The organism is Shewanella sp. N2AIL, from assembly GCF_022690845.1.
In the GTDB taxonomy this organism is placed as follows: Bacteria; Pseudomonadota; Gammaproteobacteria; order Enterobacterales; family Shewanellaceae; genus Shewanella; species Shewanella baltica.
In genome coordinates this window covers 1-50,508 of the sequence record NZ_JALBYT010000038.1, presented here as the reverse complement: position 1 = coordinate 50,508, position 50,508 = coordinate 1, and the positions used below count along the sequence as shown (strand labels likewise).

Genomic DNA, 50,508 nt, shown 5'->3' with positions numbered 1-50,508 from the left:
CGCCATCAAGATAAACAAGATCAGGAACATGAGGCTCAATTGTCGTTGCAGATGATGTAGGTTCTTGGAATAGCCCCTTCCAGGGGCAAGTCAAAGCCGCCTTCTAAGAAGGCGGATTCTTTACTTGGCTTAAGTACTTAAGTTCACCTGCTGCACTTACGATGGAATCTACATCGAATGAACTTTTAGTGAGTTTCTTTACTTCAGGAATTAAATGCTCGTCAATATTTTCCAGATCCAGTGTAAGAAATGGTTTTTCATCCATTTTATTTGGAGCATCTAGGTCGGTATAGAACTGATACTCAGTGCCATTTGTCAAAATGGCAAGACGGGCGTTCGTTACTGAAAAATAACGAAATAGCTGAGCAGCATGTTTTATTGATAGTTTTTCGTTGTACTTTTTACATTCTATCAGTATTTGTACTTCGCCATCTTTCATTAAAGCATAATCTACTTTTTCACCTTTCTTACAGGCAGTATCGGCAGTAAATTCCGGAACAACTTCATTGGGATTGAATACGTCATATCCCAAAACTGTATGCAGGAAGGGCATGATTAAGGCATTCTTTGTCGCTTCTTCGGTTTGAAGGCTACTAGCAATTTGTGGGATACGTTTAGAGAGAACATCAATCCTTTCAATAAAATCCATTTCACATTTCCTCTTGTTGTACTCTGTTGCTTATTTTTTATTCCAGTGAATTTGCAGCGGTTTGTAAGTTCATAATCGTTTAAACCGTACATGCAGTTATAAACCTAGCCGATAAAAGAACCATATCAAGTGAAATTATTAGTTTTTGTGGTATTTATCTAGTATTTACAAGTACGGCTGAAGATTTATTAAATAGACCACACATGAATTGTTAAGCAGATACTGAGTGATACCACTTGAGTTCAATGTGTTGCCCGTTATCATATATACAAATCATGTCATATAGAGTGTATTGTAGAAGCATAAAGTGTGATAAGTGGCTGCGCGACAAGTCGAACATGATGTTGATAACCTAGCGAATACTGGCGTATCACGATGAACGTTAATGTATAAATTAAAACAAACCTTCCATATTTACTGATTAATTGGCAATGATTTCACTCCTATGTCGCCTTAATTTGACAACTCAGGCACAAAGCACATTTAATCAATTAATCATGACGATGGATAAGCTTTGACTGTTGAAGGATTGAATGAAATGAAAGAGGCGAGAGTGCAACGCATATTAATGGTGTGTATGGGCAATATCTGCCGTTCACCGACGGCAGAAGCTGTGTGTCGCTTTAAGGTTGCGGAGCGTAAGCTCAATATTGAGGTGGACTCTGCGGGTACTATTGGTTATCACCAAGGGGATAGGCCTGATAGCCGTGCTATGGCGGCGGGGGAAAAGCGGGGTTTTAGTTTCGATGGAATGCGGGCTCGGCAGGTTGTGGATGCCGACTTTGAACATTTTGATTTAATTTTGGCGGCGGATAAGGCCAATTTAGCGGATTTGCGTAGCCGTTGTCCGCTCGAGTATCAGTACAAGTTACAGTTAATGCTCTCCTATGCGGATACGCAAGTCACAGAAGTGCCGGACCCTTACTATGGTGGCGATCAGGGCTTTGAACTGGTGTTGGATTTATTAGAGCAGAGTATGGATGCCTTGCTCGATAAGCTGGCATCAGGTGCACAAAAGTAGTTCCACGTGACAGTGTTTTTTAACGCCACATCTCCGTTTATTAAAATAAAAAAGCCAGCATATTCAATATGCTGGCTTTAATTTTAAATTTGATGAATTCGCCTAATAATCTTGAATATCAATATTATTAGCTTCTTATCTTCAACACACTCCGCGCGTTATTTTCAACGCTCGCAGAGTCGCAAGCTGATTTAGTCGTGATGGCTTAGTCGTTATGGCGTTTGCCTGAACGTTTCAGTTTTTCATTAGCTAGTTTGGCTTCTTTCTCGGCTTCTTTTATGGCCATGATGCGGGCGACTTCAATCTTCTCAAGCTCGGCCATCGCAGGCGTTTCTAATGAAAGTAGACCGATTTTGCCTGAGCGGTATTCATGCAGCAATAACTCAGATGCCTTGTGCATATCAATGCGACCACCGGGACGCAGGGCGCCACGTTTACGGCCGATTTCTTCGAGAAGTGCGACATCATCCTTGGGTAATTCACTTAAGTTGTAGCGTTCACAAATCTCTTTTGGATAAGCGGTTAAGAAATACTTAGCGGCGAACAGGGCTACATCTTCATATTCCATCGCGGTATCTTTAATGGCACCCGTGACGGCGAGGCGATAACTGCTCGCTTCGTTATCCACTTTTGGCCATAAAATACCCGGAGTGTCCGACAGCACGATACCGTTACGTAAATTGATCCTTTGCTGGGTTTTAGTCACCGCAGGTTCGTTACCGGTTTTGGCGATAACACGGCCAGCTAAGGTATTGATGATGGTAGATTTCCCAACGTTGGGGATCCCCATGATCATAGTGCGAATGTCTTTTTCGGTTTTATCGCGACTCGGCACTAGCTTGCGGCAGATATCAGGGATCTTTTTCACCATTGCCGCTTGCAGTGTGGTGATCGCGGTGGCTTTTACGCCTTGTTCGCGTTCTAAGTATTCAATCCATTGCGCAGTGATCTCTGGATCGGCCAGATCAGATTTATTGAGCAGTTTGATACAAGGTTTGTCGCCTCGAAGCTGAGCCACCATGGGGTTTTCGCTACTGTAGGGAATACGCGCGTCCAGCACTTCGATAACAAGATCGACCTGAGGCATTGCCTCTTCAATCTCTTTGCGTGCCTTGTGCATATGCCCTGGATACCACTGAATTGCCATGATAACGCCTTGTCCTAAATAACTTAAAGAACGGCTATTCTACCTTGAAGGTGGCGAATGTCATAAAAAAAGCGCCCTAAGGCGCTTTAATCGCTTAATCCTTGACTGTCTCTTGCGATTGTCACTCGGATTAATAGGCGGTATTAAGGGTTAAATAACCCCTAGTTCGCGCAGTCTTTCCATCAAATAACTGTCGGCGGTATAACGCTCAGACAGCACGACAGCAGGGTTTGGATGCAAAAATAACGGCAAAGAGATCCGTGGTTTGGTTTTATCCGTACCTTCAGGATTGATGACGCGATGTGACGTCGATGGGAAATAACCGCCAGACGCTTCCTGTAGCATGTCACCGATATTGATAATAATGCTGCCAAAATCGCTGGGGACATCTAACCAAGTGCCATCTTTGGCTTTCACTTGTAACCCAGGCTCATTGGCAGCAGGTAACACTGTGATAAGGTTAATATCTTCATGGGCGGCGGCGCGAATGGCGCCCATTTCTTCACTGCCCGTCATCGGTGGGTAATGCAGAATACGCAGTAAGGTTTTTTGGCTGTTGGCGATCATTTCTGACAATGGCATCGAAAACTTGGCTTTTACGTCTTCGGGTGAGTAGGTTTCAATCCACTCTAAAAGTTCTGAAGCCAGCGCATTGGCTTTGTCGTAATAGGCGAGAATATTGGCACGCAGTGAATCGGGGATCCGGCCCCAAGGATAAACGTGATAGTACTCTTTAATGTCTTTGACTGTGTTGCCTTTGGCGGTTTCAGAAATCGATGCGGGGAAGAAACCGTCGTGGGTTTCTTTTTTGAACATATAGTCGTTTTTGGCTTCTGAATTAAAAAAGGCTTGCCACTCGGTGTAGATGTCTTCAACTAAGCGCTTATCAATCGGATGATTAGATAAAACACCAAAGCCAGTTTCCCTAAGTGATTCAACGAATTGCTGGGCACTGTTTTCAGCGCGGTAATCAATGGTTTCTAATTTCATTGTGGTTTCTACTTGTTATATTTAGTTGTAATTTGACCCGCAGCAAGTGTAGCCGTGCGCTTGAGCGGGTGCAAATACTCCGCGAGGGTGAGTGAGAGCAACTGCTGTATTTTCGGTCATTTATGTTGTCGCTTAATGCGCACTGATTTAAATGCTTAGATTAGGACTGACTTAAGTGGCAAGATTTTAGCCGTTAAACCCGTTAGTATGGGTTATTGGATGTGTTGTGATTAGATTTGTTGTGATTGGGATTGATGTCAGCCGCATTTTGAAGCCGAGTGCAAGATATCTTGCTTGGAGTGGGTCTTATGTTGGCTTTTTATGGAACAGCTGCTTAATAAACTTAATCAACTTAATCAAAGAGTATCAAAATAGACAACGACGTGAGTCGAAAGGGCATTAATATGAACAAACTGACCGATTTTGAACGCTATGTTATCGAAGAAAAAGGCACTGAACGCCCATTTAGTGGTGAGTATTATGATCATGATGCCAAGGGTTTGTATTTATGCAAAAAATGCCATGCGCCCTTGTACCGCTCTGAGCATAAATTTAATGCCCATTGTGGCTGGCCAGCTTTCGATGATGAAATCGCCGGCGCTGTAACGCGCCATATTGACGCCGATGGCCGCAGAACCGAGATTGTCTGTAGCCAGTGTGGCGGCCATTTAGGCCATGTTTTTGAAGGTGAGATGTTAACCCCCAATAATATTCGTCACTGTGTTAACTCCGTTTCTATGGTTTTTAAAGGGATGGATGATGCTGTTGAACCAGCATCGAACAGCTTTGCAACTTTTGGCGCCGGATGTTTTTGGTGCGTCGAGGCGATTTTTAAAAGCCTAAAAGGCGTGGTGAACGTGACTTCTGGCTATGCTGGCGGTGATGCCCATGACGCCGATTATAAATCCGTTTGCTCGGGTCAAACTGGTCATGCAGAGGTGGTGCATATCGAGTTCAATCCAGAGGAAATTGATTTTACGACGCTGTTAAAGGTCTTTTTTGAGAGTCATGATCCGACTACGCTCAATCGTCAAGGCAATGATAAGGGGCCACAATATCGCTCCGTGGTGTTTGCCCATAATGCTGAGCAGATTGAGCAAACTACCGCTATGTTGACTCAGTTAGCGGCGGCTAAGGTTTTTGATGCGCCGATTGTGACCCAAGTTTCAGCGTTTGAGACGTTTTATCCCGCTGAAAATTATCACAATGATTACTTTGCTTTACACGGTGAGCAGCCTTATTGTCAGATGGTGGTGCGCCCTAAAGTCGAAAAAGTGAAAGCCTTGTTTGCACGATTGCAAAAAGCTTAAGCAATTCAGCGCAGGATACTAAATACAAAAACGCCACCGATAAAGGTGGCGTTTTTAATCGATTTTTTAATGTCCGCAACGGTCATTACCGAGATAACTATCTACTCTCGGCTAACCACTGGGCATATTGTTTGGTGTAATAGCTGACAATCAAATCCGCTCCGGCTCGCTTTAAGCCGACAAAGGTTTCTGTCACCACTGCACGCTCATCCAACGCACTTGCAAGGGCGGCAAACTTGATGCCCGCATATTCACCGCCGACTTGATAGGCGGCGAGTGGTAAGTGAGTTTCTTGTCTTAAACGGCTTAACACATCTAAGTAGGGGGTGCCGGGTTTAACCATCAGGATATCGGCGCCTTCCGCTTCATCTAATGAGGCTTCTAACAGGGCTTGGCGACCGTTGGCATAATCAAGCTGATATCCCTTGCGGTTACCACTGAGTTCACAATCGACCGCGGCTCTAAAAGGACCGTAAAAAGAAGAGGCGAATTTTGCCGAGTGAGCCAGAATCGCCACATGTTCAAAACCTGCGGCATCGAGCCCTTGGCGAATGGCTTTTACTTGACCGTCCATCATGGCCGATGGTGCTAACATATCAGCGCCCGCTTTGGCGGCTGTTATCGATTGCTTAACTAAATTTTCGACGGTGAGATCGTTGCAGACTTCATTATTGTGCACCACGCCGCAATGGCCGTGATCTGTGTATTCACAAAAACAAATGTCGGGGATCACCATCATCTCAGGCACAGCGGCTTTAATGGTGCGCACCATACGGGCGAGCAAGCCATTGTCGTCCCAGGTATCGCTGCCCTTATCATCCTTAGTGTGCGAAATCCCAAAGGGCATCACATAGCGGATCCCGAGGGCATAAAGCTCGCGAACTTCATCCGCCAGTGCGCTCTCAGGTAAGCGGCTGATGCCAGGTAGCGTGGAGATAGGCACGGCATGGGTGATGTGCTCTTCAATGAACAGGGGATGGATAAGATCGCTTAACGAAATATGGGTTTCGCGCAGCAGATCACGCATCGCTTCTGAACTACGTAAGCGTCTTAGGCGACGCAATGGAGGCGTGTTTAACATGAAATATCCTTATCGAGGGCAGGTTAATGCAATCGTACAATAATAAAGGAGTGGCAAGGAATGAATTCAATCCAGACTTGTCTGCTCTGACAAGCAAAGTTAAAAAAGTTTCCCCAAGCGAGCGGTATTCATTAATGAGTTTATCGATCATTGACTTAGATCACATAAATCCATCAAGTCCTGATTTGCTACTGGATATCATGCGGGCGCTATTTTAGCTGACTTGTTTGCTTAGCCCTTTGTTTTCGGGCATTTGATGTTATTATTTGCGTCAGTTTACTCATGGCATATTCGCACAATACCGAAATGGTTAACTTGATGCGAAATCTTGCCCGCTAATCCGGTTTTGAAATGACAATAACACACGAACACTCTGCTTGTATTCTTGCCTTAGACACTTGTACCGAATCCTGCTCAGCTGCGCTGCAATATCAAGGTCAGATTTATGCTGAACTTGCCGATGCGCCGCGTGAACACAGCCAGCGTCTGTTACCTATGGTCGATTCAGTGCTCAAGCAAGCGGGCATTAGCTTAGATAAAGTGGCGGCGATTGCCTATGGTCGAGGTCCTGGCAGTTTTACGGGGATCCGTATTTGTACTAGCATGACTCAAGGTCTAGCGCTGGGGTTGGATTTGTCTGTGATTGGTATTTCAACTCTTGCAGCAATGGCACAAATGGCGATTAGCGTGCATCAAGCCGAGCAAGTGTTGTGTGCCATTGATGCGCGCATGGGTGAAGTGTATTGGGGGCAGTTTGTGGCCGTCGATGGTATAGCGACATTAGTCGGTGAAGAAGTGGTCAGTGCGCCTGCCAACGTACAACTTCAGCTTGATACTGAAGCGCCCATTGTGGCTTGCGGCACCGGTTTTGATGCGTATCCTGATTTACTGGCACTCGGCAAAGGGATTTTCGCTCTCGACGCCGTGAAATATCCCGATGCAAGGGCTATGCTGATATTGGCTGAAGCAGGCATCAAAGCAGGGCTAATAACCTCGGTCGATGAGCTTGAACCTGTGTATTTACGTGATACAGTTACATGGAAAAAGTTACCCGGTCGTGAATAAGCTGTTCTTTGTCTGAGTATCTGCGATAGAATCTCAGGCAATTACTGCTAAGCATTCTTTACGAGGAATGGCTTAACGATGGATAGTGCAAACTTAAGGCTTCTTGATGCAAGTTAATGTAAATCAAATGAGTTTGACGAATGCCGTAGCGAGTAATAGACCCGCTATCGCTCAGGGGCTAACCGCGCCTGAATCGTCACGCCCAGTGATTGAGCAAGATGCCGTCGAAGCCCTCAGTTTAGAAACACAGCCTAAAGGTAAAAACGCAGCGGGAAATTTACAGTCAAAGCTTGGTGCGCACCTCGAGTATGAACAAGATACGCGTGGTCATCAGGGGGCGATTGCCCAATATTTACAAACCCAACATGCCGCCAAACGCGATGAAATTCAGCAAATGGTTGGCGTGGACTTGTATGCTTGAACAGCAAAAAATATCTTCCGGTTCTACCTCGCCATTTTCCTCATCTAAGTTAACGGGTTTAGCCGCCAGCGGTGTGCCAAGCCGTGGCTTGTTTATCATCGAGCTGGTGGTGGCGTTGCTCATCACCCGCATTCCCTATTTAAGCGTGCCGTTTAAATGGCTTGAAAGCTATTTCCATGAATTGTCTCACGGCATTGCGACGATATTAAGCTCGGGCGTGGTCAGCCATATTCAATTGTTTCCTAACGGCGCAGGCTTTTGTTTTAGCCAAGGCGGTTCGCCTATGTTGATTGGTTTTGCTGGGTATTTTGGCGCGGCCTGTTGGGGATATTTAATTTACTTGCTCGCGACTTGGCCAAAGGGGATCCGCGTGAGCTTTGCCTTGCTGGGCGCTTTAGTGGTGCTAAGCAGCTTGCTCTGGGGCCGAGATATCCTCACGCTGGCGATTCTAGCCGTGCTGACTATTATTTTGTTGTTACCGCTTAAACTCAGTCAAAACAAAATGTTGACCCAGTTTTTGCGTATTATCGGCTTGATGATCATGCTTAATGCGCTGGCAAGTCCAACTGTGTTGCTCGGGCTTGATGGCCAAGGTGATGCGGTGATGTTGGCCGAGCGTTCTTGGATCCCCGCGTGGATTTGGGTGGGATTATGGTTATTAACCAGTGCATGCGCTTTGTATTTTGCGTGGCGCCGTGTCGATAACGCTGCGAGTCGTTAATCCTCAAGGTCATTTAATACCTCAATTGTATTGTGTTTCCTCTAGACGTTTTTCCGCTTTGCGCTGTGTTGGTTCGATAAAGGTGAATTGACTCATCACTTTGAGCTATAACCACTTATGTCGCTTAAAGCTTAGTTTTGCGACTTCTATTCCTTGGATTTTTGGCCATTGGCTGCTAGGTTAAGCCTTCGGTATCCATGGAGAATTACAATGAAAAAAGTCACCTTAGTTGCCAGTCTGCTGCTTGCTGGTTTATGTTCGAGTGTTACCTATGCCGATGAAAGCTTAGATAAAGTCTTAAAAAGCGATTTTCGTCAGGCTAAAAATGCCAGTCGCGACGTTTATCGTCATCCCGCTGAAACCTTAACTTTTTTTGGCATTACCCCAACACAGACTGTGATTGAACTCTGGCCGGGTAATGGCTGGTACAGTGAAATATTAGGGCCTTATCTTGCTAAAGAGGGCCAATATATCGCAGCCAGTTTCGAAACGGCTCCTGCGACAGACACGCCCGGAAATCGTTATCGCGCCAACGCTGGCACTAAGTATGCTGCGTGGATGACGGCCAATAAAGACGTCATGGGCAATGCAAAGATTGTTACCTTTGATCCTCCACAAAAAATGGATTTAGGCGCTGACGGCAGTGCTGATCTGGTATTAACCTTCCGTAATCTTCATAACTGGGCATCGACAGATCAGTTGGAAAACGTGTTTGCGGCATCTTATAAAGTGTTGAAAGACGGCGGTATTTTTGGCGTGGTAGAGCATAGAGCCAACGAAGGAATGAACTTCAGCACTGGCTATATGGACCAAGCGGCTATGGTTGCTCTAGCCAAAAAAGCCGGTTTTACCTTAGTAGAAAGCGCAGAAATCAATGCCAACTCCAAAGATACTAAGGATTACGCCAAAGGTGTTTGGACGCTACCGCCCTCTTTTGCCTTGGGTGATACCGATAAAGAAAAATACCAAGCGATCGGTGAAAGTGATCGTATGACACTCAAATTTGTCAAAAAATCATCTTAATTACCTGACATCAGAGGCATTATGTGGCAATCTCTCGCCCCCCAAAATCAAATCGAATTTGCATTACCTCATATTAAGGTCGCAGGCCGATTATGGGGGGCGAAGGACAAACCTTTACTGCTGGCCTTACATGGCTGGTTAGATAATGCCAACAGTTTTGAACCCTTAGCTGCGCATTTACTCGATTATCAAGTGCTCGCGATTGATTGGCCTGGACATGGCTTTTCGGCGCACAGGCCGGGGCATTATCCGCTGCATTGGATTGATTACTTGTATGATTTGGATGCGCTATTAACGGCATTACCGCAAAAGCCTGTGGCCATGGTGGGGCATTCGCTCGGTGGCATTATTGCCTCTGCATATACGGCGACCTTCCCTGAAAAGGTCAACAAGCTGGTATTGATTGAAGCGTTAAGTCCCTTATCAGAATCGCCAACGCAAGCGAAAGCACGACTAAGGAAAAGCTTCTATCAACACGAGAAGTATTTAACCCAGAAACATGGGCAGGCAAAAATTTACGACAGCATAGAGACTGCAGTGCGGGCGAGGGCGCATTTAACAGGACTTGCCGAACCTTGGTGTCGGCTATTGCTCGAGCGTAATATGCAGCCCGAAGGTAAGGGCATAGGTTGGCGCAGTGATCCTCGATTGAGATTAGATTCACCCCAAAGGCTAACCTTCGCTCAAGTTGATGCATTAATGCAGGACATCAATATTGAAACCTTATTAGTGTGTGGCAAACAGGGATTTAGCCAGTTGCAGACCGCCATACCTAAGGCGCGAACCTGGTTCAAACACTTGTCTGAACACATAATAGAGGGCGATCACCATGTGCACATGGACAATGCCGAAGGTGTCGCGCGCTTGATCCGCGAATTCGTTAAATAGGGTGCTTTTACTGCCCTAAAAAAGACGCTAGGTTTTTTGTTTTTTTTATGTGATGATGATCAAAATTAAAACGCTCGTATGATTTATGACGAGTCAATCAATAACTATAAAATGTAAGCCGGTATTTTAACTCGGTATTTATCGAGTCTTGACGCTTGTATGGATATTGTTTCCGCAGTTGTGGGGATTTAGGAGAGAGTAGTGGATCAGCCTTGGATTAATCATTTGCCAAAAGATGTGCCTGCTGAAATTAATGTGGAGCAGTACTCATCGCTTGTTGATATGTTCGAAACAGCGGTGGCTAAGTATGAAGATCAACCTGCATTTATCAACATGGGTGCCACGCTAACCTACCGTAAATTGGAAGAACGCAGCCGTGCATTCGCCGCGTATCTACAAAATGAATTAAAGCTTGAAAAGGGCGATCGTGTCGCCCTGATGATGCCAAACCTGCTGCAATACCCGATTGCGCTGTTTGGGGTATTACGTGCCGGTATGGTGGTCGTTAACGTTAACCCGCTATATACCCCGCGCGAACTCAAACATCAGTTGATTGACTCGGGCGCCAAAGCCATCGTTGTCGTGTCAAACTTCGCCCGCACCTTAGAAGAAGTGGTCGAACAAACGCCCGTTGAAAGCGTCATCATTACCCGTTTGGGTGATCAATTAAGCGCACCCAAACGCACCTTAGTGAACTTTGTGGTGAAGTACATTAAGAAGTTAGTGCCAAAATATGATTTACCCCACGCATTATCAATGCGCGACACCTTATCAACCGGTCGTCGCATGCAATACATCAAACCTGAAGTCACTAACGACGATTTAGCGTTTTTACAATACACAGGTGGCACCACTGGGGTCTCTAAAGGCGCGATGTTGACCCATGGCAATATTGTCGCCAACGTATTGCAGGCCGATGGTGCTTATTCGCCCGCCTTAAACGATGGCAGCGAGTTTGTGGTAACGGCTTTGCCGCTGTATCACATCTTCGCCTTGACCGTGAATTGCCTGCTGTTTTTGCACAAAGGCAGCCAGAACTTACTCATCACCAATCCTCGTGATATCCCAGGATTTGTGGCTGAGTTGAAAAAGTATCCTTTCACCGCATTAACTGGGGTAAATACCTTATTTAACGCGTTAGTGAACAGTGATGATTTTTCCCAGTTGGATTTCTCACGCTTAAAACTCTCTATCGGTGGCGGCATGGCGGTACAAAAAGCTGTGGCGGATAAATGGCAATCGATTACTAAAACCCGTTTACTTGAAGGTTATGGTCTGACGGAAGCCTCACCCTTATTAACCTGTTGTCCATATAACTTAGACGGTTATAACGGTTCAATCGGTTTCCCTGCACCTTCGACACTGATCCAAATCCGTAATGATGACGGCAAGGTATTAGCCCAAGGCGAAACTGGCGAGCTGTTTGGTAAAGGCCCGCAAGTGATGAAAGGCTATTGGCAACGTCCTGAAGAAACCGCCAAAGTGATCGATACTGACGGCTGGTTAGCCACGGGCGATATTGGTTACATGGATGAGAAAGGGTTCTTCTATATTGTCGATCGTAAGAAAGACATGATCTTAGTTTCAGGCTTTAACGTATTCCCTAACGAAGTCGAAGAAGTGGTTGCACTGCATCCTAAAGTGATTGAAGTGGCTGCAGTTGGGGTGCCAAATGACGCCAGTGGTGAGTTAGTGAAGGTATTTGTGGTGGCAAAAGATAAATCTTTAACCGCTGAAGACATCATTAAGCACTGCCGTATTCATTTAACGGGATATAAAGTACCGAAGCTGGTAGAATTTAGGGACGAGTTACCTAAAACCAACGTGGGTAAGATCTTGCGACGAGAGCTTAGAGACGAAGCTAAGCGAGCGTAAGATTGAAGCCGGCATTTGCCGGCTTTTGTTTTTATGGACTGTGATTGACCCACAGGATCTGGAGAAGAATTTGTCAGCGTTTCAATATGTGAGTGATGAAGCAAGCCTTAATGCCCTCGTTGCCCAATATAAACAGAGTAAGATACTCGTGTTAGATACCGAGTTTGTTCGTACTCGTACTTATTATGCCAAGTTAGGTTTGATCCAAGCCTATGATGGTAAAACCTTAGCTTTGATTGATCCTGTGGCTTTACCTGATTTAGCCCAGTTTTGGGCGCTGTTATCGGACCCGAATATCGTTAAGCTAGTGCATTCCTGCAGTGAAGACTTAGAAGTGTTTGCCCACTATGGCAAATGTCAGCCTACGCCTTTGTTTGATAGCCAAATTGCCGCCTCTTTGTGTGGTATGGGCCACGGTGTAGGTTATGCCAAGTTAGTTGAAACTTGCCTGGGTGAAGTGATCGATAAAGGTGAGTCGCGTACAGATTGGATCCGCCGCCCGTTAACGGAAGCCCAGTTAAGCTACGCCGCTAATGACGTCCTTTATTTGTATCAGCTCTATCCTCAACTTGAAGCAAAACTCAGCGCCCAAGGGCGTTTAGCTTGGTTATACGAGGAAGGGGAGAGGATGACTCAGGGCAGGCTTGCCGCTCCTGATCTCGATACAGCCTATTTGAAAGTGAAAAATGCTTTCCAATTGACAGAAATTCAATTGGCTTACCTTAAAGTGCTTGCCAAGTGGCGTCTTGAAAAAGCGTTAGTGCGTGATCTCGCCTTAGGTTTTGTGGTCAAAGATCATGGTCTTATCGCATTAGCGAAGAAGCAACCTAAATCCTCGGCTGACTTGTTTAAGCTCAATGATTTGACTGAGCAAGAAAAACGTATTCACGGCAAAGACTTATTACGTGTGCTGCAAACCGCTGATTTAGTCAATTTACCCGAGTTAGTGGATGTATTGGCGTTAAAATCAGGCTACAAATCGGCCTTTAAGGCGATTAAAAGCTGTTTAGTTGAGTTGTGCGAACAGCATGATGTGCCACAGGAAATGCTCGGCTCTAAACGTCATATCCATGAGTTTTTGCAATGGCGTTGGGATAAGCAACAAGGGGATTTACCCGCGGTGTTATGCGGATGGCGAGGCGAGATTGCCGCTGAGTCCCTAGCTAAGCTTGAGGTCTAAGGCTTTTAATCTAGTATTTAAATCTTGCGCGTGAAGTCTTGTACTTTATGCGCAGTATTTGAAACTTACCGATAGCCGAAAAACAGTCAACAAAAAGCGTCATCTTCTTCAGAAGATGACGCTTTTTGCGTAATCGACTTATCTGTCAGGCAATGTGACGTTAAGTTCGAGTACCGACAGGTTCGCGTCGTTTTGATCTAACTGCACAGAAACTTGATCATCAGAAATCGGCACATATTTGCGAATAACGGCAATGATCTCTTGTTTCATCTGTGGGAAATAATCGGGAGTGTCCCTTTGCCCACGTTGATGAGCCACAATGATCTGTAGGCGCTCTTTAGCCATTACCGCAGTGCTAGGCTTTTTCTTGCTTTTGAAATAGTCGAGTAAAGACATAATTAGCTACCAAATATCCGTTGTAAGAAACCTTTCTTTTCTTCCGTAATAAAGCGTACTGGGACATCTTCGCCCAGTAAACGTGCAACTGTGTCACTGTAGGCTAAACCTGCATCACTTTCTTGATCGATAATCACAGGCACGCCTGAGTTAGAGGCTTTCAGTACCGATTGTGACTCAGGGATCACGCCGAGTAACTCAATGGCCAGAATTTCTTGAACATCATCAACACTCAACATTTCGCCCGATTTTACACGGCTCGGTGAATAACGAGTCAGCAGTAAGTATTCTTTGATTGGCTCAAGGTTTAGCTCGGCGCGGCGTGATTTGCTCTGCAGCATTCCTAAAATACGGTCTGAGTCGCGTACTGAACTGACTTCTGGGTTAGTTGTCACAATGGCGATATCGGCAAAATACAGTGCCATCATAGCGCCTTGCTCAATCCCCGCAGGTGAATCACACAGAATAAACTCAAAGTCTTTGGCTAAATCGTCTAGAACACGGCCAACGCCTTCTTTGGTCAGCGCATCTTTATCACGGGTCTGTGAAGCGGGTAAAACGAATAACTTGTCGCAGCGTTTATCTTTGATCAGCGCTTGATTTAAATTGGCTTCACCATTGATCACATTAACGAAGTCATAAACCACACGACGCTCACAACCCATGATCAAGTCTAAATTCCGTAAACCAATATCGAAATCGATAACGACTGTCTTGTGTCCTTGCATGGCAAGACCAGTCGCAATTGCAGCACTCGATGTGGTTTTACCTACGCCGCCTTTACCTGAAGTGACAACAATAATTTGTGCCATGTTTCTCTCTATCCTTTGTTCTGCCATTTAGAGGGGCAATGATTCAACCATAAGTGACTCACCGTTTAGGCGAATGCAGCCACTTTTATCTGAGCTATGTTGTTGTAGATTTTCAGCGAGCCAATATTGCCCTGCTATTGAAACGAGTTCGGCTTCCAGAGAGTGGGCTATGATGACGGCGCTGGTATCGCCCGCCGCGCCTGCCATGGCTTTCCCTCGTAATGCGCCATAGATATGAATGCTACCATCTGCGATGACTTCTGCGCCATTGCCTACCGCACCAAATATGATTAAATCACCATTTTTTGCGTAGACTTGTTGGCCTGAACGAATATTTTGCTTCACTATTTTAGTTTGGCGAGGTGCTGGCGGTGGCGTACTGCTCTGTTTTCCGGCTTTAACTATGGCAAGGCCTAAGTCTTTGGCCTGTTTACTGAGTACGGTTGTCGCGCCTGTTATGCCAACAATCACTAATTGACGTGAGATCAGCAGATCCTTTAACGCACTTAAATTTAAGCTGTCGTGTTGGATCGCACTCAGATTGACAACTAAAGGAGCACCCAGAAAAAACTGTGGGGCTTGTGCCAACTTACTGTCTAATTCAGTCATGACAGCTTGTAAATCGCTGCTATTAATATGAAGCACTGAAAGAGTAAAAGAAGCGCCTTTTAACTCTAAGCTAGGTTTTGACATCCCGGCACTATTCTCCAGAAATCATCAGTCGGTTCGCTGATTTTACAATTAAATTACTAGGCGACCATGTTATAGTGTGCCCCATTGACTGGCAAGTTTGAACTATTGGATATTTGTACTCTTATGCTATGTGCCGTTTATAAAAGTAGCCGAAAGGCTGATACTTATTTATTTGTGAAGAAAAGAGATTGTTTTGACGATGTTCCTGCGCCTTTGATGGAAATGTTCGGCGTGCCAAAACTGGTGATGGTGTTTCCTATCGCTAAACGTGACGCGTTAGGTATGGCAGATATTAAAAAGGTGAGAGCTGCGATGGAAGAAAACGGCTTTTATTTACAAATTCCGCCTCCACAGGTGAATTTATTGGCAGAGCATAAACTCAGTCTTGGGATCAAAGATTAAGCCAATAGCATAACAATAACAGGAAGGTATATGCATCGATACCGTGCTTATCTAACCCAAGCTTATCAAACCAATGCTTTCCCGGTTAAGATTTGTCACTTTGGGCTTTATCTGAATAAGCTTTATCGACTCGCCGCATATATCTTCGCTGCCATCAGGGCATTTGTCTGTTTCATTATTTGGATGAGTGCGTGCAGTTTGCCTGCCATGGCGCAGCAACTAGACGAGAAAATCAGCTTTAGTGATTATTTAATTCAATTAAAGCAAGAAGCTAGTCTCCAAGGCATCAGCCAAACCACCTTAGATATAGCCTTTCCCCAGATCAAACTCTTCAAAAAAGCCCGCGCGACAGACAGTTTCCAAACTGACAAAACCCACAACCTCGATACTTATCTCGCCGACATTGTGCCCGAGTGGAAAGTTGACACCGCCCGTGTGCTGTTTAAAGAGCATGAACAACAACTCAATGCCATCGCCAGCCAATACTCAGTTCAGCCACGCTTCTTAGTTGCGCTCTGGGGGCTTGTTTCAGACTTTGGTGAAGCCTCTGGGGATTATCCTGTGCTATCTGTGACTGCGTCACTGGCCTTTGGCGGCGAGCGTGAAGCCTTCTTCAAAAAAGAGTTTGTGGCTGCACTTCGCATAATGGAAAAAGAACATATGGGTTTTCAAGATCTTAAAAGCCATTGGAATGGCGCTATGGGGCAAATGCAGCTGATGCCTACGGATTATCTTGCCTACGGGCAGGACGGCGATGGTGACGGAAAGAAAGACATTTGGCACAACACACAAGATGCGTTTGCCTCCGCGGCGTATTTGCTACAGCAACTCGGTTGGAATGGCGATGATACTTGGGGGCGACAAGTACAAGTGCCCGCAGCGCTTGATTTGGCACTTGCTGGATTAGATAAACCCCAGTCTTTAGCCCAGTGGCAAAATCTCGGTATTCGCAAGTTTGATCATACCGATTTGCCGTCCCGCGAAGACATCAACGCCTCGCTAATCATGCCCGATGGTGTTACCGGTCGAAAATACCTCGTTTATGGCAATTACCGCGCCTTAATGCACTGGCAGAATACCGATTATTTCGGGATTTCTGTCGCGCATCTGTCCGAGAGAATAAAGTATCCGCCGATAAACTAGTGTAAAATAGCCCGCATTAAGCGGGCTTTTTATTGAGAAGAAACAGTTAATCATGGCATTTTGGCAGAGCAAAACATTAGCGCAGATGAGCACAACCGAGTGGGAATCCCTGTGTGACGGTTGTGGTAAATGTTGTTTAAACAAGTTGATAGATGATGAAACCGAAGACTTGTATTACACCAATGCAGCCTGCCTTTTGCTCGATCATCAAACGGCGGGCTGCCAGCATTACACTGACCGTTTCACCCATGTGCCACAATGTACTGTGATCACGATTGATAATATCCATGAGTTAACTTGGCTGCCTGACAGCTGCGCCTATCGCCGTTTAGCGGCAGGGCGCGAGCTACCGAGCTGGCATCCGCTGCTGACTGGTTCTAAAGAGGCGATGCATTTAGCGGGCATGTCGATCCAAGGCAAAGTGGTCGATGAAAGACGCGTGAAGGATATTGAAGATCATATCGTGCTATGGCCACTTAAAGATGTGGATTAACAGACGTGGGGACGCGGGCTAATTTTTGCCGTCGCGTTGTTGATTGAAAAGTGAGTTAATGATTGAAATGTTACTGGTTGACTGAACAACTGCTTGATTGAAAAACAGTGGTTGATTCGACTGTGACCGTCAGAATGAAAAAACAACAAGGGAGCGATTATTGCTCCCTTGTGCATGTTGGGTGTTAAGTGAATTTAAACTTCGTTAAATAACCTTTGGCTAGATTTTTAATCCCACCATCAATTGATCCAGTTGCCCAGCTGTTGCTTGCAGCTCATCACAACCTGAAACAGACTGGTTCGCCGATTGCTCCACATCGTGGGACTGGTTGCGAATTTCCATCAGGTTAGTCGCAATCTCGTTGGCCACTGCCGATTGCTCTTCGGCCGAGGTGGCAATTAGTACACTCATTTCAAACACTTTGTTGCTGTGGTGGGCGATAAACTCTAAGTCTTTACCCGTTTGCAGTACGTGTTGTTTACCTTCATCGGCTTGATTCACTGTACGCGACATCACTTGGGTTAGATTGCGCGTACCCGACTGCAGTGATTCGATCATGGTTTTGATCTCAACCGTTGCGGCCTGAGTGCGGCCCGCTAAAGTACGTACCTCATCGGCCACCACGGCAAAACCACGGCCTTGTTCACCGGCGCGCGCCGCTTCAATCGCTGCGTTGAGGGCGAGTAGGTTGGTTTGCTGGGAAATTGCATTAATAGTTGATACCACTTCATCAATTTTACTGGCGTTGTCATTGAGAACGCCCACCGCATTTGAGGCCGCAGAAATTTCATCCGATAACACGTCAATAGCCTTGACTGTGGTTTCAATGTCTTTACCGCCAGCACTAACTTGTTGATTGGCTTCTTGGGTTTCGGCAGAAGATTGTTCAGCATTACGGGCAACTTCCTTCACTGCAGCGGTCATTTCTTCCATTGCCGTTGCTAGGGAATCCAAATGTTGTCTCTGGTTCACCGCCAAGGATTGACCTTGCTGCGCTGTGCTACGAAACGAGGAGACTACCTCACGGATTTTTGTTGTCGATTCTGCGATTTGTTTCACTAACAGATGTTGACGTTCAACTAAGGTATCTATGCTGATAGCTAAGATACTGAACTCGTCTTTTACTTCGAAGAAGTTTAAACGCCCAGTTAAATCGCCCGATGCGGCCCGTTTTAATGCCATCACTGTGGTATAAAGTGCGCCGCCCACGAAGGTCGAAATGTAGTAGCTAAATAAAAACAACACAAATAGAAGCGCCGCCATCAGGCCGTAAACCAGCAGGTTATCTTTGGCGAGCAGGGCATCAATTTCTTTGCTGTCTAAGGGAATAATCGTGATCAGGTTTTGATCGTTAACGCCACTCACAGCTCTAGGTAGCTTACCGCTATTATCAATACCGCCACCGCTGCGAGCTAAGGATTGCGCTTTACTGTCGGCCTCATTCACCGAAATAATGCTGACATTGCCTTTGATGTCGCGGCTTAGCTGGCTAAGGATAGCTTGGCGTTCTTGCTCTGGGAGTTTGTTATATAAGGTACCCGTGACTTGGTTGATTTGTTGTGAAGCATTTTGCAGACCGTTGAGTTGTCCTTGGACTAAGGTTTGCTGGGATTGGTTATCAAGAAAAATCGCCAGTCCAACAATCATTAGCATAGGAACGATAGAGAGAATTGCGAATTTAGTTTTTAAGGTCATATGGATAAGATATTGATCTATCCAGCGAAACTTTACTTCTTTCATGAGTGCCTCGATAAAATGGGCTGTGAACCGAATGTATATCGGTTAGTTTGCCATAGACTTTATAGTTTTCTGTTTTGTAAAAGCTTATATCGTTAATGTAGTCTAATTGCAGTCGTTATTGTGTTATTTGCTGCAATTTTGGCAGGGTACGGGTGTGAGTTTACAGTTTAGTTACAAATGCTGCTAGTGGCTGAACGCGGAACTTGTTTCGGTCAGAATCGAGGTTTAGATTTCACCTTGAGCAAAACTCAGGCTCTGAACTGGGGTAACACATGAATTTGCATGATAAAAACCCCCAATAAGCCCTAGTAATATGCCGCTCGCTCGCGTAAAATTTCTATCCTTTTATTTCGTTATAGCTAGCAAAGCGTCTGGCATTAACGCCCGATAACCTGAGCACCCAAATAGCCTGAAAGTTTGGCGCCCATAGCACTTGTTTATCAAGCGCGACTATGCAGTGGAAGAGAAAATGCAGCAGTTAACTGAGATCGTAGAACAAGCCTTAGTCATTATTGACCAGGCCAGTGATCTAAAAGCACTGGATGATATCCGTGTCGATTACCTGGGTAAGAAAGGTAAGATCACCGACATGATGAAAATGATGGGTAGCTTAAGCCCTGAAGAAAAGCCAGCCTTTGGCCAAGCGGTCAATGATGCTAAACAGGCGATTCAACAAAAATTAACTGAGCGCATCGATGGTCTGAAGAGTTCGGAACTGGAAGCCAAATTAATCGCTGAAAAGATTGATGTGACTTTGCCAGGCCGTACCCAAGAGATCGGTGGCTTACATCCAGTGACGCGTACCATTGAACGTATCGAAACCTTTTTCGGGGAATTAGGGTTCTCGGTAAAGCAAGGGCCTGAAATTGAAGATGATTTCCACAACTTCGATGCGCTGAATATCTCTGAACACCACCCTGCGCGTGCTGATCATGATACCTTTTATTTCAATCCTAAACTGATGCTGCGTACCCAAACGTCGGGCGTGCAAATCCGTACTATGGAAACTGAAAAGCCACCCTTACGCATTATTTCACCGGGTCGTGTTTATCGTAACGATTACGACCAAACGCACACGCCAATGTTCCACCAAGTGGAAGGTTTGCTCGTGGATGAACATGTTAACTTTGCCGAATTGAAGGGCATTTTGCATGACTTCCTGCGTAACTTCTTCGAAGAAGATCTGCAAGTGCGTTTCCGTCCATCTTACTTCCCATTCACTGAACCTTCAGCGGAAGTGGACGTGATGGGCAAAAATGGTAAATGGCTAGAAGTGCTTGGCTGCGGTATGGTACATCCGAATGTGCTGCGCAGCGTTGGCATAGATCCAGAAAAATACTCTGGTTTTGCTTTTGGTATGGGTGTCGAGCGCTTAACTATGTTGCGTTACGGCGTAAACGATTTACGTGCGTTTTTCGAAAACGACCTACGTTTCCTGAAGCAATTTAAATAACGGAGCTGTAATAGCATGAAATTTAGCGAATCTTGGCTTCGTGAATGGGTAAACCCTTCAGTCAGCCGTGAAGCATTATCCCACCAGATCACTATGGCCGGTCTCGAAGTCGATGACGTTGAAGCCGTAGCTGCCGATTTTAGCGGTGTAGTGATTGGTGAAGTGGTTGAGTGTGGTCAGCATCCCGATGCCGATAAACTGCGCGTGACCAAAATCAACGTTGGTGGTAGTGAACTTATCGATATCGTCTGCGGTGCACCAAACTGCCGTCAGGGTCTTAAAGTGGCCGTGGCTATGGTTGGCGCCGTATTACCTGGCGATTTCAAAATCAAGAAAGCCAAGCTGCGTGGCATGCCATCAGAAGGCATGTTGTGCTCGTACAGCGAGCTTGGCATTAACGTCGAAAGCGATGGCATTATCGAATTGCCATTGGACGCGCCATTAGGCACTGACATCCGCGACTATCTGCAACTTAATGATGCCGTTATCGATGTGGATTTAACGGCTAACCGTGCCGATTGCTTAGGTATGGCAGGTCTTGCCCGTGAAGTGGGCGTGTTAAACCGCCAAACAGTGGTTGAGCCACAGTGGCAAGCCGTTACGCCAACGACAGATGCACAGGTCACGATTAACGTTAACGCGCCTGCAGCGTGTCCACGTTACTTAGGCCGTGTGGTTAAAAACGTCAATGTTAAAGCGCCTACGCCATTATGGATGCAGGAAAAACTGCGTCGAAGCGGTATTCGCTCTATCGATCCTATCGTAGACATCACTAACTTTGTGTTGATTGAATTCGGTCAACCTATGCACGCTTTCGATCTGGCCAAATTAACGGGCGATATCCAAGTGCGTTTAGGCACTGGCGAAGAGAAAATCACCCTGCTTGATGGCAGCGAAGTGACCATCCCAAGCGATACCTTAGTGATCGCCGATGATTTGCGTCCATTAGCCCTTGCTGGTGTGTTTGGCGGCGAATACTCAGGCGTGAGCGACACGACCCAAGACATACTGCTTGAATGTGCCTTCTTCGCGCCGCTTGCCATTATGGGTAAGTCACGTCGTTTAGGTTTGCACACAGATTCATCACACCGCTTTGAGCGTGGTGTTGACCCTGAGATGCAACACAAGGTTATCGACCGTGCTACCCGTTTAGTACTGGATATCTGTGGTGGTGAAGCTGGCCCTGTAGTTGAGGCTAAATCAGAGGCTGATTTACCCAAACCTGCACAAATCGTGTTACGTCGCAGCAAGTTAGATAAAATCCTCGGTCACCATGTACCTGATAGCGATGTGGCTGAAATCCTCACGCGTTTAGGTTTTGCTGTCGTTGCAGCAGAGGGAAGCTGGCAGGTCACCACTGCGACCTATCGTTTTGATATGGCGATTGAAGAAGATTTGATTGAAGAAGTGGCGCGTATTTACGGTTATAACAATATCCCGAATACGGCGCCTGTTGCCGCTCTGCGTATGTCAGATCATAAAGAATCTGACTTAAGCCTAAAACGCGTGCGTGCCTTATTGGTCGCTCGCGGCTTCCAAGAAGCGGTAACCTACAGTTTTGTCGATCCAAAATTGCAAAATCTGGTTCACCCTGGTTTAGACGCTATGGTGTTACCAAACCCCATTTCCAGTGAAATGTCGGCCATGCGCCTGTCAATGTTCACCGGTTTATTGGCCGCCGTTGGCTACAACCAAAGTCGTCAACAGGGTCGTGTGAGACTTTTTGAAACTGGCCTGCGCTTTGTTCCTGATATCAATGCAGAATCCGGTGTAAGACAACAAGCAATGCTCGCTTGTGTCATTACTGGGCTCCAAAATGACGAACATTGGGCTATGGAATCGAAAACCGTTGATTTTTTCGACCTTAAAGGTGATTTAGAAGCAATTATCGGCTTGACAGTTTCCGCATCAGAATTTAGCTTTAGAGGAGCGACGCATTCTGCTCTCCATCCGGGGCAATGTGCTGAAATATTGAGAAATGATCGAGTGATCGGTCATATAGGTGCAATCCATCCTAGTTTGGAGAAGCCTTTTGGACTCAATGGTAAAACCATCGTTTTTGAGTTGGAATTGGATGCTTTATTGCATACCAGTTTGCCGCTAGCCCAAGCTGTATCTAAGTTTCCAGCTAATCGTCGTGACATCGCAGTCGTAGTAGATGAGAGTGTATCTGCAGGTGATGTAATGAAATTGATAAGAAAAGTTGGCGAAAATCAGTTGGTTGGCATAAACTTGTTCGATGTATACTTAGGTAAAGGTGTTGAACCTGGCAAGAAGAGCCTGGCGATAGCACTTACATTACAAGACACTACTCGTACGCTTGAGGAAAAAGAGATTGCTGAGACCGTTGGTTCAGTTGTTTCTGCCCTTAAGTCCGAGTTCAACGCATCGTTGAGGGATTAAAGTATGGCACTTACCAAAGCCGAAATGGCAGAACATCTTTTTGAAACACTCGGAATGAACAAACGTGTCGCCAAAGAGATGGTTGAGTCGTTCTTTGAAGAGATTCGGGGCGCACTTGAAAGTGGTGAGCAGGTCAAGTTATCTGGCTTTGGCAACTTTGACCTTAGGGACAAGAATCAAAGACCGGGAAGGAACCCAAAAACAGGCGAAGATATCCCAATTTCTGCTCGTCGTGTCGTGACTTTCCGTCCCGGCCAAAAGCTGAAAACTCGTGTAGAAGCAGCAAACACGGGTAAGTAATTTCGTTTGTTTGATGGGAAAGCCACTCCTTAGAGAGTGGCTTTCCTGTTTATTTTTTCGTGCAATATCTCCATTATTTCTATCCACTGTCTGAGGTGAATTCTTTGTCAAGACAGCCCAAACATTTTGACCGTCGTTTTAAACTCGCCTTATTACACCCTAGATACTGGGCCACTTGGTTAGCGATTGGTCTATTAGTGATTTTCGGACTCATGCCCGCATGGCTACGTGATCCCATAGCAAGATTATTGGCAAAAATAGTGATGCCAATTGCCAAAAAGCCCATTAGCGTTGCCAGAGCCAACTTAAGGGCGTGCTTTCCTGAGCAATCCACCGCCGAGATTGAAGTGTTAATCCGTGAGAACGTGCAAAACTTCGTTTTGGTGTTGTTAGCACAGGGCGAATTGCTGGTGCGCTCAAAAGCGCATTTACGTCGTCGAGTCAATTTAATCGGCTTTGAGCATGTGACTAAAGCGCAGGCTGCTGGGCAACCGATCATTTTCATCATGCCCCATGTGTGGCCAATCGATTATGCTGGTTTACGCCTTAACCTTGAGTTGCCTATGGTGACGATGGCCAAAGCCCATAAAAACGGCTTATTCAATTGGTTTAGTAATCGTGTGCGTAGCAGCTGTGGTGGCCATGTGTATATGCGTGAGGCGGGGATTCGGGCGTTATTAGCCGAGCTTAAGCGCGGTAACAGTTTCTTTTATCTTCCCGATGAAGATTTAGGCCCAGAACAAAGTGTGTTTGCACCTTTTTTAGGCACAGTGAAAGCAACGCTGCCTGTCGTTGGGCGTTTAGCACAGGCGGGTAATGCCCAAGTGCTACCTGTAAAGATTGGTTACAACCAAGCGACACGTCAGTTTGATCTCACTGTGATGACGGCCGTTGCGCCTGAAGACATGGTAGGCAAGGAAAACGAGGCGTTGGCGCTGAACAAAGTGGTCGAGCAAGTTATATTAGCTTATCCAGAGCAATATATGTGGTTCCTACGGGTGCTCAAGACGCGCCCAGAGGGTGAAGCTTCTATCTACGGTTAATGAAGAGCCTGTCAATTTAGTATGGCTAAAAATGGCTTTGAGCGCTCAGTGCTCAAAGCCATTTTTGTTTTGAGGGGTATTCTTGTTGATGGCACTCTTTATTGATTGAGATCTTGATCAACTCTGCTGTCGTTAACAATGCCAATTACAAATGAGGCACCTAATCTTCATCTTGTTCCATTTCAAGTTGCATCAGTAGCATGTCTTCGCCATCGAGTACGCGGGTGCGATAGCTTTGACACGCAGGGCAGACGATGGTGCGTTCACTCAGCACGGATTCGCTCTGGCAGTCTTGGCAAAGTATTACTAGCGGCTGAATTTGGATATTGAGCTGGGCAGCTTTGCAAATGCTATCGAGCTTAAAGGTATCGAAGGCGGTTTGCAGCAGGCTAGGCTCAACCCCGCTCATCACCCCCAGTTTGATATCCACTCGGGTGATTTTAGCGGCGTGATTGACCAGCGCATGCTGTTCACATTGCTCAATCAGGGCACTCACAATCGAATATTCGTGCATCAGCAAATCCTTGGCAGCAGTTCACCTTGGGGAAGATCGAGATAACGCTTAGTATTCCAAGGCGTTCTTAGCACGACTTTCCCCGCGAATTCATCACTCACAGTCCCGATTATCGATGCGTGCTCACAGCGGCCAAAGCGTTGCATGATCTCGAGCGCACCTAACGCTATGTCGTTGGGAACGGCGAGGATGAAAGTGCCTTCGTTAGCGAGATCCATGGCTTCGAAACCATAGAGTTCACACAGACCTTTGACTTCATCGCTGACGGGAATACTGGCCTCATTGACTGTAATGCCGACATTGGAGGCGACGGCCCATTCGTTGAGCACTGCCGATAAGCCACCGCGAGTCGCATCGCGCATCGCATGAATGGGAATATTGGCGGCGATCAATTGCTCGACTATCGGCCAGAGCGTCGCGCAGTCACTTTGCAATGCCGATTCGAGTGTGAGTCCTTCTCGCGCCATTAAAATCGCCGCGCCGTGGCAGCCTATATCACGGGAGACGATAATGGCATCGCCCACAGCGATATTTGCTGCTGAGATGTTGGGACGCAAGATGCGACCAATGCCTGAGGTATTAATAAATAAACCATCGGCGCAGCCCTTGGGTACGACTTTAGTGTCGCCGCAGACAATCCGCGCGCCACTTTGTTTGAGCTCTTTTGCCATGCTGCGGACAATAGTCGTTAAATCATTGATAGAAAAGCCTTCTTCGATGATCACGCTACAGCTCAGATACTGAGGTTCTGCACCCATCATAGCGAGATCGTTGACTGTGCCCGCGATAGCAAGTTTGCCGATATCGCCGCCGGCAAAAAACAAAGGGGAGACGGTGAAAGAGTCAGTAGTAAAGGCGTTGGCGCCGTGCAAATCGAGTTTGGCAGCGTCTTCTTCGCTACGAAGGATTGGATTATCAAATTCGGCAAAAAACAGACCTCGGATCAGTTTATTCATTTCTTTGCCGCCACCACCGTGGCTGAGCTGAATGGATTTATCTTTTAGCGTATCAGCCATGATGTGGCTCCTTGATATCGATACCTTGATAGCGGTAATAGGCGTTGCAAGCGCCTTCGGAGCTGACCATGCAGCTGCCTAAGGGCGTTTCGGGATTGCAGCCGCGGCCAAAAACTTTACAGTCCTTTGGTTTAGCAAGCCCGCGAAGAATGTCGCCACACTGACAGGCTTTATGATCGTCAATTTCCTTCACGGGGAGGCGGTCTTTAAAGCGCAGTTCGGCGTCCCTGTGGGCATATTCGGGTTTGAGCTGCAGCGCTGAATTGGGGATAGGACCGAGGCCGCGCCAGCGAAATTGTGGTCTGATATTAAAGAATTGATTCACTTTGGCCTGCGCCGTGAGGTTACCGTCTTCCGATACCGCGCGGCTGTATTGGATATCGAGCTCCGCTTTGCCCGCGGCTTTTTGGCGTACAATCCGTAAAATAGACTCCATCACATCAACGGGTTCAAATCCTGCGACGACCACGGGCGTACCATAGTTTTCGACTGTGCTGCGATAGATTTTGGCGCCGCTGATCACGCTCACATGGGCGGGGCCAATAAAGGCATTCACTCTGGCTTTCGGGTCGTGCATCACGGCATCAATCGCGGGCGGCACTAATACATGATTAATATGGAATAACAGATTCTCGAGTTTTTCGTGTTCGGCCAGCTGCAATAAAATCGCTGTCATTGGGGTTGAGGTTTCAAAGCCGATGGCAAAGAACACTACGGTTTTATCGGGATTATCTCGGGCAATTTTGAGCGTATCTAAGGGATCATAAATCGGTCGAATATCGCAGCCTTTCGCCCTAAAACTGGCTAAGGAACCCTTAGAACCGGGCACACGGATCATATCGCCCAGCGTCACTAAGATGACATTCTCTTGGGAGGCCAGCGCCGCCGCTTGGTCGATACGCTCTTTCGGCATAATGCACACTGGACAACCTGGACCGTGGATAAACTCAATGTTATCAGGCAGTAAATCCAGCAAGCCGTATTTCATAATAGTGTGAGTATGACCGCCACAGACTTCCATGATATTGATTGGTTGCTTAACTAATTTAGCGGTTAACTGAATATCCCGCGCTAAATTGGCAATCGTTTGGGGATCGCGAAAGCCTTGATAGAGGTGTTTTAGTTCAAGCATGCTCTTTCCTCGGTGCACTCGATAGGGTGCGCGCCTTGCTACTCAATCTTGCATTGTTGATGGTCAGTGTATGGCTTCGTTTTCGAGTTTAGTGACGATTTCTTGGTATAGGTCAATGCTTTGCTGCGCATCTTCCTTATCGATTTTGTTCATCACAAAGCCAATATGGATCAACACATAGTCTCCAATCTCCAGTGGCTCATTCATCAAATGACTACTGACATCGCGGCGCACGCCTAAGGTATCGACCGTGACACTCTGGCGTTCAATATCGACCGCCACCACTTGGGAAGGTATGGACAAGCACATTATTGTGCACCTCTAATATTGTCTTTAAGCCAAGCCGCCACAGCCTGCATGGAGTCGCCATCTTTAATGGAGACTTCAATGATTTGAGTTGCTGGATTGAGTTTTTTAAGCTGTGCTCTGGCTTCGTCCAGCTTGAAATCAAAATAGGGCAGTAGATCGCACTTAGTGATAAAAACTACATCGGCGCGGCGGAACATCACGGGATATTTTTCAATTTTATCATCGCCTTCTGGCACGGACAGCAGCACGATATTTTTGTGTGTACCCACGTCATAACTGGCTGGGCAGACGAGATTACCGACGTTTTCAACGAAGCAAATATCCAGTCCATCAAGTGGTAAGTGATGCAGGGCACCGTGCACCATAAAGGCGTCAAGGTGACAGGCCGAGCCCGTTTGAATTTGATAGGCTGTAATGCCTTTCGCGATTAAGCGGTCGGCATCGCGGGAGGTTTCTAAGTCGCCTTCAATCACCGCATAGTTGAGCTTGGTGTATTCTTTGAGATTTTCTAATAGGGTAGTTTTACCGCTGCCTGGACTACTCATGATGTTGAAGGCCGTGACCTTATGTGCCTCAAAGTGGGCGCGGTTATGACCGGCTTCGACATCATTTTTATCTAAAATCTTGTGGATGACTGACAAGGTTTTTTTATCGTTTAACTGAGGATTGGTGTGTAACTCACTATGACTATGCAATGAGTTATGCGATGCGTCATGCTCATGCGAATGGCCGTGCCCGTGATCATGGCTATGGTCATGACTATCAACATGTGAGTGCGCGCCTAAATGATCATGGTCTTGGCGGGTAAGGGAGCAGCCGCAGTCTTTACACATTTTACCTCTCCTTGAATCGGCAGAGTGCGAGGACTTTGCCTGACGAATTGTGAATGCTGATGTACTGATCGTTAATTTGGTTAAGCTAATGTTGAGTGTGATACAAATTGCGCTGCAGATCTTTGATGTTCGTCAGGTTTATGGGGATAAAAATGGCGAGCGAACATCGGGGGTTATCAAATAAGTAAGGTTATTGATTCTGATGAATGCCATACCAAAGTTGGCCTAGGGCGATGCCGCCATCATTGATGGGGATCTGTTGACTGGATAACACTTTATTGCCTTGGGCGCAGAGTTTGCCGAGGCAATATTCCAATAGGTATTTATTTTGGAATACACCGCCGCAGAGCACGGTTGGGATGTGTTGATACTGGGCTGCATAATCACAGATAGCATCACCTAATGTGTGTAGAAAGGCGCGGGCGATGGCATCTCGTCTGTTGTCCGTTAGCGGTTTTTCAGTCATTAATTTAACAATCTGCTTGAACATTTCACTGCTGCGCCACTGGTCGACGTCAAGAGGTAAGTTAAGCGAAATGGCTTCAAGGGCTAATGCATCGGCGCGATTGGCCGCGGCTTCTATCGCCATGCCAGCTTGACCTTCAAATTGTGTGGTTTCGATTAAGCCTAAGGCGCAGGCGAGGGCATCAAACAAGCGTCCGACCGATGAGCTTTTAAGTGCGCTGCCGTTCTGCCAAATTTTATATAAATTAGTTAAGGTATTTGAGCTCATGCTGCAGATAATCGGCAAGTTCAGCGCGAGTACAGCATCAAGGCTCATTTGCTCGAACAATAATGCAAGTAATAACCTCACGGGTTGCTTAATTGCTTGCTCGCCGCCCAGCAGGGCTATAGGCTCAAAATGGGCCAGTCGCTGCACTTTATCCAGCGTGGTTAATAGCACTTCACCGCCCCATAAACTGCCATCGTCGCCAAGCCCAGTGCCATCAAAACTAAAACCCAATACGGGATCTCGATATTGGTTAACCGCCATTACGCTGAGCACATGGGCATGGTGATGTTGCACAGCTAAACATTGGCTGGTATCGCTGAGTTCTACATTTGAGTTTGAGTGCATTTCCGCCCAGCGTGAGGGGGCATAATCTGGGTGTTTATCGCGAACAATGAGATTGGGCGCAAAGTGATACAGCCGCGCAAAGGTGGCTAAGGTGCGCTCAAAATAGTGCTCGGCGCTGACACTGAATAAATCGCCAATATGGGGACTTAAAAACACATTATTGCCAAAGCCTAACGCGATCGCATTTTTTTGTTGTGCACCCACGGCCAAAATTGATTGGGTTAGCGGTGTATCAAGTGGGAAACTCAAGGGCGCATAACCACGGGCGAGACGCAGTACTTGTACCTCTGCAGGCAAATCCATGTTGGGCTGAATCACCTGCACCACACTGTCATCGCAGCAATTAATAATCGGCCGATTATGATCGACTATCGCATCCACCACATGACTTAAGTGGCTAATAAGCTCATCACAATCAGTGATGATAGGTTCACCTGACACATTGGCGCTGGTCGCGACCAATGGCCCTTTGAAGAGACCTAACAGCAAATGATGCAGTGGAGTATAGGGCAAAAATACCCCGAGTTTATTCAGATTGGGGGCGACAGCTAAGCTGAGATCATGTTCGGGGCGACTGCTCATCAGGACTATGGGACGCTCCTGCGAACTCAGTACTTGCCACTCGGCATCCGTCCCTGTGACATAGTGCTGCGCCATCTGGATATCCGCCATCATCACAGCTAGCGGCTTGGCTTGGCGCTGTTTTCGCAGCCTAAGAGTGTTGACGGCTTTGTCGTTACGGGCATCACAGATCAAGTGAAATCCGCCCAGTCCCTTAATTGCCAGAATCTGCCCTTGGTGTAATCTGTCAGCCACCGCTGTCAGTACCGCAAGGTCCGTACTCAATTCAGGTGTGCTGAAATTTGAGGTATTGGCAATGATGTATTCCCCTTGCGGTGTTTTTAAACTGAGTCTGGGGCCACAAACTGGGCAACTGACAGGCTGGGCGTGATAGCGGCGGTCGAGTGGGTTTTGATATGCTTTGGCGCACTCGGGGCACATGTCAAAATCGGCCATGGCGGTATTGTGGCGATCATAGGGTAAGGCATTGATTATGGTGTATCTTGGGCCGCAATTTGTGCAGTTGGTAAAGGCATAGCCAAAGTGGCGATCATCAGGATTATACATGTCGTTCAAGCAATCTTGGCAGGTACTTTTATCCGCCGATACTGCCACCTGCGCACCCATTGATGAACTTGGACCATCGTCCTCATGGCTGTCGCTTTTTATAATTTCAAATGTGGTTTCGCTTAGCAAAATCGGCAGTGGTGTTTGGATTATATTGTCGATACGGGCCAGTGGCGGTGGGGTGGTATTGAGCGTTGTGATAAATTGCGTGAGGTTTTCTTCTGTGCCTTGCATCTCAATGGTCACGCCCTTGGCATTGTTGAGCACAGTACCCGTCAGTTGAAATTCAAGGGCATAACGATAGACAAAGGGGCGAAATCCCACCCCTTGCACTATGCCAGTGATGTGCAGCTGACAACGCTTTAGCGCGGCGCCCTTGTGGACAAGGTATTCCAATGCCAGCCTGCGCTTTATCTGCAGATCACTGTGCTTTTTGTGGCGACTATTATGTCTATGTGGCTGCATGCGTTGTGACTTAACTTTTGGCCTCCTAATCATGGGTATTCAGTTGGCGCTGCTTTACGTAAAGTGCACCAACGGCTAAGTTATCGCCGTCTAAATCTAGACTACGATTGATCACTAAGGGGAAGTTTTTGCCTAAGCGTAAACTGATGCGTTTACACAGGGTTTCATTCGTTAATTCATTGCCCGCTAAGGCAACATTGTGCACGCCGATATTTAAATCGATATGTTCTAACCAGTTAGAAAGATAGTCCGCCAGCGAGTCTTGCATCGCAAAGGCGAGTTGACTCGGGTCGTCATTACCTGCGATACGAAAACTCAACACTGTGCCTAAGGTTTTACACCAATTCAGGCTGCGGTGGGCTTCACCTTTGGTCAGTGGATAATCGATACGTGGGGCATTGGCGCCGTGGTAACGCATGGCGGCGGCCATCAGTGCATCGCTGAGTCTTTCTTGGCTTTGCGTTTCTTCTTGGGGATTGAGGCCAATTAAAATGGCGGCAATGGCCCACAAACTTTGCAAGTTGTCCCGTCTGCCGTGAAGCTTTAGGCTCAGGAGTTTTAGGTAATCGTCGGGGAACAGGCTTTTAAACTTCTGTGCCACGGCTTTTTGTGGGCTGCTGTCCAGTTGATGGAAAATTTCGTAACCGTTATCGGGCAGCTCGGGCAGTGCAAAGAAGAGTTCGGTGTCGCCATTATTATCACAGGTCACAATTTGACTGGCGTGGGTATGGCTTAAGTAAATGACCGCGGCATTTTTTGCCTGTCTGTGGCTGGTAAATTTACCCTTGAGTAAGGCACTGAATAACGCTGCATCCGCGATGGTATGATTTTCGGTATCGCTAGCGTGTGGCGTGCCAGCGTGTTCAACTTCAGTGTGAGCTGCTTCTTCGTTAGCGGCAAAGGTGTTAGCAGCATGAGTCGCTTCACTCGATTGAGCTAATACCGCCACATTCAGTTCGCCTTGATGGGAACGTGACCGTTTCGCCGCTTGCCATTGGGCTTGATAACCGTGAAGACTGACTTTTTCCCTTAAGGGTTCTGGAGCGATAAAGTGCTTGGTTTCAGCCTGAGTTGAGCCTAAATCTTTGCTGGCAATTTGCGCCCAAGCACCATCGAGCCACGCGAGTTTCGGCCTATTATGCTTACCTTGGATATAAACCCAATCGACGCCTTTTTGTCGCAACACTTCGGCGAGTACTAAAATCACCCGGCTGTAGGCAAAACAAATGTCGTACAGTGGCGCACTGAGTTTGTCGTGCTCTTGCGTGGGTCTGGCGCAGATAAGTGGCTTTTCAATACTGGAAAGCGCGAGCACCTGCGCATCGTTCAGGCAGAAATGGGCGTTCAGCGTATTGGGATTACAAATTAACAGTTGTGGTCGCTCGCCTAAGGGCTGAGCAAACGGTGTCAGGCTGAGTTGCAGATCATCGGCGGCCGCTAATATCAGCGGGCCTTGTGTCAGCAGCCCCTGTGCCATGGCTTTTATATCTGACAAGGTTAAGGCTTTTTGCGCGGGCGTTAATTGTGTTTCGCCCTTGCAGCAAGGGCAGGCTAAATCTAGCGCGCCAAACTTCGCCGACTGATTATCGCCAATCAGCGGATAACATTGCTGGCAAAAAGGCGCGATGGCAGGACTTGATCCAGACTGTGAGTAGGGCAGTAAGGTTTTGCCGCCTTGGGGCTCGTCGATGACCTTAATGCCGGAGTCAATCAACCAAGCGGAAATCAAAAAGTCCGCGGCAATGGCATCGGCCAGTTGCTCGAGTTGAGTCTGCTCGCCCTGGGCTTCAATAAAGTAACTGTGCTGACCAAAGTCATGTAGGCCATCACAGCCTATGCTGATGTTCAGCGCATCGTAATTTAGGTATTGATTACATAAATGCGCGTACAAAGGCACCTGACGTGAACAGGTAAAATCGAATCTGATGTTTTTCATTTTCTATATACTTTCACCAGTAGTAACGCCGCGTTTATAAGAGTCAGGGATCAGCGAGTCGATACTGTGATCGGCAATACGCGTCGCAGTGAACCCAAGGGAGGCTAAGTGGGATAACAAGCTTGATTCCATTAACGGCACTGCGGCGGCGACTTTAGGGGTCAAACCCAGCACCATAGGTTCGAGCACGGTTGGGGTGACGCCCAGCACAAAGGTCTTAGGTCTGTCGCCAACCATTTCCATCATATTGAGGGTTTGCAGCATTTCGACTTCATGGGCGCTGCCTTGCCAGTCGATTTCCTTCGGAGCCTTATCAAAATCGAAGAAGTAGACCTCGCCCGCTTCTACGCCATTGGCATTGACAGTATCGACCACGATTAAATAATCATATTGGCAAATAATAGGGATAAGTCCCTGAGCCAAGGTGCCGCCATCGAGCAGCGTTAGCTGGTGAGACTCATGGGTAAACTGATAATTATCAGCTATATAATTGACAAAATGCACGCCGATGCCTTCATCGGCGTACAGGACATTGCCAATACCGAGTAGCAATATCTTCATTGGACTCCTAGTGGTGTGAGTCTGGCTTTGGGTAGTCATAGCCAGAGACAATCGAGTCAACTGAGTTATGTTTGAAGCGTATCCCTGACCAAACCGCCATATATACGTGGATAACCACAAAGATAACAAATGCCCAAGTTAAGTAGTGATGGAAAATCCTAACCTGTGCCAGCCCACCCATTTGTGCCGTAATCCAAGCGGCGCAGCCCCAAAGCATCCCACCTAAACCTTGGTGATACACATTGGCGTACAACACCAGACCCGTTATACATATCACGAGAGCGACCAGTGAGATTGCTACATAAGTCACAAATTGCAGCGGTCCATATACACCCGCTTTATGTAAGTGACCCATCCATAAGTAAGATTTCAGCTGAGTGATCCAGCTTTTTACACTCATCACATCGCGAAATGAGCGCCGCTCAATGTCGCTTCGACTGAAAAAATACAGGTAGAAGCGGACTAAGGTGATCGCGGTCAATACAAAACCGCAGATCAAATGCGCGAAGCGGATCCAGCCTTGTACGAGCACATCCGTACTTTCAGGCGCCACAAGAAACGGCCAAGCAATATAGAATCCGGTGATCACTAGCACTAAAATTGACAGTGCCCTGAGCCAGTGGAAAATCCGTATTGCCGGACTAAAAACCAGTGTCCGAATGCGGGTTGCAGAATGGTTCATTTTGCGTTCCCTCCCTCGATTATTGACCATTGGGACTGACACGGAACTCGCTCAATGCCTGACCTTTAAAATCCATCACGTGTACAGAACACGCCATGCAAGGGTCAAATGAGTGAATAATACGTATCACCTCAAGGGGCTTAGTAGGATCTTCCAGTTTCAAGCCAATTAAAGAGGCTTCATAGGGACCCATTTTACCGTTGGCATCCACAGGTCCTGCGTTCCAGGTCGTCGGTACTACGGCTTGATAGTTCTCAATCACTCCATTTTTGATGCGGATCCAGTGGCTTAACATGCCACGTGGCGCCTCAATCATGGCGTGACCTATGTACTCTTTGCTCGGGTCGATATTGGGTTTCACATAAGTTGATTCATCAGACTGGATATTCGTCAGCAGTGCATCGAAGGTTTTTAATCCTTCTTGGGCGACGATAACTGTCTGTAACATACGGGCTGCGGTGCGACCTAAAGTGGTAAATAGGGCGGCAACGGGTAAGCCAGTGCGAGCGAGCAAGGCATTGACTGAATCCACAACCACTTTGTTACCACGGGCATAACTCACCAATAGACAGGCTAATGGGCCCACTTCGACGGGTTCACCTTGATAACGGGGGGATTTCACCCAAGAGTATTTGCCATCACCATCCAGCGTTGGCAGCTTGCCGTAGACGGTATCGCGTTCAACAAAACCAGTGTAATTAGGAATCGTTGTACCGTCATAGGGATGCTGCGGCGCATCGGCGCTATACCAAGCATGGCTAACGTCTTCGGCAATCAGATCTGGGTTTACATCGCTGACACCGGCAAGGTCGCCGTTCATGATCACGCCTTGATTGAACATGTATTCGCCATTGGCTAACACAAAGTCATCGGTCGCCATGAAGTTTTTCACATTCACGCCGCCCAGCACGCTTGGCTCAGTACCAAAGGCTTCGGCCGCCATCACGATATCCGCTTGATAAGCGCGCAGGATAAAGTCAGTCACGGTCGCATGTTTTTGCTTCCATTCCTGCAGGCGAGCAGGGCTTAACATGTCACGCACCGACGTCACACCACCAACAACAACGGATTGTGGATGTGGAGATTTACCGCCAAAGATGGCCAGCATTTCCGCCGCAACACGTTGTACTTCAAGTGCTTTAAGGTAGTGAGAAAGTGCGACAAGGTTTTGCTCTGGAGTAAACTTATAGGTGCCATTACCCCAATAAGCGTTGGCAAAGGGGCCTAATTTACCGGTTTCGACAAAGCCTTTGACTCTTTCTTGCACGGCTCTTAAATCACCTTCACCCGCGGCTATGGGCTTGTCTGTGTATTGCAGCGCAACTTGTGCAGCTTTGGCCGGATCGGCGCTCAGTGCAGACACCACATCAACCCAATCAAGACCGTGTAGATGGTAGAAATGCACAATATGGTCATGCATGTATAAAGAGGTTTGCATCAATGAACGTAAGTATCTCGCGTTCAACGGAATTTGAATTCCCAGAGCGTTCTCAACTGCTTCAGTGCCGCAGCGGTAGTGGGAATAGGTACAGACACCACAGATACGTTGCACAATAAGGCCAACATCCATAGGTGTACGGCCCTTGAGAATGACTTCAATACCGCGCCAGAGTGTGGAGGATGACCAAGCCTTGCTGATGACGTTATTTTCATCAACTTCAACTTCGATACGTAAGTGACCCTCGATACGTGTGATAGGGTCGATAACAACGCGCTTGCTCATGGGTTATTCCTCCAGCGGTTTGGCAAAAATACTGGCAACGGCATGGGCTCCAATGCCCACCACAGTCGCGCCTAAAATCACCGCACCAATAGTATCTGCGGTCGCATCCAATCCATGGAGGAGTTGACGGCCAAGGGGTTTTTCAAAGTCGGCCATGTCATCCCAGAAGTTAGGTTCTGAGCAGCCCATACAACCGTGTCCAGCAAGTACTGGCCAGCTGGTGTGATGGTTAAAGCGCTCGGTAGGGCAGTTGTTGTAGGTGTAAGGACCTTTACAACCGACTTTATACAGGCAGTAGCCTTCTTTCGCGCCGTGATCGCCAAATTCTTCAACGAATTCACCGGCATCAAAGCGGCCGCGACGTTCACAGTTATCGTGTACCCGTGCGCCGTAAGCCCATTTAGGTCTGTTAAACATATCCAGCGCAGGTAATTTGCCGAACATGATGAAGTACATCAAAGTGCCGACTATGTTCTTTTCGCTCGGTGGGCAACCGCCTAAGTTAATGACGGGTTTACTGACCACTTCGTGTACGCCTTTCGCCCCCGTTGGGTTTGGATAGGCGGCTTGCACGCCACCAAATGCCGCACAAGTGCCGACAGAGATAATCGCGGCGGCGCCTTCTGCAGCATGTTTGATGATTTCTAATCCTGTGTGGCCTTTACAGCCCACAGTGAGGAAACTGCCGTTATTGGCGGTCGGAATTGCCCCTTCAACGGCCAGTAAATAGCGGCCCTTGTAGGTTTCGAGTGCATTTTCGAGGTTTTCTTCGGCTTGCCAACCTGCAGCAGCCATTAAGGTTTCGTGATATTCCAAGGAGATATGATCAAAAATCAGTGAATCTAGATTGGGGGTATCGGTACGAATTAAGGATTCTGAGCAGCCAGTACATTCGGCCATGTGTAACCAGATTAAGGGTACACGGTCGGCTAATTCGGCAGCTTCGGCTACTAAGTTACTAAAAGGGAGCGGCAATGCGAGCATGCTCGTCACCATGGCACTCCACTTCATAAAATCACGGCGACTAATGCCGTGCTGTTGCATTTTCTCAATCAGCGATTGTTGTTGACGGGGAGCGAATTGGCGTAACGCATCTAAGCGCGCCTTTCCCTGTTCATATAGGGCTGCATGTGTGTCCATGGGTCAACCTTTTTTGTTATTTAAATGTAAATTGGTAAGGGTTTACATAATTGACAGGGTCAGTTTAGGCCGTTGGAGTGTAAAGATTCTTGATGTATATCAAGAATTTTCAAGAGATGTGATAGAACTGAATTTGACATTTAATTAACATGACGCAGATCTAATTTCACTTTTCCTAATGGGACAAAATGTCTCATATTTGCCATTTTGGATGAAATCGGTCACTTAATCGGCGCTCATGTAATTAAGGTTACGCTGTTGAAAATGCCGACCTTAAGTGGGGGAGTCTGCGCATACGGCTTAATTGGACTTATATCAGCTTGTTTAAGAAAACCTTAAGATTCAGTTAATAGATTCAAAGGTAATCGTTAACGCGGAATATTCTATGAAGAAAATATTGTTGTTACTTAGTTTAATGGCCGCTGGCGTACAAGCCGCGCCGTCGTTGGATCACCAAGTGTTTAATGCGCTAAACCAAGCTGTTTCTCTGAGTGAGTTTAAAGGTAAAGTCGTTTATGTCGATTTTTGGGCCTCTTGGTGTGGGCCTTGCCGTAAATCCTTTCCGTGGATGAATGAGATCCAAAAAAAGTATCAAGATCAAGGTTTGGCCGTCGTGGCAATCAACCTAGATACAGATAACGAGTTAGCCCAAGAATTCTTAAAACAAGTCCCTGCCAATTTTTCAGTGCGTTTCAATCCAGAAGGTGATGTCGCGCGCAGCTTCGATTTGCTGGGTATGCCGAGCAGTTTCATGTTCAATCGCCAAGGTCAGTTAGTGCAGCATCATGTTGGTTTTTATGCCGATAAAGCCGCTGAATACGAGCAAGAGCTCGTTAGTTTACTGAAGGAGTAATTTATGCTTAAACCCGCATTAGTCGCAGTCACACTCATTATAGGTTTGAGTGGTTGTTCAAATTTAGGGGTGCAGCCGTGGGAGAAAGGCCAGTTGGCACGCGCTGATATGGCGCTCGACAGTGAAAAGCTCGATCTGGCGCTCGATGATCATATTTATTTTAGTAAAGAAGGCAGTAGCGGCGGTCGCACCTTTGCCGGTGGTGGATGTGGCTGTAACTAAACTCTCCGTTGGTGTTAGTTGCCCTTAGATGTAACGAATAGATGTGATGAGCTCAGGGGCGAAATCCCGCGGTATTGAATAGATGAAAGTGACCTACAGGTGTTGTCAGCTATGACCCAAAAAAAGAATCAAATAAATGCAAGACAATCGAAACAGATTGCGGGTGCGTTAGCCTTAGCCAGTTGTGGATTGTTTGCCACAAGTGGCCACGCGACTGAATTATCTAAAAAAGCTGACGACTGGAAGGTCGATGCCGCTTTAATGTATTACGGTGAGCAGGATAGAGTGCAGGCCGTTGAAGCCATAGGTACAGCACAAAAAGCCTTTGGCGATGATAGCATGCTGGATCTCAAACTGGTGGTCGACAGCTTAACCGGTGCCTCGGCTTCGGGCGCTGTGGCCCAAAGTACCAGCCAAACCTTTACTCGTCCTTCGGGCAATGGCCAATACAGTGTGGCAGCGGGCGATACACCGCTTGATGACACGTTCCACGATACCCGCGTTCAAGGCAGCGTTAACTGGGCCCAAGCGCTTAATTCAGACTGGAAGGTCAACGCTGGTGTCTATGGTTCAAAAGAATTCGATTATATGTCAATGGGGCTCAATGCCAGTATTGAGCGCGGTTTTAACAAAGACAACACAACGTTATTTTTAGGCACAGCTTACAGTTTCGATGTGGTCGATCCTGTCGGTGGACGTCCGGTGGATTTATCCTCCATGGCGGTTCGCGATAACTTCGCCAGTGAAGCCGCCTACCGCACCGCATTTGATGCGACTCGCCAAAGTGGCAGCGATAACAAGCAAACCGCCGATGTGATGTTAGGCATCACCCAAGTGCTCAGCCAGCGCTGGTTGTTGCAGGCCAATTACGGCTTATCGAGTGTCAATGGCTATTTAACCGATCCCTACAAAGTGCTCAGTGTGGTGGATAACAATGGCATCACTCAGGATCTCTTGTATGAAAGCCGCCCCGATGCTCGCTTGAAGCATAGCTTCTATGTGATGACTAAAGGCGCGTTGGATGCGGGCGTGGTGGATTTTTCCTATCGTTATAATACTGATGATTGGGATCTCACATCGCATACCTTAGAAACCCATTACCGTTATTACTTTACGGGCAATTTTTACGGTCAATTGCATCTACGTTATTACCAACAAACGGCGGCTAACTTCTATCAACCTTTCTTGATGGCAGATACACCATTGCCAGAGTTTGCCAGTGCCGATTATCGTATCGGTGATATGTCGGCTTATACGATAGGGATTAAATTTGGTCATCGATTATCGGGCGGTCATGAGATGTCGTATCGCTTAGAGTATTACCAACAGGATCCAAAAAATAACGGCACTACTATCCCAGGAGAGCTGCAAAACTTTGATCTGTTCCCGACGCAGAAGGCAATAACAGCACAGTTTAGTTATTCTTTTTAATACGAAATAATGCTACTGACTCAGATAGCAAGGCGTTAAACTGTATGGGTAGCTTAGCTACCCATACTCAATTTACCCCTGAGCTTATTTAAGCTGAATGCCAGTGGGGTGCCATGTAAAGAGGTGATTTATGATGTCGACATCATCCCTAAAAACCGCACTTTATTCGCTGCAACGCCGTGATTGGGGTTATGTGGGCGAATTTAGGGCCATGGCGAGTCCCTGTGAAATACTCATTGCATGTGATCAACTCGATATCGCCGACGATATGTTGGATATGGCCGTCACTGAGGCGCTGCGTATTGAACATAAGTACAGTCGCTTTATTGCGCAGAATTGTCTGTGGCAATTAAACCATGCCTATGGTCATAAGCAGCTTATTGATGAAGAAACCTGGCAGTTATTGGCTTTTGCCAAACAATGTTTTCAGCTTAGTGATGGATTATTTGATATCTCTGCAGGGCCGTTAATGGAGCTGTGGCGCTTTGATCCCAAAGCCCAATTGCCTGAACATGCCCGCATACTTGCCGCGAAAGCCTTAGTGGGGTTTGAGCGTATCGAGTTTGATTCGCGCCATATTGAGATGCCATCGGGAATGAAATTGGATTTTGGCGGCATTGCTAAAGAATATGCAGTCGATAGAGTCGCCTATGAGTTGGCTGAATGTTATCCAGATATTCCTGTGCTAGTGAATTTTGGTGGCGATATCGCCTGTCCTGTGCCCAAAGTGAACCCATGGCAGGTGGGCATTGAAGATCCTCGCCATCTCGATCGCGCCGCCAGTGTACTGGCGATCAGTCAGGGCGCATTAGCGACCAGCGGCGATACACGGCGCTTTTTTGAAGTCGATGGAAAGCGTTACGGCCATATTGTCGATCCGCGTACTGGTTATCCCGTCGTCCAGGCGCCGCGCTCCGTGACTGTGTTAGGGCCAAATTGTGTGACCGCGGGAATGCTGGCGACTATGGCCATGCTACAGGGCCAAGATGCGGAAACATTTTTACAGCAACAAGATGTTAAGTTTAGTATTTTCCGTTAAGGGTTCATTTAAAAGGCTCTGTTAAGGACATTGAATGCGTATTATGTTGGTTGAAGACAATGAGTTATTAGCCCAAGGGATTTGCTTAAGTTTGGCAAAGCTGGGCATGCAGGTTGATCACCTTAATAGTTATCAGCAAGCATTACAGGGTGTTAAAAATGAAAGCTTCAGTGCCATAGTGCTCGATCTGGGTTTACCCGACGGTAACGGTAAAGAGTTACTTAAAGCTTGGCGTCAGCAGGGAGTGTCAATTCCTACAATAGTCCTGACCGCCAATACGGATTTTGACACTAAGCTCGAATGCTTAGACATGGGCGCCGATGATTATCTCGGTAAACCTTTTGATGTGCGTGAATTGGCCGCCCGCATTCGCGCCATTGTCAGACGCCAGTACGGGCTCGATCACAACAGTTTGATTATTGGTGCGCTGTGCATTGATTTAAATACCCGCGAAGTGACCTTTCGCGATCAAAATGTGCTGCTTTCGCGGCGTGAATTCCAATTATTGCTTGAACTGGCGCAGTCGGCAGGGCGCGTATTGACGCGCAGCCAACTGGAACAGTTAACCTATGGTTGGGATGAGGTCGGCAGCAATTCGATTGAAGTACACATTCATCATCTGCGTAAAAAACTCGCCAATGAGCTGATTAAAACCGTGCGTGGAATCGGCTATACCTTGATTGAAATAAATTAATTCACTGAATTAAGTGACAATACTCACGTTTGTGGCTATTGATACCTCAGTGATTAGCTGAGGGTTAAACGTTAGGAAACTGAAGTGATTCGATTAAAGGGGCTGGATGTGTATTCACTGCGTTTGGTACTGACATTATTGATTTTGTCAGGTATTTCAGTGTCCGTTGCTGTCTCTAGCTGGTTGAGTACTCGGGATTCTAAGCATCAAATAGAAGAACTCTTCGATGCGCAAATGCTGCAAACCGCGAAAATGCTGGAGCTGTTTTATCACACTGAGCCCGGTGCGACGCCCCAGAGTACCGCGAGACCCCAAGTGCTCCACGTTCCCGATAGCCAGATCAGTTCCTTTGCCGAAAAAGCCGATGCCCTGAAACTCGCCTATGAGCATAAATTGGCGTTTCAAATTTGGAGTGAGGCGGGCGAAGCCTTAGTGCTGTCGGACAATATTGGCCATCAACCTATCACCCGATTCGTGCAGGGTTATCACAAGAAAGTGTTCGAAGGTGAACTCTGGCATGTGTTCAGTTTTTTCTCGGTCAAAAATCATGTTTGGATTGTCACCGCTCAGCAGGATGAAGTGCGCCAAGAGCTCGTATCACAAATCATGCACAACGCGGTTATCGTGCCCTTGATTGTGGTGCCTTTGACACTACTTATCGTTAGCCTATTGTTTTATCTATTGTTCCGGCCGTTAAAAACCTTCGAAAGGGAGCTGATTGGGCGGGCGCCGAACGATCTCACGCCGCTGACTATGTCGCTACCGAAAGAGCTCGTACCCGTTCGACGCGCATTAAACCTATATATCAATAGCATAGCTAGATTCATTGCCCGTGAGCGCCGTTTTAGCGCCGATGCTGCCCATGAACTGAAAACACCTTTATCTGTGATTAAATTACATCAACACGGTTTAGAGAGCCTGATTGACGATGATCCACAGCAGAAATTTCATCTAGCCGCGATTGATGCTGGCGTGGTGCACATGAGTCATACCGTTGAACAGTTACTGGTGTTAGCGAGGGTGGATTCGATAAATGAGCTGAATGTGTCATCCCACGCTATCTTGCCCATGGTTGAAGATGCGCTTAATCAACTGATGCCACAAATCACCGATTATGAATGGAATATCGATATCGCGCCCCAGCTGACCGTGACTTGCGATCGGTTCTATCTGCTGCTGGTGCTAAAAAATATTATCGAAAATGCCTGCAAATACAGCCCGCAGGAATCAGAAATCTCAGTGTCGGCCCATTTACTGGGTGATGAGATTAGTATCTGTATCGCGGATCGCGGCCAAGGCATGACAGAAGAGCAGATTGCTAATGCCACAGAGCGTTTTTATCGTGTGAATGAAAATGAAGGCATAGGTGCGGGTTTAGGTTTGTCTATCTGCCATCACATCATTGAATTGCACCAAGGTCGTTTAGTGATAGCGCCTAGGGAGCAGGGCGGATTATCTGTGACTCTTTTTTTGCCGCAATAGTTCAGAAGTTAACATCTTAAAATAGATCCGCAGTTTAAGTGACATCACCTCAGTGGTTTTGATACATTTGGGTGAGTGTAATTGTGAGTTTGCCTGCTATCTTAGAAAAAATACCTAGGTTTACCAACAGATTGGTTCGCTAATTGTGTTTTTTCATCTAAGATCATCCACACTAAGTTGAGACTTTAAAAAGTCTCATTTTACTTTCAAAAATGTAGCATTTGGATCACTTAACCTGCTTTTGTAACTGTGAAAGCAGAAATATGCATGATAATGTTATTTTTATATTCCTTTTAGGTATAAACTTATTCTCAAATAGTATTGTGTAGAAGGGGTTAACTGCATCTTTATTTATGAGTTTTTTTCTCCTTCTGATATCTTTCGCGATATGTAAGCAACTGTTTTTTTTCGCCCCTAAGCGAGAGTGAAAAAAATTCACTGTATACATAAAAAACATTGATTTCTTAGTTTATTTTTTAGGTTACCTATCTATGGTTAGCTTGTTGCGTTGCCCATCGTCCAAACCTTATTCGTCACTCATTTGTTCACTGACGCTAGGCGCTGTTGTCGCCCTGTCTGGTGTCGCGTACGCTGAAGAGACAAAACCCGCCGAGACAGTTCCTGTGGTAACTCCGCCGAAAGTGATTTCTCAGCCCGCTACAAAAAATCAAGTGAGATTCACTAAAACAGGCGCTTTCGATAGCGATACTGTGGTGAAGATTGCAAAACGTTTGGCAGCGAAACCGTATGTGGCCCTTAAAGACCCGTTACCGGCCGGCCTGGCTAAATTGTCATACGATGAATACCGTGACATTCGTTTTAACCCGACTGCGTCTATTTGGCGTGATCAGGGCGTGCCTTTTCAAATGCAAATGTTCCACCGTGGCTTCTATTTCCAAGATCTGATCGAGATTGCGATTGTGGAAGGTCAGAACGCAACGCACTTAGCCTACGAGCCTAAGTATTTCACCGCGGGTGAAGTGATTACCCAAGCGTTACCCAATGACGACATTGGCTACTCAGGTTTTCGCATTCATAACCAACTGAATACTAACGGTGTGTTTGATGAACTTATGGTGTTCCAAGGTGCGAGTTATTTCCGCGCTTTAGGTAAAGGTAACGCCTATGGTTTATCTTCACGTGGTTTAGCGTTAAAAACCGCCGATGCCGAAGGGGAAGAATTCCCAATATTTCGCGCCTTCTGGGTTGAACGTCCATACAATGACAGCAACTTGATTGTTGTGCATGCCTTGCTAGATAGCCCAAGTGTGGCGGGTGCTTATACTTTCTCTGTCCGTCCTGGTGATAACACTTTAATTGATGTTGAAGCGACGCTGTTTCCAAGGGTTGAGCTGAGCAAAGTCGGTTTAGCACCCAGCACGAGCATGTTCCTGCATTCACTCAATGGTCGTCACGATACCGATGACTTTAGACCTGAAGTGCATGATTCAGACGGTTTATTGATGTTAAACGGCCGTGGTGAGCATTTATGGCGCCCATTGGCTAACCCACGTCAATTACAAGTCAGTGCGTTTTCTGACAACTCGCCACAGGGTTTTGGTTTGATCCAACGTGAGCGTGATTATGCGTCTTACCAAGATTTAGAAGCACATTATGAACGTCGCCCAAGTCTGTGGATTGAGCCTGTGGGCAACTGGGGCCAAGGTTCAGTGGTGTTGACTGAAATTCCGACTGAGTCTGAAATTCATGACAACATCGTTAGCTACTGGAAACCTCGTCAGCCTATTCCTGCGGGCAGTGAATTCCATTTTGCCTATCGCATGAGCTGGGGTGATGAACCCGCGGCTAAAGTCGGTGCTGTACATGTGTCTCGCTCTGCCAGTGGCCGTGCCGATATTGCTAAAGCAACACCAAGACGTTTATTTGTGGTCGACTATCAAATTGAAGGTCCGATGACAGATGAAATGCCAGTTGCTAAAGTAGAAGCGTCTGGTGGTGTGGTCACCAATGTGGTGATTGCCCGTAATGCAGCCAAAAATGGCTATCGCTTAGCTTTTGAATTAGAGCCAGAAGATAAAGAACTTATCGAACTGCGCGCTGAACTCAAGTTCCCAACTCCTCGTCAGGTTGAAACCTGGCTCTATCGCTGGACGCTGTAAGGTTCATGACGGAGCAACATGATATGACTGTATCCGAAAACTCGGTACTCGAGACGGAAGTCCTCGTGGGTGGTAGTGCTATGCCAAATGAACGGCCTGGCGCTATGGAACCCCAAAATTTAAGTAAGATGCCAGAGGGATTCCCTCGCCGTAGCACAGTGGCAAATGGAGTACGTTCACGTGCTTCGCGCCGCTTCTTAGTGGTTGGCGGTGCTTTATTACTGTCTTTATTCGCTATTTATGAAATGGGCGCGGTATTTAGCATTGGCGGAATTACGCCACTGGAATATCTCGTGTTGGCGTTATTTGCGGTCAACTTTTGTTGGATCGCCTTAGCGTTTTGTAGTGGTATTGCGGGTTTTTTAATTTTGCTGCGCAAACCGCGGGCAAAAGATCTGCAAGTGACTGAGCTACATACGCGCACTGCGATCTTAATGCCGACCTATAACGAATCCCCAGACAGGGTATTCTCGGCGGTCTCTGTGATGGCAGAAACCTTGTCGCAAACGGGTCATGGTCATGCTTTTGATTGGTTTATCTTAAGTGATACTACTGATCCTGATATCGCCTTGCTCGAAGAGCAGGCGTTTTTGGTGTTACGTCAAGAAACCCATAAACATTCGCGTGTGTATTACCGTCGTCGTCGTAAAAACGTCGCCCGTAAAGCGGGTAACGTGGCCGATTTCTGCCGCCGTTGGGGTTCGCGCTATGATCACTTGTTAGTGCTTGATGCCGACAGTTTGATGGAGTCTTCAACCATTACAGGTTTAGCCCAGCGTATGCAGGCCGACCCTGATGCGGGCTTAATCCAAACGATTCCTTCGCTGATCAACGGCACCACTTTAATGGCGCGTTTACAGCAATTTGCGGCGCGCATTTATGGCCCCGTAATTGGTACCGGTTTAGGGTGGTGGGTACAAAAAGAAGGTAACTTCTGGGGCCATAACGCCATTATCCGTACCGAAGCTTTTATGACCGCGGCCGGATTACCCAATCTTAAGGGTAAGCCTCCTTTTGGTGGTCATATCATGAGTCATGACTTTGTTGAAGCGGCCTTGATCCGCCGTGCGGGCTGGAGTGTGGTCATTGCCTATGACTTGCCCGGTTCATACGAAGAATGTCCACCGTCGATTATCGACTTAGCCGTGCGTGATCGCCGCTGGTGCCAAGGTAACTTGCAGCATTCACGTATTTTGCCGACTAAAGGTCTGCACTGGGTTAGCCGTTTGCATTTACTGACGGGCATCATGGCCTATTTATCATCACCTTTCTGGTTGATGTTGATTTTGACTGGTTTGATGTTGGCCCTGCAGGCACACTTTATTCGACCTGAATATTTCACCGATCAATTTTCACTGTTCCCCACTTGGCCCATCATGGACTCGGATAGGGCATTGAGATTGTTCTACATTACTATGGGTGTTTTATTTGGCCCTAAAGTATTTGGTGTCTTGTTGCTGCTTAAAGACGGCGAGTTTGCTCGCAGTGTTGGCGGCCGGATTAAAGCGATATTCAGTGTGATCTTTGAGGTTATACTCTCAGCGCTGATCGCACCTATCATGATGTTCATCCATTGCGGTGCCGTGATGTCAATTCTGATGGGCCGCGACAGTGGTTGGTCGCCGCAACGTCGTGATGACGGCAGTATGCCTTGGATGACGTTAATTTATCGTCACCGTTGGCATATGCTGGCGGGTGTGATGTTAGGTTATGCTGCTATTTTGGATTCTCTAACCTTGTTGGCTTGGATGAGTCCTGCCTTGATTGGTCTGTGGATTGCCGTGCCTATTTCAGCATGGACGGGTTCTGTCAAAATCGGTGAAGTGTTTAAACGTGCGGGGATTCTTGCGACGCCTGAAGAGCGCAATCCTGCGCAGATTTGCCTGCAAGCACATGAAGCCCGTGCCGCTTACCAAAAACACATCGCTGAGCCTTGGACATTGGCACAGGTACTTAAAGATCCTGCGTTGATGGAGCTGCATTTGGCTATGGTGGATAAACAGCCATTGCGTGCTGCGGGGACTCCGATTGAAGCGATGGAAGCCATAGTGCATGTGAAAGTGCATGAAGCTCGCTGCCAACAGAGTGCATTAGCAGTACTGAATCGCCAAGAAATGGCGATGGTGTTAGCGAATCCTTTGATGTTACGTAGCCTGCAGAAATTACCAGAGCAGTTTGTTGAAGAAGATCTGGTCTCTTTTTGCTAACGAATATCTAACGCACCGCGAACCAACATTAGCGCAGCATTTGCTCGCAAATGAGTTTGGTTGTAATTATTAGAAAATGCCACTGACGACCTCAGTGGCATTTTTCTTTTCATAATCTGCAGTTTGCCCCTAGTAATTAACTGATCCCCATGAAATAGTCGTATGACAGTATTATTGACTGACATGATCGCTGGCTTTCAAGTGACCTTAAATAACGAAAGGAGTATTTATGGTATTGCACAAGATCATCCAGTATTTCCCCCGCTTTGTACGCGCATCGCAAATTAAGCCAATGCCCATGAGGCGCAGTTTGGGACTGTTAGTGCTGAGTGTTATTGTCTGTTTTCCTATCACGTCAGTGGCAATGGCTACCGATGATACTCAAGCCATTTCATCGAATCCCTGCATTGGTGCACAGCAAGACATGCTGCAGCTAAACAGTGTGCAACCAAGCACTGAGAGTAAAGCCGATGAGCCCGATGCAGCCTTGCCACTTACGGCATTAGTGCCGCAGGTGTTGCTGCTGGATCTTGCGGGCGTTAATCCTATTTTTGGTCTGCATTATCGCGAATTAACATTATCACCAAATACCTTATCGGCGGCCGATGTGGCGCGGGTTCAAGCTGATGTGACGGGCTACTGGCGTTATATCAAGACCTTTGCGCAGTGTAATAACGGCGCACCTGTAGACACAGTATCAACCGTTATTCCAACGGATCTCCACTATCAAAGGGTGCTAAAACAAGTCGCCCATTTAGTGCAATTGGATGCCACTGAACCTTGGGAAACCTTAGTGCTGGATGAAAAGTTAACGGTCGGAATGAGTCATCCATTCGTTGATACTATAGCTAAACGTTTGTGGCTTTTGGGTGACTTAGCCATTGAGCCAACGACGAACCTTGTCTATAGCGAAGAATTGGTGGTCGGTGTTAAGCGTTTCCAACACAGGCATGGGTTAAAACAAGACGGGGTGATTGGTAAGCAGACCTTGTATTGGCTGAATCAATCGCCAAAGGCGAGGGCAGTCTTATTGGCTAAAAATACGATTCGGCAACGAGTGTTTGAACGTAAGTTGGAGCCAAGCTACTTGCTGATTAACGTGCCCGCTTTTGAGATGATCTTAGTCGATAATGGCACCACAGTGCTCAATTCCAAAGTGATTGTGGGCAAATCTTCTCGGCAAACCCCGCTGCTGGATAGCCAGATTTCCAGCGTGGTCCTCAATCCCAGTTGGCGAGTGCCGAGCAGCATTCTACGCCGAGATATCCTGCCGCAGATTCGGCGAAATGGTCATTATCTTAATGAACGCCAATTTGATGTGTACGACTATAACGGCCAACTAGTGCAACACATGCCAGAAGAATGGCAGGACTTAGCCAGCACTTCGTTTCCCTACCAGATAGTGCAACGCCCAGGGGCGAAGAATGCATTAGGCAAATATAAGTTCCACTTTGATAACAGTTTCAGTGTCTATTTACATGGCACTTCTGAGCCAAGTCTCTTTAATAAGGACGATAGGGCACTATCATCAGGCTGTATTCGGATTGAAAAAGTCACTGAATTAGCCCAGTGGTTTAAAGAACATTTAGTTAAAGATAAGCGTTTATGGGACAAATTAGCCCCAGATGTAACGGAGCCCCAGTGGTTTTCACTTTCTCAAAAGCTGCCAGTGCATCTGGTGTATTGGACTGCATGGCTGGATGACAGTGGGCAAGAGCAATACCGTAGCGACATTTACCATTTAGAAGCTGAGTTGACGAATGCCGTACCCGCCACGGTTTTAGATCTCAATTAAGATTTTGGCACCATAAAGCTGAGTAAGATAACAAATTGAACTCACAGGGCATTTTAAAATCGTGGGCAGAATGGGGTTGGCAAAACTTGATCTTAGGGCTTATTCAGTATAATTTGCTTGATTAGTGACCAAAAAGCATACAAAAGGTGATCATGTGACTTTGATATGTCCTGCCCGTAGGCAGTTATTGTTAGGCCTGAGTGGTGTGGCATTATGTTCTCTTATTCCCTCAAAAGCAGTAGCCAGTCGTTCAACCAAAGGGATCCGCGAGTTAAGTCTGTTTAATCGCCATACCGGTGAGCGCGATGACGGCAGTTATTGGGTTGATGGTCATTATCAAAGCAAGGTATTAAACGATTTTAATCATTTACTGCGGGACCATCGCCAGAATGTGGCGGCGCCCATGGATAAACGTTTATTCGATTTGCTCTATTCCCTTAAAACGACTTTGAATGTCGACGATGAAATCCATGTGATTTCTGGTTACCGTTCCCCCAAAACCAATGCCATGCTTGCGAGTCACAGTGGCGGCGTCGCAAAAAAGAGTTATCACATGCGCGGCATGGCTATGGATATCGCGATCCCAAGCGTTAAGCTTAAAACCCTCAGAGAAGCGGCTTTATCCCTAAAACTGGGTGGAGTGGGCTATTATCCTAACTCTGGCTTTGTGCATGTCGATTGTGGGCCGGTACGACACTGGTAGCGTGAATAATTTGTTGCTGAACTCGCTGATAGAATCCTTGCTCTAGGGCTTGAGATTCTGTCAGGTAATGCCTCAGCAGCGGGATAAATTGCTGGTTGAGCTTGTTCATTTCTCTATGCTGTTGCCAATCACAGATCAATAAACTCAAATGTTGTGAGAATTGATACTGCCTTTGCCTTTGTAACTCAATGTCGACCGACTCAATAACCTGCATGAGTAAAATTAAGCTGCGGTTTTTCTGTTGGGTGCAGGCAAGCAATTCTAAAAATTTTAATTCGAGGGTATTTTGCTGGTAAGGAACGGTTTCGATAAGCGAGACAAGTTCACGGGCCAGTTGGCATGAAAGTCTGTTTTCTTGTTGTAACTGGTATAGCGCATGACGCATTTTTTGACACAGCAGTTATCGAAATTTGCCCGAGCTTATCAGGCTTCTCAATTTCCCAGTGTGATCTAGATCGCGTGTTTTTTGTTTGAGATCAAAGCCTTTTCCCAGCTGTAACAGCCAAGATACAAGTTCTTCAATTTGATAAATTGCTACCTGTTTTACTAACGCAGCGGCGGACAAATTGACGGGTTGCGGGATTCTTGTGCGTCTTGGGTATCTATGTTAGTATTCGCGCGCTTTATATGAGCCGTCATTGGTCGAAAATGCCGGCAACTTTTTACTCTAAATTTAAGTGAGAAACACATGTCTTACACTATCCAAGCACAAACCCGCACTGAAATAGGGAAAGGTTCGAGCCGCCGCCTACGCCATGCTGGTAAAGTACCTGCTGTTATTTATGGCCAAGGCAAAGAGCCAGTTTCTATTGTTTTTGATCACAAAGATATCATCAACATTCAAGCTAACGCTGATTTCTACACTTCAACTTTGACTATCGTTGTTGATGGCAAAGAAGTGGGTGTACGTGCACAAGCTATGCAACGCCACGTGTTCAAACCACTTATTGAACATGTTGACTTCGTTTACGCTTAATTGTCGTAGCTGAAGCAAAAAAGCGCCTAAGGGCGCTTTTTTTGTGGCTGATTTTCACGCGACTGATTTTCATCTGATGGATCGGCGTGACTATTTTATTGTCATCCCAAAACCACCGCCTCTGGCGGTGGTGATTGTTCCTTGAGGCTATAGCCTGAATTACGCCCATGCTAAAAGAGACTTCTTATTCACCACAAGTAAGAGGAGACGAAAAGCATGG

The 50,508-nt window shown here is 46.8% G+C and carries 47 protein-coding genes; 27 read left to right on the top strand and 20 right to left on the bottom strand.

The genetic code is table 11. The features are described from left to right. Positions 1–103: 103 nt before the first annotated feature. Positions 104–649 (bottom strand): type I restriction endonuclease, encoded by a 546-nt coding sequence (locus MO387_RS18250; protein ID WP_242326439.1) that lies wholly within the window; start codon positions 647–649, stop codon positions 104–106. A gap of 538 nt (positions 650–1,187) precedes the next feature. Here MO387_RS18250 and MO387_RS18245 point away from each other — a divergent pair. Then, complete coding sequence (locus MO387_RS18245) at positions 1,188–1,670, top strand: low molecular weight protein-tyrosine-phosphatase (RefSeq protein ID WP_107947180.1); 483 nt, start codon at positions 1,188–1,190, stop codon at positions 1,668–1,670. A 205-nt stretch (positions 1,671–1,875) separates the two neighbouring features. Here MO387_RS18245 and ylqF read toward each other — a convergent pair whose 3' ends face one another. Both ylqF and MO387_RS18235 read right to left on the bottom strand, forming a co-directional pair. Further along, positions 1,876–2,817 (bottom strand): ribosome biogenesis GTPase YlqF, encoded by a 942-nt coding sequence (ylqF, locus tag MO387_RS18240; RefSeq protein WP_107947182.1) that lies wholly within the window; start codon positions 2,815–2,817, stop codon positions 1,876–1,878. Positions 2,818–2,967: 150 nt separating this feature from the next. Beyond that, complete coding sequence (locus MO387_RS18235) at positions 2,968–3,807, bottom strand: 2OG-Fe(II) oxygenase family protein (RefSeq protein ID WP_107947184.1); 840 nt, start codon at positions 3,805–3,807, stop codon at positions 2,968–2,970. Between the two features lie 404 nt (positions 3,808–4,211). On the opposite strand from MO387_RS18235, the gene MO387_RS18230 reads away from it, so the two are divergent. Then, positions 4,212–5,117: a bifunctional methionine sulfoxide reductase B/A protein gene (locus MO387_RS18230; RefSeq protein ID WP_107947186.1), complete on the top strand. Its 906-nt coding sequence runs from the start codon at positions 4,212–4,214 to the stop codon at positions 5,115–5,117. Positions 5,118–5,214: 97 nt separating this feature from the next. On the opposite strand, the gene hemB is transcribed toward MO387_RS18230, so the two are convergent. Continuing rightward, positions 5,215–6,198, bottom strand: a complete 984-nt coding sequence (gene hemB, locus MO387_RS18225) for a porphobilinogen synthase (RefSeq protein ID WP_107947189.1) — start codon at positions 6,196–6,198, stop codon at positions 5,215–5,217. 351 nt (positions 6,199–6,549) lie between these two features. Between hemB and tsaB the strand changes: the two genes are divergently transcribed. From tsaB to rnd, 7 genes are all read left to right on the top strand, one after another. Continuing rightward, positions 6,550–7,263, top strand: a complete 714-nt coding sequence (gene tsaB, locus MO387_RS18220) for a tRNA (adenosine(37)-N6)-threonylcarbamoyltransferase complex dimerization subunit type 1 TsaB (protein ID WP_107947191.1) — start codon at positions 6,550–6,552, stop codon at positions 7,261–7,263. Positions 7,264–7,369: 106 nt separating this feature from the next. Beyond that, positions 7,370–7,684: a hypothetical protein gene (locus MO387_RS18215; RefSeq protein ID WP_107947193.1), complete on the top strand. Its 315-nt coding sequence runs from the start codon at positions 7,370–7,372 to the stop codon at positions 7,682–7,684. After that, positions 7,677–8,405, top strand: a complete 729-nt coding sequence (locus tag MO387_RS18210) for a M50 family metallopeptidase (protein WP_199908800.1) — start codon at positions 7,677–7,679, stop codon at positions 8,403–8,405. Before MO387_RS18215 ends, MO387_RS18210 begins: the two co-directional genes overlap by 8 nt. A gap of 210 nt (positions 8,406–8,615) precedes the next feature. Continuing rightward, complete coding sequence (locus MO387_RS18205; RefSeq protein WP_107947195.1) at positions 8,616–9,428, top strand: class I SAM-dependent methyltransferase; 813 nt, start codon at positions 8,616–8,618, stop codon at positions 9,426–9,428. Between the two features lie 21 nt (positions 9,429–9,449). Further along, positions 9,450–10,316, top strand: coding sequence for an alpha/beta hydrolase (locus tag MO387_RS18200; RefSeq protein ID WP_107947197.1), 867 nt, complete (start codon positions 9,450–9,452; stop codon positions 10,314–10,316). A gap of 201 nt (positions 10,317–10,517) precedes the next feature. Beyond that, positions 10,518–12,191 carry a long-chain-fatty-acid--CoA ligase FadD gene (gene fadD / locus MO387_RS18195; RefSeq protein WP_107947199.1) on the top strand — a complete coding sequence of 558 codons (1,674 nt, stop codon included), beginning with the start codon at positions 10,518–10,520 and terminating at the stop codon, positions 12,189–12,191. Between the two features lie 70 nt (positions 12,192–12,261). After that, positions 12,262–13,371 carry a ribonuclease D gene (rnd, locus tag MO387_RS18190; protein ID WP_107947201.1) on the top strand — a complete coding sequence of 370 codons (1,110 nt, stop codon included), beginning with the start codon at positions 12,262–12,264 and terminating at the stop codon, positions 13,369–13,371. Positions 13,372–13,509: 138 nt separating this feature from the next. Here rnd and minE read toward each other — a convergent pair whose 3' ends face one another. The 3 genes from minE to minC are packed head-to-tail and all read right to left on the bottom strand — an operon-like array spanning position 13,510 to position 15,272. Continuing rightward, positions 13,510–13,767, bottom strand: a complete 258-nt coding sequence (gene minE / locus MO387_RS18185; protein WP_028760193.1) for a cell division topological specificity factor MinE — start codon at positions 13,765–13,767, stop codon at positions 13,510–13,512. A 2-nt stretch (positions 13,768–13,769) separates the two neighbouring features. Then, complete coding sequence (gene minD / locus MO387_RS18180; protein WP_006086391.1) at positions 13,770–14,579, bottom strand: septum site-determining protein MinD; 810 nt, start codon at positions 14,577–14,579, stop codon at positions 13,770–13,772. Positions 14,580–14,606: 27 nt separating this feature from the next. Further along, positions 14,607–15,272 carry a septum site-determining protein MinC gene (gene minC, locus MO387_RS18175; protein WP_106650327.1) on the bottom strand — a complete coding sequence of 222 codons (666 nt, stop codon included), beginning with the start codon at positions 15,270–15,272 and terminating at the stop codon, positions 14,607–14,609. A 123-nt stretch (positions 15,273–15,395) separates the two neighbouring features. On the opposite strand from minC, the gene MO387_RS18170 reads away from it, so the two are divergent. Genes MO387_RS18170 through MO387_RS18160 form a run of 3 tightly spaced genes read left to right on the top strand, consistent with a single transcriptional unit; the run spans position 15,396 to position 17,310 of the window. Next, positions 15,396–15,674: a YcgL domain-containing protein gene (locus MO387_RS18170; RefSeq protein ID WP_106650328.1), complete on the top strand. Its 279-nt coding sequence runs from the start codon at positions 15,396–15,398 to the stop codon at positions 15,672–15,674. A 30-nt stretch (positions 15,675–15,704) separates the two neighbouring features. Next, positions 15,705–16,817 carry a lytic murein transglycosylase gene (locus MO387_RS18165; protein ID WP_107947203.1) on the top strand — a complete coding sequence of 371 codons (1,113 nt, stop codon included), beginning with the start codon at positions 15,705–15,707 and terminating at the stop codon, positions 16,815–16,817. Between the two features lie 52 nt (positions 16,818–16,869). Continuing rightward, positions 16,870–17,310: a YcgN family cysteine cluster protein gene (locus MO387_RS18160; protein ID WP_107947205.1), complete on the top strand. Its 441-nt coding sequence runs from the start codon at positions 16,870–16,872 to the stop codon at positions 17,308–17,310. Positions 17,311–17,529: 219 nt separating this feature from the next. Here MO387_RS18160 and MO387_RS18155 read toward each other — a convergent pair whose 3' ends face one another. After that, a complete protein-coding gene (locus MO387_RS18155) occupies positions 17,530–19,050 on the bottom strand; it encodes a methyl-accepting chemotaxis protein (protein WP_107947207.1) in 1,521 nt (506 codons plus the stop codon). Between the two features lie 469 nt (positions 19,051–19,519). Between MO387_RS18155 and pheS the strand changes: the two genes are divergently transcribed. The 4 genes from pheS to lpxM all read left to right on the top strand — a co-directional run bounded on the left by pheS (position 19,520) and on the right by lpxM (position 24,249). Beyond that, positions 19,520–20,503 (top strand): phenylalanine--tRNA ligase subunit alpha, encoded by a 984-nt coding sequence (gene pheS, locus MO387_RS18150; RefSeq protein ID WP_006081368.1) that lies wholly within the window; start codon positions 19,520–19,522, stop codon positions 20,501–20,503. Positions 20,504–20,518: 15 nt separating this feature from the next. Continuing rightward, the gene (gene pheT / locus MO387_RS18145; protein ID WP_107947209.1) at positions 20,519–22,906 is read left to right on the top strand and encodes a phenylalanine--tRNA ligase subunit beta; all 2,388 of its coding nucleotides are present in this window, start codon (positions 20,519–20,521) and stop codon (positions 22,904–22,906) included. Between the two features lie 3 nt (positions 22,907–22,909). Further along, positions 22,910–23,206 (top strand): integration host factor subunit alpha, encoded by a 297-nt coding sequence (ihfA, locus tag MO387_RS18140; protein WP_006081370.1) that lies wholly within the window; start codon positions 22,910–22,912, stop codon positions 23,204–23,206. A 104-nt stretch (positions 23,207–23,310) separates the two neighbouring features. After that, positions 23,311–24,249 (top strand): lauroyl-Kdo(2)-lipid IV(A) myristoyltransferase, encoded by a 939-nt coding sequence (lpxM, locus tag MO387_RS18135; RefSeq protein ID WP_107947211.1) that lies wholly within the window; start codon positions 23,311–23,313, stop codon positions 24,247–24,249. A 160-nt stretch (positions 24,250–24,409) separates the two neighbouring features. Here lpxM and hypA read toward each other — a convergent pair whose 3' ends face one another. The 11 genes from hypA to hyaA form a co-directional block, all read right to left on the bottom strand. Further along, positions 24,410–24,763 (bottom strand): hydrogenase maturation nickel metallochaperone HypA, encoded by a 354-nt coding sequence (hypA, locus tag MO387_RS18130; RefSeq protein WP_107947214.1) that lies wholly within the window; start codon positions 24,761–24,763, stop codon positions 24,410–24,412. Beyond that, positions 24,763–25,779 (bottom strand): hydrogenase expression/formation protein HypE, encoded by a 1,017-nt coding sequence (gene hypE / locus MO387_RS18125; RefSeq protein WP_107947216.1) that lies wholly within the window; start codon positions 25,777–25,779, stop codon positions 24,763–24,765. The genes hypA and hypE overlap by 1 nt, the downstream gene beginning before the upstream one ends. After that, positions 25,772–26,911: a hydrogenase formation protein HypD gene (hypD, locus tag MO387_RS18120; RefSeq protein ID WP_107947218.1), complete on the bottom strand. Its 1,140-nt coding sequence runs from the start codon at positions 26,909–26,911 to the stop codon at positions 25,772–25,774. Before hypD ends, hypE begins: the two co-directional genes overlap by 8 nt. A 63-nt stretch (positions 26,912–26,974) precedes the next feature. Beyond that, entirely contained in the window at positions 26,975–27,220 is a 246-nt protein-coding gene (locus MO387_RS18115) for a HypC/HybG/HupF family hydrogenase formation chaperone (RefSeq protein ID WP_011846641.1), read from the bottom strand. Continuing rightward, a complete protein-coding gene (gene hypB / locus MO387_RS18110; RefSeq protein ID WP_107947220.1) occupies positions 27,220–28,053 on the bottom strand; it encodes a hydrogenase nickel incorporation protein HypB in 834 nt (277 codons plus the stop codon). Before hypB ends, MO387_RS18115 begins: the two co-directional genes overlap by 1 nt. 190 nt (positions 28,054–28,243) lie before the next feature. After that, a complete protein-coding gene (gene hypF / locus MO387_RS18105) occupies positions 28,244–30,655 on the bottom strand; it encodes a carbamoyltransferase HypF (RefSeq protein ID WP_107950198.1) in 2,412 nt (803 codons plus the stop codon). Positions 30,656–30,749: 94 nt separating this feature from the next. Beyond that, positions 30,750–32,660, bottom strand: coding sequence for a NiFe hydrogenase (locus tag MO387_RS18100; protein WP_107947223.1), 1,911 nt, complete (start codon positions 32,658–32,660; stop codon positions 30,750–30,752). A gap of 3 nt (positions 32,661–32,663) precedes the next feature. Further along, positions 32,664–33,221 (bottom strand): HyaD/HybD family hydrogenase maturation endopeptidase, encoded by a 558-nt coding sequence (locus MO387_RS18095; RefSeq protein WP_012587810.1) that lies wholly within the window; start codon positions 33,219–33,221, stop codon positions 32,664–32,666. Between the two features lie 7 nt (positions 33,222–33,228). Further along, on the bottom strand, positions 33,229–33,903 hold the full coding sequence (gene cybH, locus MO387_RS18090; protein WP_107947226.1) for a Ni/Fe-hydrogenase, b-type cytochrome subunit: 675 nt from the start codon (positions 33,901–33,903) through the stop codon (positions 33,229–33,231). Between the two features lie 19 nt (positions 33,904–33,922). Then, positions 33,923–35,626 (bottom strand): nickel-dependent hydrogenase large subunit, encoded by a 1,704-nt coding sequence (hyaB, locus tag MO387_RS18085; protein WP_107947228.1) that lies wholly within the window; start codon positions 35,624–35,626, stop codon positions 33,923–33,925. A 3-nt stretch (positions 35,627–35,629) separates the two neighbouring features. Further along, complete coding sequence (gene hyaA, locus MO387_RS18080) at positions 35,630–36,766, bottom strand: nickel-dependent hydrogenase small subunit (RefSeq protein ID WP_006081384.1); 1,137 nt, start codon at positions 36,764–36,766, stop codon at positions 35,630–35,632. Between the two features lie 385 nt (positions 36,767–37,151). Between hyaA and MO387_RS18075 the strand changes: the two genes are divergently transcribed. The 10 genes from MO387_RS18075 to MO387_RS18030 all read left to right on the top strand — a co-directional run bounded on the left by MO387_RS18075 (position 37,152) and on the right by MO387_RS18030 (position 49,312). Next, complete coding sequence (locus MO387_RS18075; protein ID WP_107947230.1) at positions 37,152–37,619, top strand: TlpA disulfide reductase family protein; 468 nt, start codon at positions 37,152–37,154, stop codon at positions 37,617–37,619. Between the two features lie 3 nt (positions 37,620–37,622). Continuing rightward, the gene (locus MO387_RS18070; protein ID WP_107947232.1) at positions 37,623–37,841 is read left to right on the top strand and encodes a DUF4266 domain-containing protein; all 219 of its coding nucleotides are present in this window, start codon (positions 37,623–37,625) and stop codon (positions 37,839–37,841) included. A 111-nt stretch (positions 37,842–37,952) separates the two neighbouring features. Beyond that, positions 37,953–39,272: a DUF3570 domain-containing protein gene (locus tag MO387_RS18065; protein WP_107947234.1), complete on the top strand. Its 1,320-nt coding sequence runs from the start codon at positions 37,953–37,955 to the stop codon at positions 39,270–39,272. A gap of 130 nt (positions 39,273–39,402) precedes the next feature. After that, entirely contained in the window at positions 39,403–40,311 is a 909-nt protein-coding gene (locus tag MO387_RS18060; protein ID WP_107947236.1) for an FAD:protein FMN transferase, read from the top strand. Between the two features lie 34 nt (positions 40,312–40,345). Beyond that, positions 40,346–41,005, top strand: a complete 660-nt coding sequence (locus MO387_RS18055; RefSeq protein ID WP_006081389.1) for a response regulator transcription factor — start codon at positions 40,346–40,348, stop codon at positions 41,003–41,005. A gap of 84 nt (positions 41,006–41,089) precedes the next feature. Next, on the top strand, positions 41,090–42,487 hold the full coding sequence (locus MO387_RS18050; protein WP_071938789.1) for an ATP-binding protein: 1,398 nt from the start codon (positions 41,090–41,092) through the stop codon (positions 42,485–42,487). Positions 42,488–42,978: 491 nt separating this feature from the next. Next, positions 42,979–44,607, top strand: coding sequence for a glucan biosynthesis protein G (locus tag MO387_RS18045; protein ID WP_011846652.1), 1,629 nt, complete (start codon positions 42,979–42,981; stop codon positions 44,605–44,607). 23 nt (positions 44,608–44,630) lie between these two features. Beyond that, on the top strand, positions 44,631–46,814 hold the full coding sequence (mdoH, locus tag MO387_RS18040; protein ID WP_006086416.1) for a glucans biosynthesis glucosyltransferase MdoH: 2,184 nt from the start codon (positions 44,631–44,633) through the stop codon (positions 46,812–46,814). 229 nt (positions 46,815–47,043) lie between these two features. After that, entirely contained in the window at positions 47,044–48,609 is a 1,566-nt protein-coding gene (locus tag MO387_RS18035; RefSeq protein WP_107947238.1) for a L,D-transpeptidase family protein, read from the top strand. A 154-nt stretch (positions 48,610–48,763) separates the two neighbouring features. Continuing rightward, positions 48,764–49,312 (top strand): DUF882 domain-containing protein, encoded by a 549-nt coding sequence (locus MO387_RS18030; protein WP_012089020.1) that lies wholly within the window; start codon positions 48,764–48,766, stop codon positions 49,310–49,312. On the opposite strand, the gene MO387_RS18025 is transcribed toward MO387_RS18030, so the two are convergent. After that, positions 49,263–49,697: a hypothetical protein gene (locus MO387_RS18025; RefSeq protein ID WP_006081396.1), complete on the bottom strand. Its 435-nt coding sequence runs from the start codon at positions 49,695–49,697 to the stop codon at positions 49,263–49,265. The genes MO387_RS18030 and MO387_RS18025 overlap by 50 nt on opposite strands. Before the next feature lie 303 nt (positions 49,698–50,000). Between MO387_RS18025 and rplY the strand changes: the two genes are divergently transcribed. Further along, entirely contained in the window at positions 50,001–50,288 is a 288-nt protein-coding gene (gene rplY, locus MO387_RS18020; protein ID WP_006081398.1) for a 50S ribosomal protein L25, read from the top strand. The last annotated feature ends 220 nt before the right edge of the window (positions 50,289–50,508 follow it).

What these genes read in the sequence shown, in the direction of transcription:
- MO387_RS18250 (WP_242326439.1), bottom strand. Translation starts at nt 649, where the DNA reads ATGGATTTTATTGAAAGGATTGATGTTCTCTCTAAACGTATCCCACAA.
- MO387_RS18245 (WP_107947180.1), top strand. Translation starts at nt 1,188, where the DNA reads ATGAAAGAGGCGAGAGTGCAACGCATATTAATGGTGTGTATGGGCAAT.
- ylqF (WP_107947182.1), bottom strand. Translation starts at nt 2,817, where the DNA reads ATGGCAATTCAGTGGTATCCAGGGCATATGCACAAGGCACGCAAAGAG.
- MO387_RS18235 (WP_107947184.1), bottom strand. Translation starts at nt 3,807, where the DNA reads ATGAAATTAGAAACCATTGATTACCGCGCTGAAAACAGTGCCCAGCAA.
- MO387_RS18230 (WP_107947186.1), top strand. Translation starts at nt 4,212, where the DNA reads ATGAACAAACTGACCGATTTTGAACGCTATGTTATCGAAGAAAAAGGC.
- hemB (WP_107947189.1), bottom strand. Translation starts at nt 6,198, where the DNA reads ATGTTAAACACGCCTCCATTGCGTCGCCTAAGACGCTTACGTAGTTCA.
- tsaB (WP_107947191.1), top strand. Translation starts at nt 6,550, where the DNA reads ATGACAATAACACACGAACACTCTGCTTGTATTCTTGCCTTAGACACT.
- MO387_RS18215 (WP_107947193.1), top strand. Translation starts at nt 7,370, where the DNA reads ATGCAAGTTAATGTAAATCAAATGAGTTTGACGAATGCCGTAGCGAGT.
- MO387_RS18210 (WP_199908800.1), top strand. Translation starts at nt 7,677, where the DNA reads ATGCTTGAACAGCAAAAAATATCTTCCGGTTCTACCTCGCCATTTTCC.
- MO387_RS18205 (WP_107947195.1), top strand. Translation starts at nt 8,616, where the DNA reads ATGAAAAAAGTCACCTTAGTTGCCAGTCTGCTGCTTGCTGGTTTATGT.
- MO387_RS18200 (WP_107947197.1), top strand. Translation starts at nt 9,450, where the DNA reads ATGTGGCAATCTCTCGCCCCCCAAAATCAAATCGAATTTGCATTACCT.
- minE (WP_028760193.1), bottom strand. Translation starts at nt 13,767, where the DNA reads ATGTCTTTACTCGACTATTTCAAAAGCAAGAAAAAGCCTAGCACTGCG.
- minD (WP_006086391.1), bottom strand. Translation starts at nt 14,579, where the DNA reads ATGGCACAAATTATTGTTGTCACTTCAGGTAAAGGCGGCGTAGGTAAA.
- minC (WP_106650327.1), bottom strand. Translation starts at nt 15,272, where the DNA reads ATGTCAAAACCTAGCTTAGAGTTAAAAGGCGCTTCTTTTACTCTTTCA.
- MO387_RS18170 (WP_106650328.1), top strand. Translation starts at nt 15,396, where the DNA reads ATGCTATGTGCCGTTTATAAAAGTAGCCGAAAGGCTGATACTTATTTA.
- MO387_RS18165 (WP_107947203.1), top strand. Translation starts at nt 15,705, where the DNA reads ATGCATCGATACCGTGCTTATCTAACCCAAGCTTATCAAACCAATGCT.
- MO387_RS18160 (WP_107947205.1), top strand. Translation starts at nt 16,870, where the DNA reads ATGGCATTTTGGCAGAGCAAAACATTAGCGCAGATGAGCACAACCGAG.
- MO387_RS18155 (WP_107947207.1), bottom strand. Translation starts at nt 19,050, where the DNA reads ATGAAAGAAGTAAAGTTTCGCTGGATAGATCAATATCTTATCCATATG.
- pheS (WP_006081368.1), top strand. Translation starts at nt 19,520, where the DNA reads ATGCAGCAGTTAACTGAGATCGTAGAACAAGCCTTAGTCATTATTGAC.
- pheT (WP_107947209.1), top strand. Translation starts at nt 20,519, where the DNA reads ATGAAATTTAGCGAATCTTGGCTTCGTGAATGGGTAAACCCTTCAGTC.
- ihfA (WP_006081370.1), top strand. Translation starts at nt 22,910, where the DNA reads ATGGCACTTACCAAAGCCGAAATGGCAGAACATCTTTTTGAAACACTC.
- hypA (WP_107947214.1), bottom strand. Translation starts at nt 24,763, where the DNA reads ATGCACGAATATTCGATTGTGAGTGCCCTGATTGAGCAATGTGAACAG.
- hypE (WP_107947216.1), bottom strand. Translation starts at nt 25,779, where the DNA reads ATGGCTGATACGCTAAAAGATAAATCCATTCAGCTCAGCCACGGTGGT.
- hypD (WP_107947218.1), bottom strand. Translation starts at nt 26,911, where the DNA reads ATGCTTGAACTAAAACACCTCTATCAAGGCTTTCGCGATCCCCAAACG.
- MO387_RS18115 (WP_011846641.1), bottom strand. Translation starts at nt 27,220, where the DNA reads ATGTGCTTGTCCATACCTTCCCAAGTGGTGGCGGTCGATATTGAACGC.
- hypB (WP_107947220.1), bottom strand. Translation starts at nt 28,053, where the DNA reads ATGTGTAAAGACTGCGGCTGCTCCCTTACCCGCCAAGACCATGATCAT.
- MO387_RS18100 (WP_107947223.1), bottom strand. Translation starts at nt 32,660, where the DNA reads ATGAAAAACATCAGATTCGATTTTACCTGTTCACGTCAGGTGCCTTTG.
- MO387_RS18095 (WP_012587810.1), bottom strand. Translation starts at nt 33,221, where the DNA reads ATGAAGATATTGCTACTCGGTATTGGCAATGTCCTGTACGCCGATGAA.
- cybH (WP_107947226.1), bottom strand. Translation starts at nt 33,903, where the DNA reads ATGAACCATTCTGCAACCCGCATTCGGACACTGGTTTTTAGTCCGGCA.
- hyaB (WP_107947228.1), bottom strand. Translation starts at nt 35,626, where the DNA reads ATGAGCAAGCGCGTTGTTATCGACCCTATCACACGTATCGAGGGTCAC.
- hyaA (WP_006081384.1), bottom strand. Translation starts at nt 36,766, where the DNA reads ATGGACACACATGCAGCCCTATATGAACAGGGAAAGGCGCGCTTAGAT.
- MO387_RS18075 (WP_107947230.1), top strand. Translation starts at nt 37,152, where the DNA reads ATGAAGAAAATATTGTTGTTACTTAGTTTAATGGCCGCTGGCGTACAA.
- MO387_RS18070 (WP_107947232.1), top strand. Translation starts at nt 37,623, where the DNA reads ATGCTTAAACCCGCATTAGTCGCAGTCACACTCATTATAGGTTTGAGT.
- MO387_RS18065 (WP_107947234.1), top strand. Translation starts at nt 37,953, where the DNA reads ATGACCCAAAAAAAGAATCAAATAAATGCAAGACAATCGAAACAGATT.
- MO387_RS18060 (WP_107947236.1), top strand. Translation starts at nt 39,403, where the DNA reads ATGATGTCGACATCATCCCTAAAAACCGCACTTTATTCGCTGCAACGC.
- MO387_RS18055 (WP_006081389.1), top strand. Translation starts at nt 40,346, where the DNA reads ATGCGTATTATGTTGGTTGAAGACAATGAGTTATTAGCCCAAGGGATT.
- MO387_RS18045 (WP_011846652.1), top strand. Translation starts at nt 42,979, where the DNA reads ATGGTTAGCTTGTTGCGTTGCCCATCGTCCAAACCTTATTCGTCACTC.
- mdoH (WP_006086416.1), top strand. Translation starts at nt 44,631, where the DNA reads ATGACTGTATCCGAAAACTCGGTACTCGAGACGGAAGTCCTCGTGGGT.
- MO387_RS18035 (WP_107947238.1), top strand. Translation starts at nt 47,044, where the DNA reads ATGGTATTGCACAAGATCATCCAGTATTTCCCCCGCTTTGTACGCGCA.
- MO387_RS18025 (WP_006081396.1), bottom strand. Translation starts at nt 49,697, where the DNA reads ATGCGTCATGCGCTATACCAGTTACAACAAGAAAACAGACTTTCATGC.
- rplY (WP_006081398.1), top strand. Translation starts at nt 50,001, where the DNA reads ATGTCTTACACTATCCAAGCACAAACCCGCACTGAAATAGGGAAAGGT.